General features: G+C 72.4%; 47 protein-coding genes. 29 read left to right on the forward strand and 18 right to left on the reverse strand.

Annotation, left to right across the window (positions count from 1 at the left end):
- Positions 1–281 (reverse strand): hypothetical protein (locus tag GSY69_RS06485; RefSeq protein WP_202410884.1); only part of this gene is annotated, 281 nt, incomplete at its 3' end.
- A 114-nt stretch (positions 282–395) separates the two neighbouring features.
- Between GSY69_RS06485 and GSY69_RS14560 the strand changes: the two genes are divergently transcribed.
- On the forward strand, positions 396–1,082 hold the full coding sequence (locus GSY69_RS14560) for a hypothetical protein (protein WP_160953061.1): 687 nt from the start codon (positions 396–398) through the stop codon (positions 1,080–1,082).
- Positions 1,083–1,112: 30 nt separating this feature from the next.
- Here the strand turns inward: GSY69_RS14560 and GSY69_RS06495 are convergent, their stop codons facing one another.
- Positions 1,113–1,331: a helix-turn-helix domain-containing protein gene (locus GSY69_RS06495; RefSeq protein WP_160953062.1), complete on the reverse strand. Its 219-nt coding sequence runs from the start codon at positions 1,329–1,331 to the stop codon at positions 1,113–1,115.
- A 205-nt stretch (positions 1,332–1,536) separates the two neighbouring features.
- On the opposite strand from GSY69_RS06495, the gene GSY69_RS06500 reads away from it, so the two are divergent.
- Genes GSY69_RS06500 through GSY69_RS06510 form a run of 3 tightly spaced genes read left to right on the forward strand, consistent with a single transcriptional unit; the run spans position 1,537 to position 3,859 of the window.
- Complete coding sequence (locus tag GSY69_RS06500; RefSeq protein ID WP_160953063.1) at positions 1,537–2,172, forward strand: hypothetical protein; 636 nt, start codon at positions 1,537–1,539, stop codon at positions 2,170–2,172.
- On the forward strand, positions 2,169–3,407 hold the full coding sequence (locus GSY69_RS06505; RefSeq protein WP_160953064.1) for an AAA family ATPase: 1,239 nt from the start codon (positions 2,169–2,171) through the stop codon (positions 3,405–3,407). Before GSY69_RS06500 ends, GSY69_RS06505 begins: the two co-directional genes overlap by 4 nt.
- Positions 3,404–3,859, forward strand: a complete 456-nt coding sequence (locus GSY69_RS06510; RefSeq protein ID WP_160953065.1) for a DUF6912 family protein — start codon at positions 3,404–3,406, stop codon at positions 3,857–3,859. The genes GSY69_RS06505 and GSY69_RS06510 overlap by 4 nt, the downstream gene beginning before the upstream one ends.
- Here GSY69_RS06510 and GSY69_RS06515 read toward each other — a convergent pair.
- Complete coding sequence (locus tag GSY69_RS06515; protein WP_160953066.1) at positions 3,809–4,267, reverse strand: DUF2505 domain-containing protein; 459 nt, start codon at positions 4,265–4,267, stop codon at positions 3,809–3,811. The two genes, GSY69_RS06510 and GSY69_RS06515, sit on opposite strands and share 51 nt — an antisense overlap.
- 176 nt (positions 4,268–4,443) lie before the next feature.
- On the opposite strand from GSY69_RS06515, the gene GSY69_RS06520 reads away from it, so the two are divergent.
- Entirely contained in the window at positions 4,444–9,330 is a 4,887-nt protein-coding gene (locus GSY69_RS06520; protein ID WP_160953067.1) for an NAD-glutamate dehydrogenase, read from the forward strand.
- Position 9,331: 1 nt separating this feature from the next.
- Positions 9,332–10,837, forward strand: a complete 1,506-nt coding sequence (locus GSY69_RS06525; RefSeq protein WP_407925011.1) for a sensor histidine kinase — start codon at positions 9,332–9,334, stop codon at positions 10,835–10,837.
- 21 nt (positions 10,838–10,858) lie between these two features.
- Here GSY69_RS06525 and GSY69_RS06530 read toward each other — a convergent pair whose 3' ends face one another.
- Positions 10,859–11,107, reverse strand: coding sequence for a WhiB family transcriptional regulator (locus tag GSY69_RS06530; RefSeq protein WP_160953068.1), 249 nt, complete (start codon positions 11,105–11,107; stop codon positions 10,859–10,861).
- 259 nt (positions 11,108–11,366) lie between these two features.
- Between GSY69_RS06530 and GSY69_RS06535 the strand changes: the two genes are divergently transcribed.
- Both GSY69_RS06535 and GSY69_RS06540 read left to right on the forward strand, forming a co-directional pair.
- Positions 11,367–11,951 carry a gamma carbonic anhydrase family protein gene (locus GSY69_RS06535; RefSeq protein WP_235936350.1) on the forward strand — a complete coding sequence of 195 codons (585 nt, stop codon included), beginning with the start codon at positions 11,367–11,369 and terminating at the stop codon, positions 11,949–11,951.
- Positions 11,952–12,104: 153 nt separating this feature from the next.
- Positions 12,105–13,547, forward strand: a complete 1,443-nt coding sequence (locus GSY69_RS06540) for an NAD(P)H-quinone dehydrogenase (protein WP_160953069.1) — start codon at positions 12,105–12,107, stop codon at positions 13,545–13,547.
- 100 nt (positions 13,548–13,647) lie between these two features.
- Here the strand turns inward: GSY69_RS06540 and GSY69_RS06545 are convergent, their stop codons facing one another.
- From GSY69_RS06545 to GSY69_RS06555, 3 genes are all read right to left on the reverse strand, one after another.
- On the reverse strand, positions 13,648–15,432 hold the full coding sequence (locus GSY69_RS06545) for an acetyl/propionyl/methylcrotonyl-CoA carboxylase subunit alpha (protein WP_160953070.1): 1,785 nt from the start codon (positions 15,430–15,432) through the stop codon (positions 13,648–13,650).
- Between the two features lie 95 nt (positions 15,433–15,527).
- Entirely contained in the window at positions 15,528–16,205 is a 678-nt protein-coding gene (locus tag GSY69_RS06550) for a Maf family protein (RefSeq protein WP_160953071.1), read from the reverse strand.
- On the reverse strand, positions 16,202–17,347 hold the full coding sequence (locus tag GSY69_RS06555) for an SGNH/GDSL hydrolase family protein (RefSeq protein ID WP_160953072.1): 1,146 nt from the start codon (positions 17,345–17,347) through the stop codon (positions 16,202–16,204). Before GSY69_RS06555 ends, GSY69_RS06550 begins: the two co-directional genes overlap by 4 nt.
- A 66-nt stretch (positions 17,348–17,413) precedes the next feature.
- Here GSY69_RS06555 and GSY69_RS06560 point away from each other — a divergent pair, with 66 nt between their 5' ends.
- A complete protein-coding gene (locus GSY69_RS06560; RefSeq protein WP_160953073.1) occupies positions 17,414–18,706 on the forward strand; it encodes an AI-2E family transporter in 1,293 nt (430 codons plus the stop codon).
- Positions 18,707–18,795: 89 nt separating this feature from the next.
- Here GSY69_RS06560 and greA read toward each other — a convergent pair whose 3' ends face one another.
- Positions 18,796–19,287, reverse strand: coding sequence for a transcription elongation factor GreA (gene greA, locus GSY69_RS06565; protein WP_160953074.1), 492 nt, complete (start codon positions 19,285–19,287; stop codon positions 18,796–18,798).
- A gap of 342 nt (positions 19,288–19,629) precedes the next feature.
- The gene (locus GSY69_RS06570) at positions 19,630–20,052 is read right to left on the reverse strand and encodes a DUF4307 domain-containing protein (protein WP_160953075.1); all 423 of its coding nucleotides are present in this window, start codon (positions 20,050–20,052) and stop codon (positions 19,630–19,632) included.
- 166 nt (positions 20,053–20,218) lie between these two features.
- On the opposite strand from GSY69_RS06570, the gene mca reads away from it, so the two are divergent.
- Together mca and GSY69_RS06580 are read left to right on the forward strand one after the other, a co-directional pair.
- Positions 20,219–21,292 carry a mycothiol conjugate amidase Mca gene (gene mca, locus GSY69_RS06575; protein ID WP_160953076.1) on the forward strand — a complete coding sequence of 358 codons (1,074 nt, stop codon included), beginning with the start codon at positions 20,219–20,221 and terminating at the stop codon, positions 21,290–21,292.
- Positions 21,289–21,684, forward strand: a complete 396-nt coding sequence (locus tag GSY69_RS06580) for a hypothetical protein (RefSeq protein ID WP_160953077.1) — start codon at positions 21,289–21,291, stop codon at positions 21,682–21,684. The genes mca and GSY69_RS06580 overlap by 4 nt, the downstream gene beginning before the upstream one ends.
- Before the next feature lie 258 nt (positions 21,685–21,942).
- On the opposite strand, the gene trhA is transcribed toward GSY69_RS06580, so the two are convergent.
- Positions 21,943–22,758, reverse strand: a complete 816-nt coding sequence (gene trhA / locus GSY69_RS06585) for a PAQR family membrane homeostasis protein TrhA (protein ID WP_160953078.1) — start codon at positions 22,756–22,758, stop codon at positions 21,943–21,945.
- Positions 22,759–22,925: 167 nt separating this feature from the next.
- Here trhA and GSY69_RS06590 point away from each other — a divergent pair, with 167 nt between their 5' ends.
- Together GSY69_RS06590 and GSY69_RS06595 are read left to right on the forward strand one after the other, a co-directional pair.
- The gene (locus tag GSY69_RS06590; RefSeq protein ID WP_160953079.1) at positions 22,926–23,702 is read left to right on the forward strand and encodes an isoprenyl transferase; all 777 of its coding nucleotides are present in this window, start codon (positions 22,926–22,928) and stop codon (positions 23,700–23,702) included.
- A 269-nt stretch (positions 23,703–23,971) separates the two neighbouring features.
- Positions 23,972–25,267 (forward strand): PhoH family protein, encoded by a 1,296-nt coding sequence (locus tag GSY69_RS06595; RefSeq protein WP_160953080.1) that lies wholly within the window; start codon positions 23,972–23,974, stop codon positions 25,265–25,267.
- A 60-nt stretch (positions 25,268–25,327) separates the two neighbouring features.
- Here the strand turns inward: GSY69_RS06595 and GSY69_RS06600 are convergent, their stop codons facing one another.
- The 3 genes from GSY69_RS06600 to glpX all read right to left on the reverse strand — a co-directional run bounded on the left by GSY69_RS06600 (position 25,328) and on the right by glpX (position 28,628).
- Positions 25,328–26,734, reverse strand: a complete 1,407-nt coding sequence (locus GSY69_RS06600; RefSeq protein ID WP_160953081.1) for a class II fumarate hydratase — start codon at positions 26,732–26,734, stop codon at positions 25,328–25,330.
- Positions 26,735–26,823: 89 nt separating this feature from the next.
- Positions 26,824–27,465, reverse strand: a complete 642-nt coding sequence (locus GSY69_RS06605; RefSeq protein WP_160953082.1) for a carbonic anhydrase — start codon at positions 27,463–27,465, stop codon at positions 26,824–26,826.
- Positions 27,465–28,628: a class II fructose-bisphosphatase gene (gene glpX / locus GSY69_RS06610; RefSeq protein WP_160953083.1), complete on the reverse strand. Its 1,164-nt coding sequence runs from the start codon at positions 28,626–28,628 to the stop codon at positions 27,465–27,467. The genes GSY69_RS06605 and glpX overlap by 1 nt, the downstream gene beginning before the upstream one ends.
- 66 nt (positions 28,629–28,694) lie before the next feature.
- Between glpX and GSY69_RS06615 the strand changes: the two genes are divergently transcribed.
- A complete protein-coding gene (locus tag GSY69_RS06615) occupies positions 28,695–29,318 on the forward strand; it encodes a DUF4245 domain-containing protein (protein ID WP_160953084.1) in 624 nt (207 codons plus the stop codon).
- A 78-nt stretch (positions 29,319–29,396) separates the two neighbouring features.
- Here GSY69_RS06615 and GSY69_RS06620 read toward each other — a convergent pair whose 3' ends face one another.
- Positions 29,397–29,681 (reverse strand): exodeoxyribonuclease VII small subunit, encoded by a 285-nt coding sequence (locus GSY69_RS06620; protein ID WP_160953085.1) that lies wholly within the window; start codon positions 29,679–29,681, stop codon positions 29,397–29,399.
- A gap of 1 nt (position 29,682) precedes the next feature.
- Entirely contained in the window at positions 29,683–31,098 is a 1,416-nt protein-coding gene (xseA, locus tag GSY69_RS06625) for an exodeoxyribonuclease VII large subunit (RefSeq protein WP_160953086.1), read from the reverse strand.
- Positions 31,099–31,206: 108 nt separating this feature from the next.
- Here xseA and GSY69_RS06630 point away from each other — a divergent pair, with 108 nt between their 5' ends.
- From GSY69_RS06630 to GSY69_RS06635, 3 genes are all read left to right on the forward strand, one after another.
- The gene (locus GSY69_RS06630; RefSeq protein WP_160953102.1) at positions 31,207–32,265 is read left to right on the forward strand and encodes a 4-hydroxy-3-methylbut-2-enyl diphosphate reductase; all 1,059 of its coding nucleotides are present in this window, start codon (positions 31,207–31,209) and stop codon (positions 32,263–32,265) included.
- A gap of 242 nt (positions 32,266–32,507) precedes the next feature.
- The gene (locus tag GSY69_RS15160) at positions 32,508–32,879 is read left to right on the forward strand and encodes a hypothetical protein (RefSeq protein ID WP_202410885.1); all 372 of its coding nucleotides are present in this window, start codon (positions 32,508–32,510) and stop codon (positions 32,877–32,879) included.
- A complete protein-coding gene (locus GSY69_RS06635) occupies positions 32,771–34,210 on the forward strand; it encodes an APC family permease (RefSeq protein WP_202410886.1) in 1,440 nt (479 codons plus the stop codon). Before GSY69_RS15160 ends, GSY69_RS06635 begins: the two co-directional genes overlap by 109 nt.
- 89 nt (positions 34,211–34,299) lie before the next feature.
- Here GSY69_RS06635 and GSY69_RS06640 read toward each other — a convergent pair whose 3' ends face one another.
- Positions 34,300–35,397, reverse strand: a complete 1,098-nt coding sequence (locus GSY69_RS06640; RefSeq protein ID WP_160953087.1) for a DNA recombination protein RmuC — start codon at positions 35,395–35,397, stop codon at positions 34,300–34,302.
- Between the two features lie 236 nt (positions 35,398–35,633).
- Here GSY69_RS06640 and GSY69_RS06645 point away from each other — a divergent pair, with 236 nt between their 5' ends.
- Genes GSY69_RS06645 through GSY69_RS06665 form a run of 5 tightly spaced genes read left to right on the forward strand, consistent with a single transcriptional unit; the run spans position 35,634 to position 41,605 of the window.
- Complete coding sequence (locus GSY69_RS06645; protein ID WP_160953088.1) at positions 35,634–37,424, forward strand: siderophore-interacting protein; 1,791 nt, start codon at positions 35,634–35,636, stop codon at positions 37,422–37,424.
- Positions 37,417–38,559, forward strand: a complete 1,143-nt coding sequence (locus tag GSY69_RS06650; RefSeq protein ID WP_160953089.1) for a FecCD family ABC transporter permease — start codon at positions 37,417–37,419, stop codon at positions 38,557–38,559. Before GSY69_RS06645 ends, GSY69_RS06650 begins: the two co-directional genes overlap by 8 nt.
- Positions 38,556–39,650 carry a FecCD family ABC transporter permease gene (locus GSY69_RS06655; protein WP_160953090.1) on the forward strand — a complete coding sequence of 365 codons (1,095 nt, stop codon included), beginning with the start codon at positions 38,556–38,558 and terminating at the stop codon, positions 39,648–39,650. Before GSY69_RS06650 ends, GSY69_RS06655 begins: the two co-directional genes overlap by 4 nt.
- Positions 39,647–40,591, forward strand: coding sequence for an ABC transporter ATP-binding protein (locus GSY69_RS06660; RefSeq protein ID WP_407925012.1), 945 nt, complete (start codon positions 39,647–39,649; stop codon positions 40,589–40,591). The genes GSY69_RS06655 and GSY69_RS06660 overlap by 4 nt, the downstream gene beginning before the upstream one ends.
- 27 nt (positions 40,592–40,618) lie before the next feature.
- Entirely contained in the window at positions 40,619–41,605 is a 987-nt protein-coding gene (locus GSY69_RS06665; protein ID WP_160953091.1) for an ABC transporter substrate-binding protein, read from the forward strand.
- A gap of 96 nt (positions 41,606–41,701) precedes the next feature.
- On the opposite strand, the gene GSY69_RS06670 is transcribed toward GSY69_RS06665, so the two are convergent.
- Positions 41,702–42,310, reverse strand: a complete 609-nt coding sequence (locus GSY69_RS06670) for an HhH-GPD-type base excision DNA repair protein (RefSeq protein WP_160953092.1) — start codon at positions 42,308–42,310, stop codon at positions 41,702–41,704.
- 192 nt (positions 42,311–42,502) lie between these two features.
- Here GSY69_RS06670 and GSY69_RS06675 point away from each other — a divergent pair, with 192 nt between their 5' ends.
- Together GSY69_RS06675 and GSY69_RS06680 are read left to right on the forward strand one after the other, a co-directional pair.
- A complete protein-coding gene (locus GSY69_RS06675) occupies positions 42,503–43,552 on the forward strand; it encodes an LLM class flavin-dependent oxidoreductase (RefSeq protein ID WP_160953093.1) in 1,050 nt (349 codons plus the stop codon).
- Positions 43,553–43,681: 129 nt separating this feature from the next.
- The gene (locus GSY69_RS06680; RefSeq protein ID WP_160953094.1) at positions 43,682–44,188 is read left to right on the forward strand and encodes a phosphoribosyltransferase; all 507 of its coding nucleotides are present in this window, start codon (positions 43,682–43,684) and stop codon (positions 44,186–44,188) included.
- Positions 44,189–44,223: 35 nt separating this feature from the next.
- Here GSY69_RS06680 and GSY69_RS06685 read toward each other — a convergent pair whose 3' ends face one another.
- A complete protein-coding gene (locus tag GSY69_RS06685) occupies positions 44,224–44,886 on the reverse strand; it encodes a biliverdin-producing heme oxygenase (RefSeq protein ID WP_235936351.1) in 663 nt (220 codons plus the stop codon).
- A gap of 207 nt (positions 44,887–45,093) precedes the next feature.
- Between GSY69_RS06685 and ychF the strand changes: the two genes are divergently transcribed.
- The 5 genes from ychF to GSY69_RS06710 all read left to right on the forward strand — a co-directional run bounded on the left by ychF (position 45,094) and on the right by GSY69_RS06710 (position 50,380).
- Positions 45,094–46,179, forward strand: coding sequence for a redox-regulated ATPase YchF (gene ychF / locus GSY69_RS06690; protein ID WP_160953095.1), 1,086 nt, complete (start codon positions 45,094–45,096; stop codon positions 46,177–46,179).
- Positions 46,180–46,359: 180 nt separating this feature from the next.
- The gene (locus GSY69_RS06695; RefSeq protein ID WP_160953096.1) at positions 46,360–47,898 is read left to right on the forward strand and encodes an Abi family protein; all 1,539 of its coding nucleotides are present in this window, start codon (positions 46,360–46,362) and stop codon (positions 47,896–47,898) included.
- A gap of 527 nt (positions 47,899–48,425) precedes the next feature.
- Entirely contained in the window at positions 48,426–49,694 is a 1,269-nt protein-coding gene (locus GSY69_RS06700; RefSeq protein WP_160953097.1) for an ATP-binding protein, read from the forward strand.
- A 109-nt stretch (positions 49,695–49,803) separates the two neighbouring features.
- Positions 49,804–50,085, forward strand: coding sequence for a type II toxin-antitoxin system RelE/ParE family toxin (locus GSY69_RS06705; protein ID WP_160953098.1), 282 nt, complete (start codon positions 49,804–49,806; stop codon positions 50,083–50,085).
- Positions 50,060–50,380: a HigA family addiction module antitoxin gene (locus GSY69_RS06710; RefSeq protein ID WP_160953099.1), complete on the forward strand. Its 321-nt coding sequence runs from the start codon at positions 50,060–50,062 to the stop codon at positions 50,378–50,380. The genes GSY69_RS06705 and GSY69_RS06710 overlap by 26 nt, the downstream gene beginning before the upstream one ends.
- Positions 50,381–50,516 lie beyond the last annotated feature (136 nt).

Here is a 50,516-nt window from a genome sequence, read left to right on the forward strand (position 1 = left end):
GCCGCGACGCGCAGCAGGCGCGGGCTGAGGGCCACGGCCCATGCGGCGGCGCGCCGTGCCGCGCGCGGGCTCACCGGCCGCAGGAGCGCGCAGCCCAGGAGGCACACCGCGGACAGGTGCACCCGCAGCCCGGCCGCGACCACCAGGGCGCCGAAGCCCAGGACCGCGGCAGCGGCGGCGTCTCCCCGCCAGGCGGCCTCGGCAAGGGCGGGTGCGGCCACCGCCAGCGCGGCCGTGAGGGCGGCATGGGCCGCGCTGCAGAGAACGATCCGCCCGACCATGACAACCACCCCATCGACGCTGTGTGCGCCATACTGTGCCAAATGATACTGTTTGGTGTCAATAGATGATTCTCAGCGCTTGTGGTGGCGCTTGGGTGCGCGCATGATGGGGTGATGATCCCTTCTGACGACGGCCACGCGACCGGCGGGGCGCCCGTGGGAAGCGGGGGCGAGGCGCAGGCCCAGCCAGCCGAGCCGGGCGCCCCCGCCGCCCCAGCCGCCCCGCCCGCTCCAACCGCACCCGTCAGTCCTCCAGGCCCGGCCACCGGCCATCGGCAGCCCGACGCCGAGCGCTTCGACGCGCTCTTCGCGGACCTCGCCGCGGCGGAGGAGGGCCGCGATGCCCACGAGCGGGCGGGCGGCTACTCGGACCTCGTCGCCGAGGCCTATGCCGACAGCGAGCTGGCCGCGCGGCTGGCGGGCAGCGTGGGGCGCCCCGTCGAGCTGCGCACCGCGCGCGCCTCGGCGGCGGGCCGCCTAACCGCGGTGGGTCGAGGGTGGTGCATCGTGCGTGATGGCGCCTCGGGCCTGCGCGTGCTCGTGAATGCCGCCCGCCTGGTGCGGGTGCGCCTGCGCGGGCGCGCGCACGCCGGCGAGCGCGGGATCTCAGCCCTGTCGATGGGCGCGCCCCTGCGCCAGTGGACCGCAGAGGGCAGGGCCGTGCGCGTCGAGCTCTCCGATGGCGGGAGCTCCGAGGGCGCCCTCGATGCGGTGGCCCGCGACTACGTGCAGCTGCGCGGGGCCCACGGGTTCGACGTCCTCCCCTTCGCGGCGATCGAGCTCGTGGCCGAGCTGCGCTGAGGGGTGCTGAGCTTTGCTGAGGGGCGCGGCTCAGACCTCGGTGCCGGACTCCACCTCGGCCTGGGTCTGGCGGTACATGCGCTGGATGTAGTCCTCGAGCTCGGACTTCTCCACGCGCCACTGGCCGCGGCCGCCCACCTTGATGGCGCGCAGCTCCCCGGAGCGCACGAGTGCGCGGGCCTGGGCGGCGGAGACGTTGAGGATCTCGGCGACGTCGGTGAGGGGCAGGAAGCGGGCTTCGACGACCATGGGGTTCCCTTTCGCCGGGGGTGTGCATAGCATTCCGATTCCGGAGCAGTCGCAGGACCGGCGGTGCGGGCGCCCGGCGAAGCCGAAGCACTGCCGAAATCGCATGATCCTGGTCTTGCCTGAACCGTGTTTGTCGCTCGATAATAGCTCTTGATCGTATTTGGCATCTCCGGGCGCGCCTGGGGATCGGACATCGGAGTTCGACATGCCGACGCACGGCAGTTCCCGCTTCCGCCGCCCCCGCTGGCGCGATCCGCGCGTGCTCATCGGCGCCGTCCTCGTCCTCGCCTCGCTGCTGGGCACCTGGTACGTCGTGCGCGCCGCCGCCCGCACCACCACCGTCTGGGCCGCCGGCACGCCGCTGGTCCCCGGTGCGGTCATCGCGCCCGAGGACCTCGTCCCCCTCGAGGTCCGCCTGCCCGAGGGGGAGAGCGCCGCCGCCTACATCCCGTCCGCGACCCGCATTCCGGAGGGCTCCACGGTGCTCTCGGCCGTGCGCAAGGGCGAGCTGCTGCCGGCGGGCAGCCTCGCCTCGCCCGACTCGCTGGCCGGCCGGGTCATGGCGCTGGCCGCCGCCGATGCGCTGCCCGCCGCGGTGGGCGCGGGCTCGCGCGTGGACGTGTGGGCGACCCCGGACGAGGACGGCGCCAAGCCCCACGAGATCCTGCGCACGGCCCAGGTCATCGCGGTGACCCGCGACGACGGCGGGTTCGCGGCGGACCGCGGTGCGCGCATCGAGGTGTTCGTGCCGACGGCCGCCCTCTCCGGCGTGCTCGCCGCGGTCGGGGCCGGGGAGCGCCTGGCCGTCGTCGCGGTGCCGGAGCCGGCGGCCGGCCGATGATCGGGGCCATCGTCGCGGTCGACGTCGAGTTCGAGGCCGGCCTCGTGGCCGCCCTCACCGGCCTGGCCGATGTCGAGGTCCTCGCGCGGCCCGCCGACGACGTCGACCTCCTCGCGGCGGCCCAGGCGGGCCAGGGCTCCGTGGCCGTTCTCAGCAGGCATTTCCCCGGTGCCGACGCCGAGGTCGTCCGGCGCCTGCTCGGCAGCGGCGCGAAGGTGCTGGGGTTCGGCGCTGATGCCGAGGTCTTCGCCCGCTGGGGCGTGCGCCACACGGTCTCCCCGTGGGCCGAGCCCGAGGCGCTGGCCGCGGCCCTGCGCGACTGCGCCGCCGATCTCGAGGCCCCGCCCAAGCCCGCCGCGCCCCCGGCGGGCGGCTCCGGCGCCCGCCGCGCTCCGCTCATCGTGGTCTGGGGGACGGGATCGGCGCCCGGGCGCAGCACGGTCGCGGCGGGCCTCGCCCATGCGCTCGCCCAGTCCGTGGAGTGCGTCCTCGTCGACGCGGACACCGTCGCGGCGGCCCAGGCGCCCATGCTCGGCATCCTCGACGACGCCCCGCACCTGGCGGCCCTGTGCCGCGCGGCGGCGGCCGGGCCGCTCGACGCGGAGCAGGTGGGCGCCCACATCGTGCCGCTGTCGCAGCGGCTGGGCGTCGTGACCGGGCTGAGCCGCCCCGAGCGCTGGCCGGAGATCCGCCCGGGCGTGCTCGCCGAGGTGCTCGGCGCCCTGGCCGAGCGCGCCCAGTGCCTCGTTGCCGATGTCTCCGACCGCATCGACCCGGACGACGAGTTCGCCGACCCGCACTACGACCGCCACGGGGCCACCCGCGCGGTCCTCGACGCCGCCGACCACGTCGTCATCGTCGCCGGCGCGGAGCCCCTGGGCCTCCAGCGCCTCATCGCACTGCTGGCGGGTGAGCGCGGCCAGGACCTCCGCGAGCGGTGCACCATCGTGCTCAACCGGGTCCGGGCGCAGGCGGTGGGCGCGGACCCGGAGCGGCGGATCGCCGAGACGCTCGAGCGCTTCGCGGGGGTGGTCGGCGCGACCATGCTGCCCGATGCCCGCCCGGACGTCGATGCCGCGCTGCTGGCCGCCCGCACCGTGACCGAGCACGCGCCGCACTCCGCGCTCTCCCGCGCGCTGCGGGGGCTCGCCGCGCAGCTGCCGGTGCCGGGGGTCGCCCAGCCGCGGCGGGCCGCTGGCGGCCGCCGCGGCCGCCGGGGCAAGATGAAACCATGACGACGCTTCGCGCCTATGCGCCCCTCACCCTCCCGCAGCTGGCCACCGCCTGGCCGGACCCGCAGATCCGGCTCGCCTACGCCCCGGACGCCGCGGGCCGGGCCCTGAGCGGCGACGACCTGGAGGAGGCGGAGTGGCTCGCGCTCAGCGCCGCCGCCGAGCACGCCGCCCGCGAGGCGGCGGCCGGCGGCCGGCTGCGCGCGGTCCTCGCAGTCGATGTGACCGGGGCGCAGGAGACCGCGCTCGGAGCGGGCCTCGTCGCGGTGGCGCCTGCGGAGGGCTCGGAGATCGCGATCGTCAGCGCCCACCTCGACGAGCCGGGGCTGGCAGCGCGCCTCGGCCGCGGCCAGGAGGCCGACGCGCAGGCGCTGAGCGAGGCAGCCCTGCTGTGGTATGACCCCTCAGAGCTGCGCGATGTCCTCGATGGACTGCCGCAGGATCTTCTCGACTGACGGCGCCACCGCGGCCTCGATCATCGGGCCGATGAGCGGCGCCGTGCTCGTGACATCGGCGTGGGCGACGACCTCGGAGCCCCCCGCGCCGCCGCTGACCTCGAGGCGCGCCGCCATGGTCACGGGCGCGCCGGGCACCTGCGCGTCGATGTCGGCGGAGACCGGCTGGGCGCTGGCCGGCGAGGTGCGCACCCGCAGCTGCACCGCGGCACCGGCCGGCAGGAGCCTGGCCGCCACCGCCGGCACGTCTTCGGCGTCGAGCGGCGCGCTGGCGCGGATGTCGAGGCCGGCCTCCGGCGTGCCCTCCACGCGGGAGGCATCGCCGTCCCACGCCTCCGGGCGGGCCATCGCGGCGAGGAACTCGGCGGGGGACTGGGGGATCTGCGTGGTGAAGTCGATCGAGCGCATGCCCCCAGTCTGTCACGCTCGGCGCCGGGCGCGGGGCCCGGCGAAGCGCGCCCAGCCGCCGGGCGCGCGCCCCTGCGCGACCGCCGGGCGCCCCGAGCCGCGCGCCACCGCATAGAGTAGGCCTGGGCATCGACGACGAACGCCCCTGAGTGAAGCGAGAGCAACGAGGTGACATCGTGACCGAGGTCTACGCGACCGAGATCGCACGTGCGTGGACGGAGCTGACGGGGCAGATTCCCCCCACCGGGCTGCTGTCGTCGTACTTCTTCCGCATCGACCGCGGCGAGTACTCCGCGCAGGGGCCGCGCGCCATGGCCGAGCGCGCGCGCCGGCACTTCGAGCTCGCCGAGCGCTTCACCGGCGACCGTCCGGCGATCGAGCTGCGCAATCCCGAGCCCGGCGACGCTGACTACAGCGGCAACCGCACCGTCATCGCGATCGTCGTGCGCGATATGCGCTACCTGCTGTCCTCCCTCGTCGCCGACCTCACCGGCGACGGCTACGCGATCCGCGCCGTGCACCACCCGCAGCCGGTCACGGAGCGGGCCGGGGGCCACCTCACGATCGTCGACCCCGACGACGTCGAGCGGATGTCGACCGCCACCTCGGCGCTGCCCGTGATCCGCCCGGGCATGTCCAACACCGCCCGCCGGATCGAGTCGTGGATCCGCATCGAGATCGACCAGGTCCCCGCGGAGCGCTTCTCGGAGCTCGCCGAGGAGCTCGAGCGCATCATCACCGTCGTCGCCGCGGCTGAGGACGACCGCGACGCGATGGCCGGCAAGGCGGAGGAGATCGCCGCCGAGCTGCGCGCCCACGCGCCCAGCGCCGAGCTCGCGGACGAGGCCGCGGTGGCCGCCGACCTGCTCGACTGGCTCGACGGGCGCTTCGCCTTCATGGGCTACCGGGAGTACACGCTGGGCGAGGACTCGGCCGGCAACACGACGCTCGAGCCGGTGCCGGACACGGCGCTGGGCATCTCGACGCTGCGGGAGACGACGAGCTCGCCGCTCTCGCGCGCGGTGGCCGCCCACACGCTCGACCGCCACGTCCTCGTGCTCACGAAGGCCAACTCCCGCTCGCAGCTCGTGCGGCGCGGCTACATGGACTACCTGGGCGTCAAGACCTTCGACGCCGAGGGCAACATCGTGGGGGAGCGGCGCTTCGTGGGCCTCTACACCTCCGGGATGTACAACGCCTCGGTCCTCGACATCCCCGTCATCAAGCAGAAGGTCTCCTGGGTGCTGCGCAACTCGGGGCTGGCGCGCGACTCCTACTCCGGCAACGAGCTGCTCGACGTGCTCGAGACGTATCCGCGCGATGACCTCTTCCACGCCGATCCGCAGGACATCCTCGACGTCGCGCTCGCGGTCATCGACCTCCAGGAGAAGCGCGAGTCGAGCGTCTTCATCCGCCGCGATGCCTACGAGCGCTACGTCTCCGTGCTCGTCTACGTCCCCCGCGACCTCTACGACACCGCCTCCCGGATGCGCGTGGAGAAGGTGCTGCGCGAGTTCTACCGGGCCGAGAGCGTCGACTTCGACGTGCTGCTGACCGACTCGGCGCTCGCCCGCCTCCACTTCGTCGTGCGCGCGGCCCGCGACGAGCTGCTGCCCGACATCGCCCCGGACCGGGTGGCCGGGCGCATCCGCTCGGCGGTGCGCTCGTGGCACGAGGACGTGCGCGAATACCTCGCCCCCTCCGACACGAAGCTGACCTCCCGCGCGCTCGAGCGCGCCCACCTGTGGGCCGCCTCGTTCCCGCCCAGCTACCTCGAGCACAACACCCCCCATGATGCCGTCGCCGATGTCGCCCGCTTCGAATCGCTGGCCTCGGACGCGCAGCCCCTCGTGCGCGTCCACCGCGAGTTCGGCACCGACGAGAGGCGGCTGCGCCTCGCGTTCTACCGCCTCGAGCCCGCGGGCCTGACCCAGGTGCTGCCCTACCTGTCGAACCTCGGCGCGCAGCTGCTCGACGAGCGCTCCTACGAGCTCACCCTCGCCGACGGCTCCCACCGCTACATCTACGACTTCGGCCTCGAGTTCGAAGCAGAGGTCCCGGAGACGGAGTTCGAGCGCATCGAGGAGGCGTTCGTCGCCGGCTGGCTGGGCAAGCGCGAGTCCGGCCGGATGGACCGCCTCATCGTCTCGGGCCTGCGCTGGCAGGACGTGTCGATCCTGCGCGCCTTCACCCACTACCTGCGCCAGGCCGGCTTCTCCTACTCGGACCCCTACATGGGCCAGGTCTTCACCTCCAATCCGGAGATCTCCGCGCTGCTCGTGGGCTACTTCAATGCGAAGTTCGACCCGGAGCTGCTGCCCGTCGCAGGCACCCGCGCCGAGCACATCGACAAGATCCGCGAGCGCATCCAGGACGAGCTCTCCGGGGTCTCGAGCCTGGACGCTGACCGCGTGCTGCGGGCCGTGCTCGACCTCATCACGGCGATGGTGCGCACGAACGTCTTCCAGCCCGCCGACGGGTCCCTGCCGGAGGCGAGCGTGTTCAAGATCCACCCGAACGAGCTCGACTTCGTGCCCAAGCCCAAGCCCGCGCTGGAGATGTGGGTGTACTCGCCCGAGGTCTCCGGCGTCCACCTGCGCTTCGGGCCCGTGGCGCGCGGCGGCCTGCGCTGGTCCGATCGCCGCGACGACTTCCGCACCGAGGTGCTCGGCCTGGTCAAGGCGCAGATGGTCAAGAACGCGCTCATCGTGCCCACCGGGGCGAAGGGCGGCTTCTTCCCCAAGCGCCTGCCCGACCCCGCGGTCGACCGGCAGGCCTGGGCGGAGGCGGGCCAGCACGCCTATGAGGTCTTCATCAACGGCCTCCTCGACGTCACCGACAACCTCGTGCCCACCGCCGAGGGCACGCAGACCGTCCACCCCGAGCGCACCGTCATCCACGACGGCGACGACAGCTACCTCGTCGTCGCGGCCGACAAGGGCACGGCGAAGTTCTCCGACGTCGCCAACGGCATCGCCGAGCGGCGCGGGTTCTGGCTGGGCGACGCGTTCGCCTCCGGGGGCTCGGTGGGCTATGACCACAAGGCCATGGCGATCACCTCGCGCGGCGCGTGGAAGTCCGTCGAGCGCCACTTCCGCGAGCTCGGCGTCAACACGGACGCCGAGGACTTCACGGCGGTCGGGATCGGCGACATGAGCGGCGACGTGTTCGGCAACGGCATGCAGCGCAGCGCGCACACGAAGCTCATCGCCGCGTTCGACCACCGCGACATCTTCATCGATCCGAACCCGGACCCGCAGGCCTCGTTCGCCGAGCGCCGGCGCCTCTTCGACGTCCCGCGCTCCTCGTGGCAGGACTACGACCGCTCCCTCATCTCCTCCGGCGGGGGCGTCTACTCGCGCTCGGCGAAGTCCGTCGTGCTCTCCGCCGAGGCCGCCGAGGCGCTCGGCATGAAGCCGGGCCGCGTGGCCCCGGGCGACCTCATCCAGGGCATCCTGCGCGCGCCCGTCGACCTGCTCTACAACGGCGGCATCGGCACCTACATCCGCGCCGAGTCGGAGACGGACTCGCAGGTGGGCGACAAGGCCAACGACGCGATCCGCATCACCGGAGCCGAGGTGCGCGCCCGGGTCGTGGGCGAGGGCGGCAACCTGGGCGCCACCCAGCTGGGCCGCGTCGAGGCGGCGCTGGCGGGCGTGCAGATCAACACCGACGCGGTGGACAACTCCGCCGGCGTCGACTGCTCGGACCACGAGGTCAACATCAAGCTGCTGCTCTCCGGGCTCATCGACGCGGGCGAGGTCGCCGCCGCGGACCGCGAGGAGGTCCTGCTGTCCATGACCGACGAGGTCGCCGACCTCGTGCTGGCCAACAACTACAGCCAGAACACCGCGCTCGGCGATGCCCGCGAGCAGTCCTCGGCCATGCTGGGCACCCAGCGCCGGCTGCTGCGCTACCTCGAGCGCAATGCGGGACTCGACCGGGCGGTGGAGTTCCTGCCGGACTCGAAGGCGCTCGCGCGCCGCGCCGAGGCGGGGCGCGGCTTCGCGTCCCCCGAGCTCGCCGTGCTGCTCGCCTACGTGAAGATGGACGCGGTCCAGCGCATCCTCGCCTCCGAGGTCCCGGACGAGCCGTTCATGCGCGCCCACCTGCGCGCCTACTTCCCGGCCGCGCTCGGCGGCTACGGGGAGGCGCTCGAGCGCCACCCCCTGCACCGCGAGATCGCCACCGCCCGGCTCGTCAACCGGATGGTCGACCGCGGCGGGCTGACCTACGTCTTCCGCCTGCTGGAGGAGGCCAACACGTCTGTGGCGCAGGTGGCGCGCGCGTTCTCGGTCGTCTCGGCGGTCTTCGACCTCGACGAGCACTTCGATGAGATCTGCGCGCTCGACAACGTCGTGCCCGCCCACGTGCAGAACGAGCTCATCAACAACTACGTGCGCCTGCTCGACCGCGGCTCGCGGTGGCTCATCCACCAGGCCAGCGACGCCCTCGACGTCGAGGACGGCATCGCCGCCTACCGCCCGGTGGTCGCGGCGCTGCGCGAGTCGGTGCCGGGCATGCTGCGCGGGCGCGACCGCAGCGACCTCGAGGACCACGCCGCCGCCTACGTCGGGGCCGGCGTGCCGCAGGGCCTCGCCTTCCGCGCCGCGGGGCTGCTCGACGAGTTCGCCCTCCTCGACATCGCGCAGGCGGCCCAGCGCACGGGCCTCGAGGCCGAGGACGTGGCGGAGGTCTACTACGCGGTGACCGACCTGCTCTCCGGGGCCGCGATCCTCGACCTCGTTGGCCAGCTCGACCGCCGCTCGCGGTGGACGGCGCTCGCGCGCGGCGCCCTGCGCGACGACTACTACCAGGCCGTGTTCTCCATCGCGATCGCGGTGCTGCGCTCCACCGAGTCGGATCGGCCCACGCCCGCGGAGCGCGCGGACGACCGCATTGCCCAGTGGCGCACGAGCAACGAGTACGCGCTCGAGCAGGTGCTCGCCACGATCGAGGAGGTCCGCGAGCTCGACGAGGTCGACCAGGCGCCGCTGTCGGTGCTGCTGCGGATGATGCGCTCGATCGTGCGCTCGACCGTGTGGCAGGCGGAGAACTCCTGACGTGTCGCTGCTGACCGAACAGCTCGCGGCCGAGGGCATCGTCGACGGCACCGACGTCGAGTGGCTCCACCTCATCGTGGGCGACTGGCAGCTCATCGCCGATCTCTCGTTCGCCGACCTCGTCCTGTGGGTGCCCGTCGCCGGCGAGCCAGGCCGCTTCCGCATCGTCGCCCACTGCCGACCGACCACGGGCACGACCGTCTACCCGCACGACGAGGTGGGCGCCCTGTCCACCCCGGCCGAGACCGAGCTGCTCGAGCGGGCCTGCGGTGAGGCAGCGGTCGTCGCCGCGCCGGCTGATGCCAACGAGCTCGCCGGCGCGGAGGCGATCCCCGTCGTGCGCGGCGGCCGGCCGATCGCGGTGCTCACCCGGCACAGTGAGGAGCAGCGGCGCAGCGGCGGCTCGCGGCTCGAGCGCAACTACCGCTCGTGCGCCAACGCGCTGCTCGCGATGATCGCCGAGGGCGCCTTCCCGGACCTCGACGCCCCCTCCGGGGCGCGCCGCGGCGAGCCGCGCGTGGGCGACGGGCTCATCGTGCTCAACCGCGAGGGGCGGGTCCGCTACGCCTCGCCCAACGGGGTCTCCGTCATCCACCGGCTGGGCCACGACGGGGAGATCGAGGGCCGCTACCTCGCCGAGGTCGTCTCCGGGCTCGTCGACCAGCACCGGCCCGTCGACGAATCGCTGCCGCTCGTGCTCACCGGCCGCGCCCCGTGGCGCAGCGAGATCGAGTCCGGCCGGATCGCGGTCTCCCTGCGCGCGATCCCGCTCACCCGCGCGGGCCTGCGCACGGGCGCGGTCGTGCTGGCCCGCGACATCTCGGAGATCCGGCGCCGCGAGCGCGAGCTGTTCAGCCGCGACGTCATGATCCGCGAGATGCACCACCGGGTGAAGAACAACCTGCAGACCGTCTCGGCCCTGCTGCGCCTGCAGGAGCGGCGGATGAGCAGCGGGGAGGCCCGCGATGCGCTGCAGGAGGCGATGCGCCGGGTCTCGATCATCGCGGTCGTCCACGATGCGCTCAGCCAGGGCATCGACGCGACGGTGGAGTTCGACGAGATCGTCGACAAGGGGCTGCGGCTGACCCCCGAGCTGGCCGGCCCGCACGTGGAGATCAGCCTGCGCCGCACGGGCAGCTTCGGCTCGATCTCATCCGGCGACGCGACGTCGCTCGCGCTCGCGCTCACCGAGCTCGTGGCCAACGCGATCGAGCACGGCTTCCCGGCCCCCGCGGCGGAGCCCGCTGAGGCCGGTGAGACCCCCGCGGCCGGTGAGCGCCGGCCCGCCCACGTGTGGGTGAGCCCGGAGCGCACCGGCGAGCGCCTGCGGGTCGTCGTCGCCGACGACGGCGCGGGGCTCGACCCCGAGCGCGGGCCCGGCACCGGGCTCGGCACGCAGATCGTGCGCACGCTCATCAGCACGGACCTGGCGGGGACCATCGAGTGGCGGGCACGCGAAGAGGGGGGCACCGAAGCGATCATCGATGTCCCCCTCAGGAGCGATTGAGCCGCGGGCGCGGCGGCCGGCTCAGCCGGCGCGGCGGGCGCGCGCGGCGCGGCGCTTGAGCGCGCGGCGCTCGTCCTCGCTCAGGCCGCCCCACACTCCGGCATCCTGGCCGGAGTCGAGGGCCCACTGCAGGCACAGCTCCGCGACCTCGCAGCGCCGGCAGACGCTCTTGGCCTCCTCGATCTGGAGGAGGGCGGGGCCGGTGTTTCCGATGGGGAAGAAGAGCTCGGGGTCCTCGTTGAGGCAAGCCGCGCGATGGCGCCAGTCCATGGTGTCCTTTCAGGGGCGCATCAGCTTCACACCGCGCACGAACACGACGGCACCGCCGCAGGGCAGCGGGAGCTGGATGATTGTGGGATCAACTGCAAACAGATTCACACATGCGCCCCCGGCGCACAAGAGTCCGGCAGTGTGAAATCACTGACAGGGCATGATCGGCCATCCGCGGCCCGGGGCGCAAATCCGGTCCCGAGGCGCAAGATGCGCCCGGGCCGTTGTGCGCGGCGGGCGAATGTGGTCGACTCGGACCATGGAGACTCCCGCAGCCCCGAGTCCGTCCGGCCGCCGGGTGGGCGAGCTGGCCGACGTCCGCCTCATCGAGATCGACGGGCGGCGCCCGCGCATCCACCCGGAGGCGTTCGTGGCCCCGGGCGTCACGCTCATCGGCGATGTGCGGATCGGGGCGGGCTCGGGCGTCTACTACGGCTGCGTGCTGCGCGCCGACCGCAATTCCATCACGATCGGCCGGGGCACGAACGTGCAGGACAACACGGTCATGCACGCCGATCCGGGCAAGCCCGTCGTCGTGGGCGATCGGGTCTCGATCGGCCACCGGGCGCTCGTCCACGGCTGCGTCATCGACGACGACGTGCTCATCGGCATGAGCTCCACGGTGCTCAACCTCGCCCGCATCGGCAGCCTGTCCCTCGTCGCGGCGGGCGCCGTCGTCCTCGAGGGCACGGAGATCCCGCCCCGCTCGCTCGTGGCCGGGGTGCCGGCGAAGGTGCGCCGGGAGATGGGCGAGGCCGACATCGAGCGGGTGCTCGCCAACGCCCGCAGCTATGAGGAGATCCTCGCCCTCCACCGCGACGGCGGGCGCATAGTCGGGCAGTGAGGCCGCGCGCGGGCGGCCGCGGCGGCCCGCGCGCCCGTGCGCTGCGGCCCGTGGCGATGGCATCGGGCAGGTGACGAGGGGCAATGGCCGACCCCGGGCGGGTAAGGGTGCGCTTGCTTCGAGCCGGCCCGCGTCCTTTGACACAATGGGCCCGTGAAGAATGTACTCGATCCCTCGCAGAACCGCGTCGTCATCATCGGCGGCGGCCCCGGCGGCTATGAGGCCGCCCTCGTCGCCGCGCAGCTGGGCGGCGACGTCATGCTCGTGGAGCGCAGCCGCGCCGGCGGCGCCGCCGTCGTCACCGACGTCGTGCCCTCGAAGTCCCTCATCGCCACCGCGGAGGTCATGGTCGACCTCGGCCAGGCCGAGGAGCTGGGCATCCGGCTCGTCGAGGAGGACAGCGACGGCCAGCCCCGGGAGGACGACGGGCGCGCTGCGGTGCGCGCGGACCTCGAGGCGATCAACGCACGCATCCGCAGGCTCGCCGGCGCCCAGGCCGACGACATCCGCGATGCGCTCGCCACTGCGGGCATCAAGCTCATCAAGGGCACCGGCACGCTCGTGGGGGACCGCCGGGTCGACATCGTCGAGGAGAACGGCACGGAGTACACGCTCGACGCGGACACCGTGCTCGTGGCGGTCGGCGCCCACCCCCGCGAGCTGCCCACCGCCGTCCCGGACGGCGAGCGGATCCTCACGTGGACCCAGCTCTACGACCTCACCGAGCTGCCCGAGCACCTCGTCGTCGTGGGCTCGGGCGTCACCGGCGCTGAGTTCGCCTCGGCCTACAACGCGCTCGGCGCGAAGGTCACGCTCGTCTCCTCCCGCGACCGGGTGCTGCCCGGCCAGGACGAGGATGCCGCCGAGGTGCTCGAGCAGGCCTTCCGGCGCCGCGGTATGACCGTGCTCTCGCGCTCGCGCGCCGAGTCCGTCGAGCGCGATGACGACGGCGTCGTCGTCACGCTGGCCGACGGCCGGCGGGTCAAGGCGAGCCACTGCCTCATGGCCGTGGGCTCGATCCCCAACACGGAGGAGCTGGGCCTCGACGCCGCGGGCGTGCAGACGGAGGACAGCGGGCACATCGTCGTCGACGGCGTCTCGCGCACCTCCGCGCCCGGCGTCTACGCCGCGGGCGACTGCACGAACGTCATGCCGCTGGCCTCGGTGGCGGCCATGCAGGGCCGGATCGCGATGTGGCACGCGCTGGGCGATGCGGTCTCCCCGCTCAAGCTGCGCAACGTCGCCTCGAATGTCTTCACCGCCCCGGAGATCGCCACGGTGGGCATGCAGCAGGCGGCCTACGACGACAACCGCCACGACATCGAGACCGTCATGCAGCCGCTGCAGACGAACCCGCGCGCCAAGATGCAGGGGATCACGGACGGCTTCGTCAAGATCTACGCCCGCCGCGGCTCCGGCTCGGTGCTCGGCGGCGTGGTCGTGGGCCCCAAGGCCAGCGAGCTCATCATGCCGCTGACGATGGCGGTGGAGAACCGGCTGACGGTCGATCAGCTCTCCGCGTCGTTCGTCGTCTACCCCTCGCTCAGCGGCTCGCTGGCCGAGGCCGCCCGCCGCCTCCACCACCGCGGCGGCTGAGGCGCCCGGCAGCCGCGCGCAGGGGACCCGCACCGGGATCCGGTGCGGGGCCCCTGCGCATGCAGTGCGGGCCGGCGGGCGGTGACTGAGCGCCCGGGCGTCAGGCGCTGAAGCGCACGATCGGGGTGCCGGCGCGCACGGCCTCGCCGGAGCCCACGAGCACCTCGGAGACGGTGCCGGCGCGCTTGGCCGTGAGCGGCTGCTCCATCTTCATCGCCTCGATGACGGCGAGCCGGTCGCCGATCTCCACGTCATCGCCGGCGGTGACGTCGATGCTCACGATCGTGCCCTGCATGGGGGCGGCGAGCACGGGGGAGTCGTCGGCCCGGCGCGAGCCCTTGCGGCGCAGGCGCCCGGCGCTGGCCTTGGCCCCCGGGTCGGCGGGGCGGGCGAGCTCAGCGGGGACCTTGACGGTGAGCCGGTGGCCGTCGACCTCGACGACGACGTCGAGCGAATCGGCCGCCGGCTGCTCGCGCGGCGCCTCGTCGGCCGCCGGTCCGGCGAAGCGCGGCATGTACTCCTTCTGCAGCCAGTCCGTCGACACGCTCAGCTCGTTCGCGAAGGCGGGCTCGTCGACGAGCGCGCGGTGCAGCGGCAGCAGGGTGGCCACGCCGGTGAGCACGTACTCGTCGAGCGCCCGGCGGGCGCGGGCCAGTGCCTGCGCGCGGTCCTCGCCCGTGACGATGAGCTTGGCGAGCATGGGGTCGAAGTCCGTGCCCACGACCGTGCCCGGGCGCACGCCGGAGTCCATGCGGATGCCGGGCCCGGCCGGCTCGTGGAGCTCGGCGATCTGGCCGGTGGCGGGGAAGAAGCCGTGCGCGGGATCCTCGGCGTTGATGCGGAACTGCAGGGAGTGGCCGCGGGGGGCGGGGAACGCGGCGGGCAGCGCCTCGCCGGCGGCCACGCGCAGCTGCCAGGCGACCAGGTCGACGCCCGTGACCTCTTCGGTCACGGTGTGCTCCACCTGGATGCGCGCATTGGCCTCCATGAAGCTGAGCACGCCGTTCGTGCCCAGCAGGAACTCGCACGTCGCGGCGCCCACGTAGCCCACGCGGGCGAGCACATCGCGCGAGGCCGCGGCGAGGGCCGTCTCCTGCTCCGGGCTCAGGCCGGGTGCCGGCGCCTCCTCGATGATCTTCTGGTTGCGCCGCTGCAGCGTGCAGTCGCGGGTGGAGGCGACGAGCACGGTCTCGCCGTCGGACATGCACTGGGTCTCGATGTGGCGCGGGCCCACGATCTGCTGCTCGATGAGGCACTCGGAGCGCCCGAACGCCGCCTGCGATTCGCGGCGGGCCGTCGCCAGCGCTGCGGGCAGCTCCTCGGCGCTCGCAGCGGTGCGGAAGCCGCGCCCGCCGCCGCCGTAGACGGCCTTGACGGCCACGGGATAGCCGATCTCCGCGGCGACGGCGAGCGCCTGGGCCTCGTCGGCGACGGCGCCGTCCGAGCCGCGGGCGATCGGGGCGCCCACGGCCTCGGCGACGGCGCGGGCACTCGCCTTGTCGCCCAGGGCGGCGATGGCCGCGGGCGGGGGGCCCACCCACACGAGGCCCGCGTCCTGGACGGCCTGGGCGAAGTCGGGGGACTCGGCGAGGTAGCCGTAGCCGGGGTGCACGGCCTGCGCGCCGGAGCGGCGGGCGAGCTCGATGAGCGCCGGCGCGTTGAGGTAGGTCTGGGCGGCGCCGGTGCCCGGCAGCAGCCACGCATCGTCGGCGAAGCGCACGAAGTCCGCGTCGGCATCCGGCTCGGTGTACGCGGCGATCGCGCTGAGCCCCAGGTCGTGGCAGGCGCGGATGACGCGCAGGGCGATCTCGCCCCGATTGGCGATGAGCACGCGCTCGAACGGACGACGGTCCACGGTGGTGGAATAGTGCGCGGCCTTGGCCATCGGCGCTCCTGAGGGACGGGGGTGGTGAACGAGAACAATCTAGGGCGAAGCGCAAACCCTTTGTGGCCGGCGGACAAAAGCCCGCGGGCGAATTCTCAGTGCGCCTCGGGCGTGTCGCCGCGCCACAGCCCGGTCCAGGCGATCCCGAGGTCCGCCGCGAGCCGGCGCACGAGCGGGATGCTCAGGCCGATGACGTTCGTGTGGTCCCCGTCGATGCCCTCGACGAAGGCCGCGCCCAGGCCGTCGATCGTGAGCGCGCCGGCGACCTCGAGCGGCTCGCCGGTGGCGATGTAGTCCTCGAGCTCGCGGCGGGAGGGCGCCGCGGTGCGGATCGTCGTCGAGGCCAGCTCCGCGCGCCGGCCCTCCTCCCGCCAGCCGTCCGGGGCGGTGCGGCGCAGGCGGGCGGCGAAGTGGCCCGTGTGCAGCACGGCCGAGCGCCCGCCCATCCGCTGCCACACGCGGCAGGCGGCCTCGGGGGTGTGGGGCTTGCCCACGGCCTGCCCGTCCAGCTCGAGCAGCGAGTCCGAGGCGAGCAGCAGCAGGTCGTCCCGGTCGCCGGGCGCCTCCTCGGCCCCGGCGAGCAGGCGCGCCACGACGGCCTCGCCCTTCGCGTGGGCGAGCAGCAGGGCCTGCGCCGCCACGGTCTCCGGGCGCTCGTGCTCGACCACGGCGTCCTCGTCGACACCGGGCGCGCTCACGAGCGGCGCCAGGCCCGCCGCGGTGAGGAGGGACAGCCGCGACGGCGAGGTCGAGGCGAGGAGGACATCGGTCATGGCAGCTCCTGATCGGCGGGGGAGTGGGGCTCGGCTGCGGAGTGCGGCAGCGCTGGCGAATCGGGCTCGGCGGGGGAATCGGGGGGCGCTGGGGAATCAGGGAGCACCGGGGAATCGGACGGCGGGGGAAAGCCGGGTGGCGCTGGCGCAGCGTGCCCGGCCGGGGAATCGGGCGCGGGATCGGCGTGGAGGCCGAGCAGCGGCGGCTCGGCGGCGCCCGCGGGCGCGTCCGGGGCCGCCGCGGACTGAGGCGCACCGTCCTCCTCCTCGGGGGCGGGCTGGGCAGCCGAGGCCGCCACGGCGACGGGCGCCTCGAGGTGGACGGCGATGCGGGCGAGCACGGCGGCGGCGAGCTGGGCCCGGCCGAGTGCGCTCGGCCAGCGGCCGGAGGCGTCGATGAGCCCGCGCTGGGCGGTCCCGCGCAGCGCCTCGGACGCGGAGACGGGGACGGCGCCCGCGCTGAGCGCCGTGAGCCACTGCGAGCCGGCGAGGACCCGGGAGCTGCGGCGCAGCACCGTGCGCAGGGGCCGGCGGCTGCCGGGCAGGCGGCCCAGATTGGGGCACGTGAGGACGAAGACGGTGTAGCCGCCCTCCCGCTCGAGGCGGTTGACGGCGCTCGTGAGCGCGGGGATCGACAGCGAGCCGCTGATCGGGTGAATGAGGTCCGCCGTGCCCATGGACAGCACGGCCAGGCGCGGGGCGCGCCCGCCGCCCTTCGAGCGCCGCAGGCGGGAGTCGGCGAGCAGCGCGCGGACCTGCGCGCCGATGTCCTCCGCGCGGGCCGAGGGGCCGGCGAGGCTGCACACCCGCACGGGGGCGCCGAGCAGGCGGGCGCAGCCGCGGCCCAGCAGCCGGGGGAGGGTCGGGACCGGGCCCGCAGCCGCCCAGGAGTCGCCCAGCACCGCGAGCACGGCCAGTTCCTCCGCGGCCGGCGTGCCGAAGGCGATCTCGGCGCCGCCGGCGACCCACGCCCCGCTCGCCTCCCACGTGCCGGTGCCGGCCCGGCCCGCCGCATCGGCGTCGAAGAGCGCGCGCATCCGCCGGGACTGCCAGCGCAACAGGACCGCGAGCCCGGCCGCCCCGGCGGCCGGCACGGCGGCCAGCGCGAGGACCGCGGGCAGCGGGCGAGGGGGCCATTTCACGCTCCGAGTCTAGCCTTGCGGGGCGCCGCGGCACCGGGTCGTGGGCCAGGCACTACGCTGGGGCGCATGACTTCTGGCAACGACGGCGCGCCGGTGAGCGCGCAGGACCACCGGCCGGCAGGTGAGGGCGCCGCGGCGCCCGCCGGCACTGCCGCCGCGTCCACGGGCACTGCCGCGCCCACGAGCAGCGCCGCTGCACTCACGGACAGCGCCGAGGCGCGCGGGCGCGTGGAGCCCTTCGTCTCGCCCGCGCTGCGCACCGCCGCCGCCTGGAGCTGGCGGGCGCTCATCGTCGTCGCGGCGGTCGCCGCGCTGTGGTGGCTGCTCTCGCAGGTCAAGATCGTCGTGCTCCCCGTGCTCATCGCCCTGCTCATCGGGGCCCTGCTCTCCCCGCTGGCGCGCTTCCTCGTGCGCCACCGCTGGCCCCGCTCGCTTGCGACCATCGCCACGGTGCTCGGCTTCATCCTCGTCGTGCTCGGGCTGCTCGCGCTGGTGGGCCAGCAGCTCTACTCGGGCTTCTCGGACCTCTCCGACCGGGTGATGGCGGGCTTCCAGGCGATCAGCTCGTGGCTGCAGTCGAGCCCGTTCGGCATCGAGTCCAGCCAGATCTCGCAGTACATCGACCAGGGCCTCGAGAAGGCCACGTCGTTCCTCGAGGAGCGCTCGGGGCAGCTGTTCTCCGGGGTGGCCGGCGCCGCCTCGTCCGTCACGGACTTCTTCGCCGGCATGTTCCTCGTGCTGTTCTCCACGATCTTCTTCGTCTACGACGGCCAGAAGATCTTCCACTGGTTCATCGGGATGCTGCCGGTGCCGGCCCGGGAAAAGACGCAGGGCGCCGCGCTGCGCGGCTGGCAGTCGCTCGTCCAGTACGTCCGCGTCCAGATCCTCGTCGCCGCGGTCGATGCGCTGGGCATCGGGCTGGGAGCCTTCATCCTGCAGGTGCCTCTCGTGGTCCCGCTCACCGTGCTCGTCTTCATGGGCTCGTTCATCCCGATCGTCGGCGCGATCCTCACCGGCGCGGTCGCCGTGCTCGTCGCCCTCGTCTCGCAGGGGCCGATCACCGCGCTCATCATGCTCGGCGTCGTCCTCGCCGTCCAGCAGATCGAGGGGCACGTCCTGCAGCCGTTCATCATGGGCAAGGCCGTCTCCGTCCACCCGCTGGCCGTGGTGCTGGGCGTGACGGGCGGCGGGTTCCTCTTCGGCATCCCCGGCGCGCTGTTCGCCGTGCCGCTCATGGCGGTGGCGAACACGACCGTGCTCTACCTCCACGGCCGGGACATCCTCGCGGAGGCGCAGGCCGATGCCGAGCGCAAGAAGCAGGAGAAGGCCGAGCGCAAGCGCGCGAAGGCCTCGGCCTAGGCGCGGGAGGCACGGAAGGGGCCGCACACCACGTGGTGTGCGGCCCCTTCCGGTTGCCCGAGCTCAGACGGCCCGGCGGCGCGCCGTGCTCAGCCGAAGGCCTCGACCTTCGACACGGTGACCTTCATGGTCTTGCCGTTCGGGGCCTCGTACTCGACCTCGTCGCCCACCTTCGCGCCGTTGACGGCCGCGCCCAGGGGCGACTTCTCGGAGAAGACGTCGATGTCCGAATCGCCGGCGATCTCCCGCGAGCCCAGGAGGAAGCGCATCTCGCGCCCGCCCATGTCGACGGCGACGATCTTGCCCGGGGCCACCTTCGTGGTGTCGGCATCGGCCTCGCCCACCTTGGCGCTGCGCAGCAGGGTCTCGAGCTGGCGGATGCGCGCCTCGAGCTTGCCCTGCTCCTCGCGGGCCGCGTGGTAGCCGCCGTTCTCCTTGAGATCGCCCTCGTCGCGGGCGGCCTCGATGCGCTCGGCGACTTCCTGGCGGCCCGGGCCCGAGAGCTGCTCGAGTTCCTTCGTCAGCCGGTCGTATGCCTCCTGGGTCAGCCACGTCTGGTCGTCCGCGGTCTCCTCGGTCATCTCATCTCCTTGGCTGAGCCGCCGTGCGGAACACGGCGGCGGTCGTCGTCTGCCGCAGTCGCCTGCGGCAATGAGAGGTCCCGGGCACCGGAGGCACCCGGGACGCTCGCGTCTTGCTGAACTGTCTAGTCTAATCGAACTTCGGCCCCCAGACCAGCAATGCCCAGACCAGCAATGCCCAGACCAGCAATGCCCAGACCAGCAACGCCCGGGCCAGCAATGCCCGGGCCACCGGCGCCCAACCCGGCAGTGCCCAGGCAAGCGGAACCGAGCCGGCGGAGCGGAGTTGGGCGAAGCCGAGCCCGGCGGGCCTCGGCCCGGCAGGACTCCGGCCGGCGGTCCTCAGTCCTCGAACCAGCAGTGGTCGACGTTGCCGGTGGCCGCGCGCTGCGTGGTGGACACCTCGACGCGCAGGTGGACCGGGTCGGTGGCGCTCGCCCCGGCGCGCGGGCCCACGGCCACCTCCCGGTAGCCCACGACCGCCTCGTACTCGTTGATGGCGCGCACCCCGCAGCGCACGGTGCGCCGCTCATCGGGCACCACGGCGAGCGAGACGACGGTGAGCGCGGCATCGCGCACGTCGTAGCCCGCGTCCTGCGGGTCCACCGGATGGTCGTCCGGCCAGAACGCGAGGGCTGCGACGACGGCGATGAGCGCGAGGATCGCGCAGCCGGCGAGCACGGCGGCGCGCCGGCTGCGGCGCGGGGGCCGCGGCGCGCGGGGGGCGCGGCCGTAGCGCTCGGGGAGGGTGTCCTGGGCGGTCATCGCTGGCTGGGGGTCGCCTTCCGTGGCAGGGGCCGTTGTGCGGTGCGCCGCCGCGGCTGGCCGTCCGCTGTGGGGCCGGCCGGGCGCGGCGTACTAGTCTAGGGTAGTCCCGTTCGTGCGCCGGCCAGGCGTGCCGCTCGTCCTCGCAGACCGAAGGTGACCCCCTATGACCCAGCCCCGAGGCGCCCAGCCGTACGCGGGCCTGCGGCTGCTCGCCGTGCACGCCCACCCCGATGACGAATCCTCCAAGGGCGCCGCGACGAGCGCGATGTACGCGCAGCTGGGCGCGCAGGTCCGCATCGCGACGATGACCGGCGGCGAGGCCGGCGACATCCTCAATCCCGCGCTTGCCGACAGCCCCACCGCGCAGCGCGACATCGCGGGCCTGCGCCGGCGGGAGATGGCCCGGGCCGCGCAGCTGCTGGGCGCCGAGCACGACTGGGTGGGCTTCGTGGACTCCGGCCTGCCCGAGGGCGACTTCGACGAGCAGGTCCCGCACGGCGTCTTCTGGCGCGTGCCCACCGAGGTGGCCGCGCGCCCGCTCGTCAACATCATCCGCCGCTTCCGCCCCCAGGTGGTCACGACGTACGACGAGCAGGGCGGCTACCCCCACCCGGACCACATCAAGAACCACTTCGTCACCATGGCCGCGGTGGCCGCCGCGGCGGATCCGGATGACCACCCGGAGCTGGGCGAGGAATGGCAGGTCCAGAAGGTCTACTACAACCAGGACCTCTCGGCTCGCAAGTGGCTGACGATCCACGAGCAGATGCTCGCCGACGGTGTGGAGTCGCCGTTCGGCAAGCTGCTGGAGAACTACCGCGACCGCGATGCCAAGCGCGACACGTGGCTGTCCACGCGGGTGCCCAGTGGGGCCTTCGCCGAGCGCGCGGAGCAGGCGCTGCTGGCCCACGCCACCCAGATCGATCCGAAGGGCGGGTTCTTCTCCGACGTCCGCGCCGCAGCCAAGCGCTACTGGCCCACCGAGGAGTTCGAGCTCGCACTCGACGACACCGGCCGCCCGCCGCTTCAGCGCCGCGACTTCGTCGAGGACGACCTGTTCGCCGGGGTCGTGCGCGACGACGGCACCCGGGTGCCCGACGGTGAGCTGGGCCGCGCGCTGGAGGCGGCCGGTTTCGAGGCGCCCCTGGGGCGCGCCCAGCGGGACTCCGCCGACGCTCACGGCACCGCGGCGGGCGATTCTGGCACCGCGGGCGCTGCGGGGGAGGAGCGCGCATGAGCGCGATTGCCCAGCTGGGATCCCTGGCCGTGCTCGCGCAGCGGCCCTCGCCGGCCGGCACCACCTCGCCGGGGACGCAGGTGCACTACTCCGACCCCGCCCAGGTCACTCCGGGCACGATCGGCTTCATCGCCACGGCGCTCGTCGCGATCCTCACGGTCTTCCTCATCCGGGACGCCACGCGCCGCGTGCGCCGGGTGCGGGCGGCCGACGATGCCCATACCGTCTCCCACTTCCCCATCGAGCGCCGCCCGCGCATCCGGCCCAAGGACGGCGGCGATGCGGTGCCCGCCCATCGCGTCGACGCGCAGGCGGACACCGCCGCGGGCGATGGCGCGGCCACGGCCGAGGACCCCGAGCGCAACGAGGAGCCCCCCGGCGCGCAGCGCTGAGGCCGGCCGGCTGCGCCGCGGCGCGGAAATGTTGCGGGCCGGTTGCGCCGCGACCCGGTCGCCCGGTGCGGGGCCCGGGGTGAACGCGGCGCCTCGCCTCGGTCCGGGACTCACCGGCCTCGGCCCCGGACGCGAGCAACGAGGACGCGGGGGCCGAACGCTCCGCAGCCCAACGGCCCAGCGTGAGTCCAGCCGTCCAGCAACGCGGCACCCTGCGGTCGGGCACACTCTGCTCGAGGCGGGCCGAGGGCTGTGCCGCTACGCGAGTTCCGGGCTCGTGATGACGGCGGCGACGATGAGGGCTGCCAGGTGGCAGCCGTAGCCGAGCACCGTGAAGGTGTGGAAGATCTCGTGGAAGCCGAAGTGCGCGGGCGCGGGGTTGGGGCGCTTGAGCGCGTAGATGACCGCGCCCGCGATGTAGAGCGCCCCGCCGACCACCACGAGGATGCCGACGGTGGGGCTCGCGCGCCAGATGTGGGGGATGTAGCCCACGCCGGCCGCGCCGATGCCGATGTAGACCGGCACGAACAGCCAGCGCGGGGCAGTGGTCCACAGCAGCCGGAACGCCACGCCCAGCACCGCGCCGGCCCACATGATCGTGAGCAGGACGATGCACTCGAGCCGAGGCAGCATGAGCACCGCCAGCGGCGTGTACGTGCCGGCGATGATGAGGAAGATGTTCGCGTGGTCCATGCGCCGCAGCAGCAGCCGGATCCGCATCCGCCAGCGCCCGCGGTGGTAGACCGCCGAAGTGCCGAACAGCATCATCCCCGTGAGCGCGAAGACCGCGGCGGCCAGCCGCGAGGCGATCGTGGGGGAGAGGATGACGAGGACGAGCCCGCCGAGCACGGCGAGCGGGAAGGCCCCGGCGTGGATCCAGCCGCGCCAGCTGGGCTTGAGCTGGCCGCTGAGCTTGAAGAGCTCGCTGCGCAGCGCGCGGCCGCGGCGCCCGCCGGTCCGTCGCTGGGGCGCCTCGGACCCCGCCGCGGGCTGCGGCTGCGGAGCGTCCCCGGCGCGCACGCACTCGTCCGGCCGGTCTGCCCGGGAAGCGCGGTGCGATGGCGACGTCGTCATGGCCCCAGTCTAGGCGGCACTCCTGGCAGGGGCCTGGGCTCCGGGGGGCTCCCGGCCAGGCTCCCGGCTGGACTCCCAGCCGGGGGCCGGGGCTCCGCGCGGGGGCCTGCAGGCGGCCGCTGTAGGCTGTGCGCAGGAAATCCGCTGGTGGAGAGGAGGGGTGGCCCGTGGCCGGATCGGCGCTGTCGTGGCTCTACCGCCTCTACGACAAGCGGATCGCCAACGAGCTCATCCCGGATGAGCGGGTGCCCAAGCACATCGGCGTCATCACCGACGGCAACCGCCGCTGGGCGAAGGAATTCGGCACGACCACGGAGAACGGCCATCGCGCGGGCGCGGACAAGATCGTCGAGTTCCTGGGCTGGTGCGGCGAGGTGGGCGTCGAGGTCGTCACGCTCTACGTCCTCTCGCGCGAGAACCTCGCCCGCTCCGCCGCGGAGGTCGAGGTCCTCACGGAGATCATCGCGGACATGGTTGACACGATCGCGGACACCGCCGGCTACTGCGTCAACCTCGTGGGGGAGCTGGGCCTCCTGCCCGAGCCGCTGCGCCTGCGCCTCGTCTCCGCCGAGCAGCGCTCCGGAGCCGCGCCGGGCGACCGGGTGCGGGTCAACGTCGCCGTGGGCTACGGGGGGCGACAGGAGATCGTCGACGCGCTGCGCTCCTGGCTGCGGGCCACCCGCGACTCCGGGGCGGACGTCGACGCGGCGATCGAGGGACTGGACGAGGAGCAGATCTCCGCGCACCTGTACACGAAGGGCCAGCCCGACCCGGACCTCATCATCCGCACCTCCGGCGAGCAGCGGCTCTCCGGCTTCATGATGTGGCAGTCGGCCTATTCGGAGTTCTACTTCTGCGAGGCCTACTGGCCCGACTTCCGCAAGACGGACTTCCTGCGCGCGCTGCGCAACTTCTCCCAGCGCTCCCGCCGCTTCGGCCGCTGAGCGGCTCCGCCGCCCCCCGTGCCCGAGGCGCGATCGCGCTGAGGCTCGAACGGGCTCGCCCGCTCCTATTCACCCGATCGTCACCGCGGCGCCGGGTTTCGCGGCCGCCCCGCGCCCCGGCCCCGCCCTAGCGTGGGAGCTGCCGGCCAGCGGACCGCCGCGGCGAGGGGAAGCGCCGTGCGGACCACGGCTGGCAGCACGTGCCCAGACCGCCACCGCCCTGCGCGGCAGCCGCTGTTGCGCGAGGCGCCCAGGGAACAGGGGAGCCCATGGACCTCCGCACCTATGTCATCGACACCTCCGTGCTGCTCAGCGATCCGCGCGCCGCACTCCGCTTCGCCGAGCACGAGGTGGTCATCCCGCTCACCGTCGTGGCCGAGCTCGAGGCCAAGCGCGACCACCCGGAGCTCGGCTTCACCGCCCGCCGGGCGCTGGGCCTGCTCGATGAGCTGCGCGCGGACGCCGGCCGCCTCGACGCCCCGGTGCCGGTGGGGGAGGCCGGCGGCACGCTGCGCGTCGAGCTCAACCACGTCGACCCGCAGGGCCTGCCCGTCGCCTTCGACCGCGCGGCGGCGGACACGCGCATCCTCGCCGTCGCCCGCAACCTGGCCGCCGAGGGCCGCGCCGTCACGGTCGTGACGAAGGACGTGCCCATGCGGATCAAGGCCGCCGCCCTGGGGCTGCGGGCCCAGGAGTACCGCGCGGAGCTGGCCGCCGATGCGGGCTTCACGGGCCTAGCCAAGGCCAGCCTGAGCGCCGAGCGGATGGCGCAGCTCTACGCCGAGGGCCGCATCGACGCCCCCGAGTTCGCCGCTGAGCCCGTGCACACCGGGCTCGTGCTCACCTCCCCGCGCGGCTCGGGGCTGGCCCGGGTGGCACCGGGCGGCCGGCTGCGCCTGGTCCGCGGGGACCGGGAGCTGTTCGGGATGCGGGCGCGCTCGGCGGAGCAGCGGATCGCGCTCGACCTGCTGGCAGACCCCAGCATCGGGATCGTCTCCCTGGGCGGGCGCGCGGGCACGGGCAAGTCGGCGCTCGCCCTCATGGCCGGGCTGCAGGCCGTGCTCGAGGACCGCAGCCACGAGAAGATCATGGTGTTCCGCCCCCTCTACGCGGTGGGCGGGCAGGACCTGGGCTACCTCCCGGGCTCCGAGGGCGAGAAGATGAATCCGTGGGCGGAGGCGGTCTTCGACACGCTGGGGGCGCTGGTGAGCCGCAGCGTCATCGACGAGGTCGTCCACCGCGGCCAGCTCGAGGTGCTGCCCCTCACCCACATCCGCGGCCGCTCGCTCCACGACGCGTTCGTCATCGTCGACGAGGCGCAGAGCCTCGAGCGCACGGTGCTGCTCACCGTGCTCTCGCGCATAGGGCAGGGCTCGCGGGTCGTCCTCACCCACGACGTCGCCCAGCGCGACAACCTGCGCGTGGGCCGACACGACGGCATCGCCGCCGTCATCGAGCGCCTCAAGGGCCACCCGCTCTTCGCCCACATCACGCTCGCCCGCTCGGAGCGCTCGGAGATCGCGGCGCTCGTCACCGAGGTGCTCGAGGACCTCGAACTCGTGTGAATGCGACCGCGCGCGGACCCCGGGCGAGGTCCGCGCGCGGCGGCGGGTCGGCTCTGCGGCTCAGCGGTTGTACTCGCCCACCATCGACATGACGTCGAGGGCGCGGTCGAGGTCGGCCTCGGAGATCTGGCCGTCGGAGACGAAGCCCAGGTCGACCGTGGCCTCCTTGACCGTCATCTTGTTGGCCACGGCGTGCTTGGCGATCTTCGCGGCCGCCTCGTAGCCGATCACCTTGTTCAGCGGGGTGACGATCGAGGGGGACGCCTCGGCGAGGAAGCGCGCGCGCTCCTCGTCCGCCTCGAGCCCGTCGATCATCTTCTCCGCCATGACGGCCGAGGCGTTGGCGAGCAGGCGGATGGACTCGAGCAGGTTCGCGGCCATGACGGGGATGCCCACGTTGAGCTCGAACGCGCCGTTCGTCGAGGACAGGGCGACGGTCGTGTCGTTGCCCACGACCTGGGCCGCGACCTGGATCGTCGCCTCGCAGATGACGGGGTTGACCTTGCCCGGCATGATCGACGAGCCCGGCTGCAGGTCCGGGATGTGGATCTCGCCCAGGCCCGTGTTGGGCCCGGAGCCCATCCAGCGCAGGTCGTTGCAGATCTTCATGTAGCTGTAGGCGATGCCGCGCAGCTGGCCGGAGGCCTCGATGAGGCCGTCGCGGTTGGCCTGCGCCTCGAAGTGGTTGCGCGCCTCCGTGATCGGCAGGCCGGTCTGCTCGCGCAGCAGCTCGATGACGCGGCCGGAGAAGCCGTCGGGGGTGTTGATGCCGGTGCCCACGGCGGTGCCGCCCAGGGGGACCTCCGCGACGCGGGGGAGCGCCGACTCGATGCGCTCGATGCCGTAGCGCACCTGCGCGGCGTAGCCGCTGAACTCCTGGCCCAGCGTGATGGGGGTGGCGTCCATGAGGTGCGTGCGCCCGGACTTCACGACGTCGGCGAAGGCCTTGGCCTTCTTCTCCAGCGACGCCGCGAGCGTCTCCATGGCGGGCTTGAGCTCCTTGACCAGCGCGTGGGTGACCGCGACGTGGACGGAGGTGGGGTAGACGTCGTTGGACGACTGCGAGGCATTCACGTGGTCGTTCGGGTGGACGTCCACGCCCTCGGACTCGAGGGCGCGCGAGGCGAGCGTGGCCAGCACCTCGTTCGCGTTCATGTTCGACGATGTCCCGGAGCCGGTCTGGAAGACGTCGATGGGGAACTGGTCGTCGAACTCGCCGGCGATGACGCGGTCCGCTGCGTCCGCGATGGCCTGCGCGCGCTGGTCGTCGATGACTCCGAGCTCCGCGTTCGTGCGGGCAGCAGCCTTCTTCACCTGGCCGAGCGCCGCGATGTTCTGGCGCTCGAGGGTCTTGCCGGAGATGGGGAAGTTCTCCACGGCGCGCTGCGTCTGCGCCCGGTAGAGGGCATCGGCGGGCACCCTGACCTCGCCCATCGTGTCGTGTTCGATGCGGTACTTCTCGCTCACAGTGATCTCCTCGGATCGGCTACTCGGGGTGGGTGGGCGCGGACCGGCGCCCACGGCCCGCACGGGCGGGCGCGGGAGGGGCGGGTGCGCTAGGGCGCGGGTGCCGCGGGCACGTCCGCGGGCGTCTGCGCGACCACCTTAACGCGGCCATCGCCCAGGTGGTAGGTCATGCCGAGCATGACGAGGCGCCCGGAGTCCACCGCGTCGCGCAGGATCCGCGAGCGGTTGTAGAGCAGGTCCACGGTGTCGATCGTGTTCTGCTCGACGGTGCCGTTGACGTCGTCGATCCCGTTGCCGCGGGCGCGCACCACGGACGGCAGCAGCTGGGCGACGACGTCGGCGATGAAGCCCCCGGGGGTGTCGCCGGTGGCGAACGAGTCGACGGCCGCGGTCACGGCCCCGCAGCTGTCGTGGCCGAGCACGATGAGCAGCGGGGTGCCGAGCACCTCGACGCCGTACTCGAGGCTGCCAATCGTCACGCCGTCGGTGACCTGGCCCGCGGTGCGCACGACGAACATCTCACCCAGGCCGACGTCGAAGATCATCTCCGCGGCCACGCGGGAGTCCGCGCAGCCGAACAGCGTGGCGAACGGGGCCTGCGCGGAGGCCAGCGCCCGGCGGCGCGAGGCGTCCTGGTTGGGATGCTCCGGGACATCGGAGACGAAGCGCTCGTTGCCCTCGAGCAGCCGGTCGTAGGCGGCGCGCGGGGTGGCGAAGGTGGGCTCGGGCATCAGACGAGGCCCCGTCGTGCGGCCTCTTCGGCCGCCTCGACGTAGGAGTGGGTCTTGGCGAGCTGGTGCTCGGCGTAGACGTTGCGCACGGTGCCCGAGCGCGAGCGCATGACGAGCGAGTTCGTCAGGACGGACTGGCCGTCGTAGCGCACTCCGTCGAGCAGGTCGCCGTCCGTGATGCCGGTGGCGACGAAGTACGTGTTGTCGCCGGTGACGAGGTCGTCGGTGTTGAGCACGCGGTCGACGTCGAGGCCCGCGGCTGCCGCCGCGGAGCGCTCCTCGTCCGACTGCGGCCACAGCCGGCCCTGGATGACGCCGCCGAGCGCCTTGATCGCGCAGGCGGAGATGATGCCCTCCGGCGTGCCGCCGATGCCCATGAGCATGTCGATGCCCGTGCCGGGCCGGCAGGCGGCGATCGCGCCGGCGACGTCGCCGTCGGAGATGAGCTTGATGCGCGCACCGGCCGCCCGGACCTCCTCGATGAGCGACTCGTGGCGCGGGCGGTCGAGGATGACGACGGTCACCGAGGACATGTCCTTGGGGGTGCCCTTCGCCTTCGCGACGCGGCGGATGTTCTCCGCCACCGGCAGGCGCAGGTCCACGGAGTCCGCGGCGGCGGGGCCCGTCACGAGCTTCTCCATGTAGAACACGGCCGAGGGGTCGAGCATCGAGCCGCCCTCGCTCACGGCCATGACGGAGATGGCGTTCGGCATGCCCTTGGCGGTCAGCGTCGTGCCGTCGATCGGGTCGACGGCGACGTCGACGGCGGGGCCCTGGCCGTCGCCCACCGCCTCGCCGTTGAAGAGCATGGGCGCCTCGTCCTTCTCGCCCTCGCCGATGACGACGGTGCCGTCCATCCGGACGGTGGAGATGACGTTGCGCATGGCCGCCACCGCGGCGCCGTCGGCGGAGAGCTTGTCCCCGCGCCCCACCCACGGGGAGGAGGCGATGGCGGCGGCCTCCGTGACGCGCACGAGCTCGAGTGCGAGGTTGCGGTCCGGCTCGCCCTCCTGCGTGCGCAGGCGCTGCGTCCAGGCGTCGGTCACCGCGACGGGCTCGGAATCGGCGCGCCCGCCGTTGTGGTGGGCCTTGGGCGAGGCGGGCGCCGCCTTCGCCTGCTGCGCGGTGGACGGGGAGTCTTCGGACGGCGTCGTCTCAGTCATGGGACTCATTGTGCCACCCGGCCGTGCGCTTTTGGCCGGCGCGGTGGGCGGCGGCACAATGGGACCGTGAGCGAATCCCAGATCCCCGCGGCGCAGGCGGAGCCGGCCGCGGAGCCCCAGCCCGGCTCCCGCGAGGAGATGCGGCGCAACCGCATGCAGTCGAACTGGGTGAACATGGTCATCGCGCTCGCCGCCTGCATGGCCCTCGTGCTCGTCGCGCTCATGATCGCCCCGCAGCCCCAGGGCGACCCCACCCGCACCGTCGACGCCGCCGCGGAGGCCAGCGCCGCCGCCGGGCAGGCCGGCTTCGACCCCGCCGCCCCGGCGCTGCCGCAGGGCTGGTCGAGCAACGAGGCCGGCCTCGAGCAGATGGGCAAGCCGGAGCTCAAGACCTGGTACGCCTCCTACGTGGGCCCGAGCCAGCAGTGGATCGCCCTGCGCCAGGCGCAGCCGGGCGCCGATGCGGCCGCGTGGGCGACCTCGATCGTCGGCGAGGACGCCGCGCAGACGGGCACGTCGAAGGTCGCGGGCCCGCAGGGGCGCACGGTGGCCTTCGACCGCTACGAGAAGCCGGATCAGAAGCAGGCGCTCGTGGGCACCGTGGGCGACACGACCGTCATTCTCATGGGCACGGCGCAGTGGGACAGCTTCGAGGACCTCGCCGCGCGGACGCTGCGCGCGGCCGCCTGAGCCGGCGCAGTTCCCCAGGCGCCGCGCCCCCGGTTCAGTACCTCTTTCAGTACCTCCCCGGGTCAGTGCCCCGTGGGCTCAGTCGTCCGCGGCCTGCTCGGCGCGGGCCTGCTCGAGGGTCTCCCGGGCGCCGTCGAGCCACGCCTGGCAGCGGTCGGCCAGGTCCTCGCCGCGCTTCCACAGCGAGAGCGACTCCTCCAGGGGCAGGTTTCCCGCCTCGAGGCGGCGCACCGTGGTCACGAGCTCCTCGCGGGCCTGCTCATAGCTCAGTGCGGCGAGCTCCTCGCGCAGCTCCACGTCGCCCGTGGGCTCCTGCCCGGCCTCCCGCTGGGCCTTCGCGTTCGCTGACTCCGTCTTCGCCATCTCAGTCCTCTTCTCTTGCCGGGGCCGTGGGGGAATCTGCCGTGGGGGAATCGTCTGCGCCGGTGTCTGCGGCGCCGCCATCGGCGGTGCGTGCGTGGGCGGCGCTCGCACGTGAGGCGCCGGCATGAGCGGTGTCTGCATCCGCAGCGTCGCCGGTGACGGCGACCCGGAACGCACCGTGCGCGACGGTGACCTGCAGCGGCTGGCCGGCCGAGACCTCGGCGGCGGCGCGGATCGCCGCGCCGGCCTCGTCCTGGACGACCGCGTAGCCGCGCTCGAGCGTCTTGAGCGGCGAGAGCGCCCGGACCTGGGCGCGCAGGTGCTCGATCGCGGAGGCCTCCTGGGCCAGCCCCGTGGTCTGGGCGCGCAGGGCGCGCTCCCGCAGCGCCGCGACCTCCGCCTCGCGGCCGGTGATCATGGACAGCGGCTCGGCGAGGACGGGCCGGCTGCGCAGCGCGGCGAGCTCCGCCGCCTCGCGGGCCAGCAGCCGGTCGAGCGCTCCGTCGAGCTGCGCGCGGGCCTGGAGGATGCCCAGCTGCTCCTCGGCCACATCGGGCACGACGCGCTTGGCCGCGTCCGTGGGGGTGGAGGCGCGCAGGTCCGCGACGTCGTCGAGCAGCGGGCGGTCGGCCTCGTGGCCGATCGCGGAGACGACCGGGGTCTGCGCGGCGGCCACGGCGCGGATGAGCGCCTCGTTGGAGAACGGCAGGAGGTCCTCGAGGCTGCCGCCGCCGCGGGCGATGATGATGACGTCCACGCCCGCGTCCGCGTCGAGCTCGGCCAGCGCGCCCATGACCTGGCCCACGGCGCCGTTGCCCTGGACGGCGACCTCGCGGATCTCGAAGTCGACGGCGGGCCAGCGCAGCCGGGCGTTGCGCACGACGTCCTTCTCCGCGTCCGAATCGCGGCCGGTGATGAGCCCGATGCGGCTTGGCAGGAAGGGCAGGGCCCGTTTGGCGGCGGGGTCGAAGAGGCCCTCGGCTCCCAGCTGCGCGCGCAGGCGCTCGAGGCGGGCGAGCAGCTCGCCCAGGCCCACGGCGCGGATGTCGTTGGCGCGCATCGACAGCCGCCCGGCCTTCGTCCAGAAGTCGGCCTTGACGTTGACGACGACGTGGGCGCCGGGCTCGGGGACCGCGGGCATCCGGTCGAGGACGTTGGCGAAGACCTGGACGGGCAGCGACATCTCCTCGTTGAGGTCGCGCAGCGTGAGGTAGGAGACCTTGCCGCGCCGGTTGAACTCGATGACCTGGCCCTCGATCCACACGGCGGACATGCGGTCGATGTAGCGCTTGATGTTGGCGCTCAGCAGCGCCAGGGGCCAGGGCTGCTCGGGGGAGGTCTCACCGGCCGTGGCCGGCAGCGCCTCCGGGGGCGCCGCGCCCAGGGTGCCGGGGGTGCCGGAGATGCGCTGGGCCACCGCTCACCGCCTGTTCATTGCGTGGGAATCCTGCGTGTGGGGGCAGTCTAGCGTGCGGTCCGGACACGGCCTTCCTAGACTGCACGGGTGACCTCCGTGACCGTTCCCGTGCCCGCGCTGCCGCGCCGGCGCGCGGCGCCCGCCGAGATCCGCCCGCCCCGCGGGGGCGCCAAGCGGGTCCTGCTGGCCGCGCCGCGCGGCTACTGCGCCGGGGTCGACCGGGCGGTCATCGCGGTGGAGCGGGCGCTCGAGCTCTACGGGGCGCCCGTCTACGTGCGCAAGCAGATCGTGCACAACCGGCACGTCGTGGAGACGCTGAGCGAGCGCGGGGCCGTCTTCGTCGACGAGACCGCTGAGGTGCCCGCCGGCGGCCGCGTCGTCTTCTCCGCCCACGGGGTGGCGCCGGCCGTGCACGCCGAGGCCGCCGAGCGCGAGCTCACGACGATCGACGCCACCTGCCCGCTCGTCACCAAGGTCCACCGGGAGGCCGTCCGGTTCGCCCGCGACGGCTACCGCATCCTGCTCGTGGGCCACGCCGGCCACGAGGAGGTCGAGGGCACGATGGGTGAGGCGCCCGGCGCCATCACACTCGTCCAGACCCCGGAGGAGGCGCGGGCCGTCGAGGTGCCCGGCGAGGAGCCGCTCGTGTGGATCTCGCAGACGACGCTGAGCGTCGACGAGACGATGGCGACCGTGGAGATCCTGCGCGAGCGCTTCCCGCAGCTGTCCGATCCGCCCAGCGACGACATCTGCTACGCCACGCAGAACCGTCAGGTCGCGATCAAGAAGATCGCGCCGGGGGCCGACCTCGTGCTCGTCGTGGGCTCGGCGAACTCCTCGAACTCCGTGCGCCTCGTCGAGGTGGCGCTCGAGCAGGGGACGGCGGCGGCCTACCGAGTGGACTTCGCCCGCGAGATCGACGAGGCCTGGTTCCACGGGGTCGCGACCGTGGGCGTGAGCTCCGGGGCGTCGGTGCCCGAGGCGCTCGTCGAGGAGGTGCTCGCGCTGCTGGCCGACTACGGCTACGCAGACGTCGAAGAGGTCCGCACGGCCGAGGAGGACCTCATGTTCTCCCTGCCCCGCGAGCTGCGCGAGGACCTCAAGGCGCGCGGCCAGGAGTCCTCGAACAAGAAGGGCGGCGCCGACCGCGCCCACGAGCTGCGCTGAGGGGCACCGCCCCGCGCCGCCGCCCGGTCGGCTCCGAGCGCGCCGCCCTGGTGGCCGTCACTACGGACCGCCATTGTTGACCGCCGCGAAAAAGTGACCCCCGCAACGGCATGTGAGTTGTATTACCCAACGGTCGGGCGTAGCGTGGCGCTCGCTTCGACGGTCGAACGGCTGCGATTCTGCCCCCTGCAGAGCCTCCCGTGCCCGTCGGGGCGATCCTGTCGCCGACTCGAGGAGAGACCATGTCGGATGCCGAAGTGGCTCCGCAGAAGCAGAAGGGCTTCGAGGACCAGCCCGCCCTCAAGCGCAACCTGGGGATGATCTCCCTGACGTTCATGGGCGTGGGCTCGATCATCGGCTCCGGCTGGCTGTTCGGCGCCTACAACGCCTCGATGATCGCGGGGCCCGCCGCCCTGTTCTCGTGGCTCATCGGCGGCGTCATGATCCTCGCGATCGGCCTGTGCTTCGCCGAGCTCGGCCCCATGTTCCCGGTCGCGGCGGCGTGGTGCGCTACCCGCACCTCACGTGGGGCTCGCTCGCCTCGTTCGCGCTGGGCTTCGTCATGTGGATCGCCGCCGCGGCCACCCCCGCCATTGAGGTGGAGGCGGTGCTGACGTACGCGACGAAGTTCGCGCCATTCACCGAGGCTGTCACGTCGGCCTCCGGCACCACCGCGCACGTCCTGACCCCCATGGGCATCGGCGTGGGCATCGTGCTCATGGCCGTCTTCACCGCCCTGAACTTCTTCGGCGTCAAGCTCTTCGCCCGCATCAACGACGGGCTCGTGTGGTGGAAGCTCGCGATGATCGTCCTCGTCGTGGTCGTCTTCCTCTTCTGCGCGCTCACCACCACGAAGATGGGCACGCCGGCGAACTTCACCTCCCACGGGTTCGCGCCCAAGGGCTTCGCCGCGGTCCTCACGGCCGTCGCCACCGCCGGCATCGTCTTCGCGTACACCGGCTTCCGCCAGCCCATCGAGCTGGCCGGCGAGTCGAAGAACCCCAAGCGCAACATCCCGCTGGCCATCATCCTGTCGATCGCGATCTGCGCCCTCATCTACGCGGGGCTGCAGGTGGCGTTCACGATCGGCGTGCCCACGGACCTGCTCAACGAGGCCGGCTCCTGGGCGGGTCTGAAGTTCGAGGACGACTTCGGCCCGCTGGCCGCGCTGTCCACCCTGGCGGGACTGAGCTTCCTCGCGGTGCTCCTCTACATCGACGCGATCATCTCGCCGGCCGACACGGGCCTCATCTTCACCGGCGTGGCTGCGCGCATCTCCTACGCGCTCTCGCGCAACGGCAACGCCCCGCGCGTGCTGGGCACCGTGAGCAAGCACGGCGTGCCGGCCGCCAGCCTCGTGTTCACGTTCGTGATCGGTTGCGTGCTGCTCATGCCGTTCCCGTCGTGGCAGGAAATGGTGGGCTTCATCACCTCCGGCTCCGTCATCTCGTTCGCCGCCGGCCCGCTCGTGCTCGCCGCGCTGCGCCGCCGGATGCCCAACCACGGCCGCCCGTTCCGCCTGCCCGGCGGTGACGCGCTGCCGCTCATCGCGTTCTTCTTCGCGAACATGATCGTCTACTGGGCGGGCTGGGAGACGAACTCGAAGCTCTTCATCGCGATCGTCGTGGGCTTCGCGCTGCTGGGCCTGACCTACTTGTTCGGCCGCGGGGCCGACCACATGTCCGCGCTGCACGCCAAGCACGGCATCTGGGCCGTCGTGTGGCTCGCGGGCCTGGCGGCGATCAGCTTCTTCATGGACGCCGAGCGCAATGCCGGCGCCGATCCGGAGGCCACGCCGCTCGTGTTCTGGCTGGCCATGCCGGTCACCGCCGTGTTCAGCGTGGTGATCTTCTACTGGGCGCAGGCGACCATGCTGCCCCAGGAGGAGGTCGAGGAGCGCGTCGCGGCCTTCGAGCACGAGGCGGCCTCGGCCAAGGAGGAGTGAGGACGGGCACTCCCGTGACCGGGCGCGGCGGCACGCCGTAGCGCCCCGCCCCCGCCGGAGCGCTCAGCGCCCGGCGGGGGACTCCGCGCTCACTCCGCGCTCAGCTCGGCGGCCGCGGCACGGCGCACCTGCGCCTGTGCCGCGGCCGCCGGTGCGATCTCCTCCGTGCTGATGCCGGTGGCGGGGAACTTCCGCGCGCAGACGAGGAAGCGCGATTCGAACGACCCGATGAACGCGTTGTAGTCGCCCACCGCGCGCTCGAGGCTGCCGCCCAGGCGCCCGAGCCGCTCGCCCAGCAGGCCCGCGCGCTCGTAGAGCTCGCGGCCCAGGCGCAGCACCTCCTGGGCCGATTCCCCGATCGCCGCCTGCCGCCAGTTGAGGGCGGCCGTCTTGAGCAGCACGAGCAGCGTCGAGGGCGAGGCGAGCACGACGTTCTTCGCCATCGCCTGGTCGATGAGCTGCGGGTACGCCGCCGCGGCTTCGCTGAGCAGGCCGTCGGTGGGCAGGAAGCACACGACGAACTCCGGGGCCGGATCGAAGGCCCGCCAGTAGGCGCGCGCGGCCAGCGCATCGACGTGGCGCAGCAGCGCGCGGGCGTGGTCCTCCTCCTTGCCGCCGCCCAGGCGCGAGCTCAGCGGGGCCTTCGCGTCCACGACGAGCGTGGACCCGCCGGGCAGGTGGACGACGAGGTCGGGCCGCAGGGCCGTGCCGTCGCGGTCGGTGCGGGACACCTGCTCGTCGAAGTCCACGTGGGGCAGCATGCCGGCGTGCTCGACGATGCGGCGCAGCTGCACCTCGCCCCACTGGCCCCTCCGAGCGGTCGAGTGCAGGGCGCTCGACAGGCGCCCGGTGGACTCCTGGAGCGTGCGGTTCTGCTCGCTCAGCCCGCTGATCTGCTCGCTCAGGCGTGCGAGCTGGTCGATGCGCTCGCGCTCGTGGCGCCCGACCTCGGACTGCAGCGTGCGCACACCGTTCGACAGCGGCCCCACCGCCGCGGTCAGCTCGGTGGCCAGCGCCGCATCGGCCTCGAGCGCTGCGTTGCGCTCGGCCAGCAGCCCGCGCGCCGTCTGCGCCTCGGCGAGCCGCGCGGCCGTGCGGGCCCGCACGGCCATCGCGCCCACGAGCGCGCCCACGGCGAGGCCGAGGAGGAGGAAGACGACGGCGGTGACGATGAGCGAGGTTTCCATGCCACCAGTGTGGCCCGGGGCACGGACACGGGCGCTCCGACGGCCGCTCCGGCCGGGCCCGACGGGGTGCGCCGCATACGCGTCCGAGCTCATGACCAGCCACTTCGACCCCAGGGCCCGGTCGTGAGGCCAGTGTTGCCTTTGCACGCGCCGGAGGCTGTAGGGTAGCGTCGCCTACACGCGTTTTGCGCAGGCAATGTAACCGAAACCGTAGAGAAGGGTCCGGTGGTCCGACCGTGGCGCGCACCTCGCGGCGCATCAGCAGCCGCCCGATCGTCCTGCGCACCGTGGAGGTGATCGACGCCTTCGACGTCAGCCCCCACATGCGCCGCGTGCGCCTCGGCGGCCCGCAGCTGGGCGCGTTCGCCTCGAACGGCTTCGACATGCCGCCGTTCGAAAGCGCCGGCTTCGACGACCACGTCAAGCTGGTCTTCCCCGGCCCCGACGGCAGCCTGCCCCACGCGGGGGAGCAGCTGGAGTACACGTTCGACTGGGAGCGCTCCGTGCTCGTGGCGTCGCGCGACTACACGGTGCGCAGCGTCGCGCCGGACGGGTTGAGCTTCGACGTCGACTTCGTCCGCCACCCCGGCGGCCTGGCCGCCGAGTGGGCCGAGGCCGCGCGCCCCGGCGATCCCATCGCGTTCGCCGGCCCCAAGACGTGCGCCGCCATCGACACGGACGCCGCCTTCCACCTCCTCATCGGCGATGAGACGGCGCTGCCGGCCATGGCGCGCTGGCTCGAGGAGGCGCCCCCGGGTGCCCGCGGCCAGCTCATCATCGAGATCCCGGAGGCCGCGGACCGGCAGGAGCTCGCCGAGCTCCCGGGTGTCGCCGTCACGTGGCTGGAGCGCGGGACGGCAGAGGCCGGCCACAGCCCGCTCCTGCTCGGGGCCGTCACCGCCCTGCCCGCGCTGCCGGAGTCGACCTTCGCCTGGTGCGCCGGAGAGGCGCTCACGATCGCGCCCATCCGCCGCCACCTGCGCAACGAGCGCGGGCTGGCGCGCGAGCACGTCCAGGTGGACGGCTACTGGCGCAGGCCTGCCCCGCCGCGCACCGCCTCGGCCGCGGCCGACGCCGATGCCCAGCCCGCACCCGCGGCCGCTGGCGCGCCGGCGGCCGCCCGGGCGCCCGGCGCTGAGGACCGCACCGCCGTGCTGTTCCAGGCCCACGAGATGACCGAGCTGCTGGCCCCCATCGTCACCCGCGCCGCGGTCACGCTGGGCATCGGCGCGCTCGTCGAGGCCGGGCACACCACCCCGACCGCGCTGGCCGCGGCTGTGGGCGCGGACGAGGCGCGCCTGCGCCCGCTCGTGGCCGCCATGCTGGCGCTGGGCCTGCTGACCGGCACGCCCGAGCGCTTTGCCAATACCGAACTCGGCGGCATCTTCGCCGCCGACGGGGCCGCGGAGGGGCTCGACCTGCGCGACCCGGTCAGCCGGTCCGCCTACGCGCTCACCGACCTCGTCGACGTCATCGGCGGGGCAGCGCCCGGCAGGTTCGCCCTCAATCCGAGCGAGCCCGCCGCGCAGGCCCCGCTCGAGCACGCCGCCGAGGCGCTGCTCGAATACCTCGCCGACCCGCTGGCCGCCGCGCAGCCGCTGGCCGGTGCGGGCTCCATCGTGCTGGCCGGGCGCGGGCTGGGCGTGCTCGAGGCGGCGCTTGCCGCGCGCCCGCAGCCGCCCCAGCTCATGCGCGCCCCCGGCGCGGGCGCCTGGCCGCAGGCCGCCTGCGCCGTGCTCGTGGGTGCCCTCGAGGGCCTGCCGGATGCCGCGGCCCTCGACCTGCTGCGCGCTGCCCGGGCCAGTGCTTCCGTGCTCGTGCTCCTCGACTCCACCGCCCACGAGGCGGCCGCCGACGACCACGCCGCCGAGCGGGCCCTTATCAGCCTGGCCAACACCGGGCTGCCGCTGCGCGAGCGCGCCGAGCTGCGCGAGCTGCTCTCCGCCGCGGGCTACGGCGCCGCCGAGCTCATGGACGTGGGCTGGGGCTTCGGCAGCTACGACACCGTCGTGCGGGCCGATGCCTGAGCCCGCTGGCACCGCCGCGCCCGGAGCGCCCGGCGCGGCGGTGAACAGCCGTGCGACCGTGTCGGTCACCCCGCCCCCCGCATCCGCAACCGCGGACGATGCCCGGACCGCCGTCGCGGCGCTCGAGGCCCGCACCGCCGTGCCGCGCAGGATCTGGCCGGGCGTTGCCGCCCTCGCCGCGGGCCTGGTCGTGCTGTGCTGCGCGAGCCTCATCGTGGGCGCCCAGCCGCTGAGCGCCGGCGAGGTGCTGGCCGTCTTCCAGGGCCGCGGCGGCTCCGAGGCCACCGCGCTCGTGTGGGAGTACCGCCTCCCGCGCACCATCGTCGCGATCGTCGTGGGCGCAGCCCTCGGCACCGCCGGGGCGCTCATCCAGGCCTTCACCCGCAACCCGCTGGCCGACCCCGGCATCATCGGCATCAACGCCGGCTCCGCGCTCGCCGTCACCCTGTGCGTGGCCTTCGCCGGGATGGGCGCCACCGGTGTGCTCATGTGGCCGGCGTTCGGCGGGGCGCTGCTGGCCACCCTGGCCGTCATGCTCGTGGCCGGCAGCGGCCGCGCGGCGGCCAACCCCCTGCGCATCACGCTGGCCGGCGTCGCCCTGGCCGCCGTCCTCTCCGGGATCGGCGAGGCTATCCGCCTGACGAACGCGGCGACGTTCGACCGGATGCGCCAGTGGGCCGCGGGCTCGGCGGCCGGCCGCGATCTGGGCGACCTCGCCCAGGTGGCCCCGGCGCTGCTCGTGGGGATCGCCATCGCCCTGCTCCTCGCCCGCGCGCTCAACGCCATGGCCCTCGGCGACGACCTCGCCGCGGCCGTGGGCGTCAACGTGCGCCTCGTGCGCCTGGCCACCGTGGGCGCGGTCGCGCTGCTCGTGGGCGGTGCCGTGGCGGTCTGCGGGCCCATCGGCTTCATCGGGCTCATGGTGCCCCACGCCTGCCGGCTCATCGTCGGCAACGACCAGCGCCGCGTCATCCCGCTCTCCCTGCTCGCGGCGCCCGTCATCATGCTCGGCTCCGACGTCCTCTCCCGGGTCATCCTGCCCGGGCGCGAGGTGCCCGTGGGCGTCGTCACCGCGTTCGTGGGCGCCCCCGTGCTCATCGCGCTCGTGACCCGCAGGAAGGTGTTCGCGCTGTGAGCGCCCCCACCGCCCGGCCCGTCGCGCCCACCCCTGCCGCGCAGGCCTCAGAGCGCGGGCGCCCGCGCACCCTGACACTGCGCGGGCCGATCTCCGGCCGGATCCGCGTGCGCACTCTGGTCGTGTGCGCGGCCCTGGCGCTGGCGATCCTCGCCGCCGCGTTCCTCGCCCTCATGATCGGGGAGAAGACGTTCGCCCCGGGCCGTGTGCTCTCCGCGCTGAGCGGGCACGGCTCGCGCCTCGAGTCGCTCTTCATCGTCCAGTGGCGCCTGCCCCGAGTGGTCGGGGCGATCGTCTTCGGGGCCATGCTCGGGGTGTCCGGGGCGATCTTCCAGACGATCACCCGCAACCCGCTGGGCAGCCCGGACATCATCGGCTTCTCCGCCGGCGCCTACACCGGCGGGCTGCTCGTCATCCTCTTCGTCTCCAGCGGCTACTACGCCGTGGCCGGCGGCGCGGTGGCCGGCGGCCTCGCGGTCGCCGCGATCATCTTCGCGCTCGCCCGCGGCGGCAGCCTGCAGGGCTTCCGCCTCATCGTGGTGGGCATCGGCGTCACCGCCATGCTCGCGAGCATCGACACGTGGTTCCGGCTCACCTCCGATGTCGACATCGCACTCGTCGCCGCGACCTGGGGCGTGGGCTCGCTCAACGGCCTCGACGTCGAGTTCTCCGGCCCCGCGATGGTGACCGGCGCGGTGTTCCTGCTCGTGGCGGGCCTGCTCTCGCGCAGGCTGGCCCAGCTGGACCTCGGCGATGACCAGGCCACCGCCTCGGGCTCGGATCCCGGGGCCACCCGCGTGCTCGGCATCGTCGTGGGCGTCGTGCTCGTGGCCATCGCGACCTCGGCCACCGGGCCGATTGCGTTCGTGGCGCTGGCCGCCCCGCAGATCGGCCGGCGCCTGGCCGGGGCCGTGGGGGCGCCCATGCTGCCGGCGGGCCTCGTGGGCGCGCTCATCCTGCTGCTCGCGGACATGCTCGCCCAGCACGCGATCCCGGGCATCCAGCTGCCCGCCGGCGTCGTCACCGTCGCGGTGGGCGGCGTCTACCTGCTCAGCGTCATCATCACGGAGAACAAGAGGGGGACCCTGTGACGGCCCAGGACACGGCGGCGCAAAGGCCCGCGGCGGAGACCGGCACGGTGCCGGCCATCCTCGGGCAGGGCCTCACCCTGGCCTACGACCGGCGCGCGATCGTCGAGGGCCTGAGTGTCGAGGTGCCCGCCGGCTCCTTCACCGTCGTCATCGGGCCCAACGCGTGCGGCAAGTCCACGCTGCTGCGCGCCATGTCGAAGCTGCTGGCCCCGCAGACGGGCACCGTGCTGCTCGACGGGACGGACATCGCCACGCTCAGGGCCAAGGAGGTCGCCAAGCGGCTGGGCCTGCTGTCCCAGTCCGCGCTCGTGCCCGCCGGGATCACGGTCATGGACCTCGTGGGCCGCGGGCGGTACGCCCACCAGTCGCTGCTCTCGCGCTGGTCGAAGGCCGACGAGGACGCGGTCGGCCACGCGCTCGCGGCCACCGGGATGGCGGAGCTGGCCGACCGGCTCGTCGACGAGCTCTCCGGTGGCCAGCGCCAGCGCGCGTGGGTCGCGATGGCCCTGGCCCAGCAGTCGCCCATCCTCCTGCTCGACGAGCCCACGACGTTCCTCGACATCCGCCACCAGCTGGGCCTCATGGACCTCTTCGCGGGCCTCAACGCCGAGGGCCGCACGCTCGTGGCCGTGGTCCACGACATCAACCACGCCGTGCAGTACGCGACGAACCTCGTCGTCATGGCCGACGGGCAGATCGTCGCGCAGGGCCCGCCCGCCCAGGTGGTCACCCCCGAGCTCCTGCGCGAGGTCTTCGGCATCACCGCGGCCATCGTCGAGGACCCCGTCAACGGCGGGCCCCTCGTCGTCCCGGCCCACGGCGGCCACGGCCGGCGCACCGGCGCCGGCGAGCCCGGCCCGGCCCGCGCCTCGGCGGCGGAGGGCGTCGCCCCCAGCCCGCAGGAGCACCCGGGCCCCCATAGCCTCACCACTGACCAGTAGAAGAAGATAGAGAGAGGACACTCCGATATGACGCTGAGCAGGAACAAGGTGCTCGCACCGCTTGCCGCGCTGCTGATCGCGGCCCTGGCGCTGCTGGCCGGCTGCGGTTCGAGCGGCTCCGAGGACAAGGGCGGCGAATCGTCGGCCGCGACGCGGACCGTCAAGGACGCCGCGGGCAACGAGGTGCAGGTGCCCGAGGACCCGCAGAAGGTCGTCTCGCTGCACTACGCCGCGACCCAGTCCGTCTACGATCTGGGCGTCAACCTCGTGGGCCAGGGCATCTTCGAAGAGGGCGCCATGACCAAGGAGATCCAGGACAAGATCGGCGACGTGCCCGTCGTCACGACCCAGGACGAGGTCCAGGTCGAGAAGGTCGCCCAGCTCGAGCCCGACCTCATCCTCGCGCCGAACACCACGTCCGATGACGTGCTCAAGCAGCTGCGCGAGATCGGCCCCGTGTACGTGTGGACCCTGCGCGGCGACGACCGCGCCAACTGGGAGCAGCGCGTCGAGGAGGTCGCGGACGCGACGAACAAGACGGACAAGTACAAGGAGCTCAAGGACCAGTTCTCCAAGCGCCAGCAGGACATGGCCAGCCAGTACAAGGACGTCATCTCCGGCAAGTCCGTGGGCGTCGTCGATGCCTTCGAGGACAACAACTTCTACGCCTGGGGCGAGAAGAACATGACCGGCACGCTCCTCACCCCGCTGGGCTTCACCTGGTCGAAGGATGAGAACGCCGCGGTCAAGGACGAGAAGGAGCCGGAGAAGGACGTCTCGAACGAGAAGATCGGCTCCGTCCTGGGCGATGCCGACGTGATCTTCCACGTCTCGACCGAGCAGGGCAAGACGACCGCACCGGTCGAGGCGCTCATGAAGACCTCGCTGTACAAGAACCTCAAGGCGGTCAAGGCCGGCAACAACTTCCCGATCGGCAAGACGACGATCGCCGGGTTCTCCGATGCGAACTACTCGCTCGACCAGATCGAGGCGGGCCTCAAGAAGATGAAGTAAGCGCTCACGCGCTCGGCCGGCCGCATCCGCGCGGTCAGGTTGGCGGGCGGCTCCCACTCCGGTTCGGAGGGGAGCGGCCCGCTCGCATGTTGGGGCTCAGCGGCCCGCGTCCGCCTTCGCCTGCTTGGCGGCGGCCTTGGCCGCCTGCTTGTTCGCCCGCACCCGGTCCAGGGTCGCTGCGTCGCGGACATCGGCGATGGAGTTGAGCGAGTCGTCCGGGCCGTAGCCGCCGGCGGCCGCGCGCCAGCCGTCTGCCCGCAGTCCGAACTGCTTGCCGAGCAGGGCCAGGAAGATCTGCGCCTTCTGCCTGCCGAAGCCGGGCAGCGCCTGGAGGCGGCGCAGGATCTGCGGCCCCGTGGGTTCCGTGCCGTTTGCGTTCGGGGCCGTCCACACGTTCTCCGCCCGGCCGTCGTAGTCGTCCACGAGGGCCTGGGCGAGTGCTTGGACGCGCGTGGCCATGGAGCCGGGGAACCGGTGGACGGCCGGGGTCTGCTTGAAGGCCGCGAGGAAGTCCTCCGGGTCCGTGCCGGCCACGGAGGCGGGGGTGAGGCCGCCGAGGCGGGTGTTGAGTTTGGCCGGTCCCGCGAACGCCGTCTCCATGGAGATCTGCTGGTCGAGCAGCATGCCCACCATGAGAGCGAAGGGATTGCGGGCCAGCAGCTCGTCGGCCTGCGGGTCCGTCGAGAGGTAGAGGTGAGTCGTCATGGCTCGATTGTGCCGGATGGCTGGTTGGGCCTGAGGTACCACGTGGACAATCGCCCCCGAGCAAGTATCGTTTGGCGGAAGACCCCGGAACGATCCCTGGCGGAAGCCACATCGCCGGGGTTTCGTTCTTGCCCAGCCGTGCCCTGCCGCGCCCCTCGGAATAATTGAACTATCAACCAGGTTGTGTGCGGCATGAAGGCATTCGGATTCTTGAGCTTCGGCCACTACGGTCACGGGCGCGGCCCCGGCGACCCCACCGCCGGCCAGTCGCTGCACGAGGCGGTCGACCTGGCGCAGGCGGCGGATGAGATGGGCGTCAACGGCGCCTACTTCCGTGTCCACCACTTCGCCCGGCAGTCCGCCTCGCCCATGCCGCTGCTGGCCGCAATCGCGGCGCGCACGCAGCGCATCGAGGTGGGCACGGGCGTCATCGACATGCGCTACGAAAACCCGCTCTACCTGGCTGAGGAGGCGGCGCAGCTCGACCTGCTGGCCGATCAGCGGGTGGCGCTCGGCGTCAGCCGCGGCAGCCCGGAGCCGGCGCTGCGCGGCTGGGAGGCGTTCGGCTACACGGGCTCGCAAGATCCCCGCGGGGCGGACCTCGCACGCGCGAAGTTTGGCGAGTTCATGTCGGCGATCCGCGGTGAGGGCATGGCACAGGCCGATCCCGCCCAGTTCGGCCGCCCGGGCCTGCTGCGGGTCGAACCGCAGTCCGAGGGGCTCGACCGCCGCATCTGGTGGGGCGCCGGCACGCGGGAGACCGCCGAGTGGGCGGCCGCGCAGGGCGTCAACCTCATGAGTTCGACGCTGCTCACGGAGGCCACCGGCGATTCGTTTGCCGATCTCCAGCGCGAGCAGATCGACCGCTACCGCGCGGCGTGGAAGGCCGCGGGCCACGACTGGGCGCCGCGCGTGTCCGTCAGCCGCAGCGTCTTCCCCATCCTCACGGACGAGGACCGGCTCATGTACGGCATGCAGGGCGAGGACGACCAGGTGGGCATCATCGACGGCTTCCGCTCGACATTCGGCAAGACGTACGCGGGGGAGCCGGACCGTCTCATCGAGGAGCTGCGCGCCGACGCCGCCGTCGAGGCCGCGGACACGCTCTTCCTGACCATCCCTTCGCAGTTGGGGGTCCAGTTCAACGCTCGGCTCCTCCAGGGCTTCGCGGAGCACGTCGCCCCGGCGCTCGGATGGAAGCCGAACACAGAGGGCCCCGTCCAGGGCGATCCGGTGGGCTGAGCGAGTCCAGCGGCTGCACTGGACGCCGCCCGCGCCGGCGGCTGCACCGGCCGTCACACGGCACTGCGCCCGCGCTAGGCTGAACCAGCCGCGCGGGCGCACCCGCAGCAGCCAACGACCGGGGGAGACATGGCCTACCACGCAGACTCAGCGGATCTCACGCGCAAGGAGATCCTGACCTGGGACGACTTCGGGCGCTCGGCGCGCGAACTCGCCCAGACCATCGCCGATGACCCCTTCGAGCCGGAGATCGTCATCGCGATCGCCCGCGGCGGCCTGCTGCCGGCCGGCGCGCTGTCCTACGCGCTGGGCCTCAAGCTCGCCGATGCCATCAACGTCGAGTTCTACACCGACGTGCACGAGACCCTGCCGGATCCCGTGCTGCTCGAGCCCATGCTCGACGCCGAGGCGATCAAGGGCAAGCGCCTCCTCGTCGTCGACGACGTGGCCGACTCGGGGCGCACCTTGGCGCTCGTGCTGGAGCTGCTGGCCAACCTGGGCGCCGATCCGCGCTCCGCGGTCATCTACGCGAAGTCCGCCTCCGTCGTGGACCCGGACTTCGTGTGGAAGCGCACGGACGAGTGGATCGTCTTCCCGTGGTCCGCCGAGCCGCCGGTGGGGAAGACGCAGGACTGAGCCTCCACCGCCTCGGGGGCGGTGCCGCGCTTCCCTCAGCTGGCCGCGCTGGCCGTAGCGAGGTCCTCGAAGAGCGCGCGGTTGCACTCGAACGCGGCGCTTGCCTCGGCCAGGAGGTCTGCGCGCTGCTCGGCCGTCAGCGGCAGGGAGTCGAGCGCTGAGCGGTAGCGGTCCTTGTACGGCTTGAGCTTGCCCAGATGGGAGAAGTCGTAGAAGGCGCGCCCCTCGTCGATGCCGTAGTGGCGTTGCACCAGCGTCGCGATGATCTGGCCGCCGGACAGGTCGCCCAGGTAACGCGTGTAGTGGTGGGCCGCGAGCTGCGGTGCATCGAGGCCGCACAGGCGCTCGATGTAGGCGCGGGTGGCGGGCAGCGGCGAGGGATCGGCTGCGCCGCCGGTCAGCGCGGCCCAGTCGGCCTCGAGGGCCGCCGTGCGCTCCAATGCGGGGTCGGCCAGCGGCGCGAGCGCCGGATCCGTTCGGTGAGCGCTCACCGCGGCTTCGAGCTCGCGGTAGATGAGGAGCAGCTGGCCGGTCAGCGTCGTGTAGGCCGCGCGGTCCAGGTGCCCGCCCATGAGCTGGGACATGAAGCTGGAGTTCTCCGTCTCGTCGTGCGCCTGGGCGGTGGCCGTTTTGATCGCGGTGCTGAGCGGCGCCTCTGCGTCGTCGGGCCGGGCCTCGGTGTGCTCTGCGGTCATCATGGGCCCATCCTCGCGCGCGGGCGGCGCGCGCGGATCAACCAAAGGGTTGATTTCGCCGTTTGGTCGTCTCAGTAGTTCACCTGGGCGGGTGCCCACCGCGCCCGAGGCGCGCCGGCCGGCGTGCGCACGCGGCCCGGCCCGTGCCTCGGCGGCGGTGGCGGGGCGCCCGGGTTCGTGCAGGGCCCGCGCACTCACTAGACTGGCGGCGTGGCTTTGACTATCGGAATCGTCGGACTGCCCAACGTCGGCAAGTCCACCATGTTCAACGCTCTGACGAAGAACCAGGTGCTCGCAGCGAACTACCCGTTCGCCACGATCGAGCCCAATGTGGGCGTCGTCGAGCTGCCGGATGCGCGCCTAGGCAGGCTCGCGGAGATCTACTCGTCGGAGAAGATCATCCCGGCGGCGGTGAGCTTCGTCGACATCGCGGGGATTGTGCGCGGTGCGAGCGAGGGGGAGGGGCTGGGCAACCAGTTCCTCGCCAACATCCGCGAGGCCGATGCGATCTGCCAGGTGATCCGCGGGTTTGCCGACGGCGACGTCGTCCACGTGGACGGCAAGGTCAGCCCGGCCGATGACATCGACACGATCAACACCGAGCTCATCCTCGCGGACCTGCAGACGCTGGAGAAGGCGATGCCGCGGGTGGAGAAGGAAGTCAAGCAGAAGCGCTCGGAGCCTGCGGTGCTTGAGGCCATGCAGAAGGCCGTCGAGGTGCTCGAGGCCGGCACGACGCTCTACCAGGCGATGCAGCGCGACGGCTTCGACGCCGAGCCGCTGCGCGAGCTGCAGCTCATGACGACCAAGCCGTTCCTCTACGTCTTCAATGTCGATGACGACGTGCTGGCCGACGAGGCGAAGAAGGACGAGCTGCGCGCCCTCGTGGCGCCGGTCGAGGCGATCTTCCTGGACGCGAAGTTCGAGTCCGAGTTGGCGGAGCTCGACGATGAGTCGGCCGCCGAGATGCTGGAGCTCTCCGAGCAGGACGAGGCGGGCCTCGACCAGCTGGCCCGCGTGGGCTTTGCGACGCTGGGGCTGCAGACGTACCTGACGGCCGGGCCGAAGGAATCCCGCGCGTGGACCATTCCGCAGGGCGCGACCGCCCCGCAGGCGGCCGGCGTCATCCACACGGACTTCGAGAAGGGCTTCATCAAGGCCGAGATCGTCTCGTTCTCCGATCTGGACGAGTTCGGCTCGATGGCAGAGGCCCGCGCGCACGGCAAGGTGCGCATGGAGGGCAAGGACTACGTCATGCGGGACGGGGATGTGGTCGAATGGAGGTTCGCGCTCTAACGTTTGCCGGCAGCCGCGGCGCGTCTTGCCGGACGCGGAGGTTGACTGGTTCAGCATCGTCGGTGTTGCCCGCGAGGGGCGCACTTGTGTAGACTCGAGCCAACACGACAGGCTCGCTTCTCTAGATGAGACGCGGGTCTGTTCTCTTTCTACCCCCAGTGCCGGGGACGCCGGGATGACATGCACGGGACGACCCCCGACAGCACGTACGCCAAGCCGTTCCTTACGGTTCCCGAACAGATCCGCAGGCTGCGCGGGCGCGGCATGGCCTGCGGTGACGACATCTTCGCGGCCGACATCCTGGAGCGTTACGGTTACTACCGGCTCTCGGGCTACTGGCACCTTTATCGCGACCGGCCTGCGCCTCCCGAGCCCCGGTTCGACGAGGAGGGGCGCGAAATTCGCTTGGACACGTTCGTACCAGGCACCGGGCTCGCTCACGTGGTCTCCCTGTACGATTTCGACCACGAGCTTCGCGTGCGCCTGAGCGACATCCTCAGCATCATCGAGACGTCCTTCAGGTTCTTCATCGGCCACCGGCTCGGCAAGGTCGATGCGTTCGCGCACCGGAACCCTTGGGCACTCGGCGCTATGCGACAGGAACATGCTGGTACGCCGCCCGAGCCGACTACCGCATACCGGGAGTGGCTCGAAGAGTACGAACGTCACGAGAAGCGCGCCCGGGGCGACTTCGTCGTGCACTTTCGCGAGCAGTACGGCCCCCACCTGCCCATCTGGGTGGCTACGGAGGTGATGTCCTTTGGCGTGCTCAGCAGTCTCTACGACCTCATGCCACAGTCCGACCAGGAGATCCTCGCAGCGCGATTCCAGGTTTCGACAGCTGACGGTCGCGGAGACCGTGGGGCTCTCGGGAACTGGCTTAACAACCTCAGGAACGTACGGAATATCTGCGCACATTACGGCCGTCTGTGGAACCGCGCGTTCGACGTGCTCATCGACGCGCCGGGGCAGTCGCGCCGAGACGCTGCTGATCTGCTTGCGCCACTCGTGGATGGACGGACGAACAACAGGCTCTACGGCGTGTTGCTCATCATGCGTCACCTCCTGCTGAGTATCGCCCCAGAGCGGAACCGTGTCGTTGACCTGGCCGACTTCATCGAGGAGCAGTCGCGGGCGATCGGCTTCAGCATGGAGCAGCTCGGATTCCCGGACGACTGGCGGAGCAACCTGATCTGGGACCGAGGATTCGCGCTCGGGCGATCGTCGATGCTGGCCGCCAGCCTGCTCGACCGCGCCAACTGCATGACCGCCGCCGAGACTCGTGAGTCGTTGACGGAAGCGGAAGTGATCGATGAGGAGCGGACTCGGACCCCGACGCAGGCAGCGAGAGCGAAGAAGGCCGCGCAGCGCAGCTTGCTACGGACCTATCTCAAGTACGGGGTCGTGATCGAGATAGAGCTCGGGCAGACCAGGCACTACCCAGGCTTCCAGTTCCGAGATGGGAAGATCATCGACGCCCTCGCAGAGATCAACAAGGAGCTTGCCGCCAGATGCGTCGGAGCAGATCCTGCCCGTGTTGCTGCAGCGCTCTTGGACTGGTGGCAGACGCCCCACCCAGACCTACCGGAAGGTGCGGACGGTGCGACTCTGTCGCCGCTCGACCTGCTGGAATCAGTGCCGGAGGCTTCATTCGAAAGGGTAGTCCGCGAAGCTAGTGCGACTGATAGCTTCGTCTCTCCTGACGGAGTCGTCAGGTAGGCCGGACCCTCACCCGCGTGGGGCGACGACCGTTCCTAACCGTGGTGACGTGGTGGAGTTTCGGTTTAACGTGTATTCCGGCTCCCGCGCCTGCCGTAACCTGCCGACAGTATGGTCGATAGTGGCGACGGTTGACCCCCAGTCCGCGCCGATCTCCTTCTCGAGTTTCTCGGCGTTCTCTATAAAAATCGCAGATTCTTGCGTCCTCCTGCGGGCGGGTAGCGGTCTGGGAATAGCTCATGCCATCCTTGCGCGGCGCACTCGCTTCGCAGGAGATCGAGTAGGCCGCGGGCGCCAGGCTGCTGGGTCGGACGGCTGAGGCTCACCTGTATCCGGTCGTGGGGGCGCGATCTCGGGTAAGCGGCCGGCCACTCATCCCAGCGGCAGGTGGATCCAGTCGGTGGGCTCACCTTGCCGCGTCGGTGGTCCGCAGCTTGACGTAAAGAAACGGATTCAGCCCGGCACCTTGTCTCGTTCATAGTCTGCTAATCGTCTAGTTAAAATCCTGCTCCTTGTATAGTTATCGCATGTCGTACACGCGCAGGATCATCGATCAGGAACTGGACGACCTCTTTGCGGAGGTGGCTGCCCTTACGCTGGACGGGGCCAAGGCAGTCGGCAAGACGACGACGGGTGAACAGCGGGTTCAGGGCTTGGTGAGATTGGACTCGAAGGCCGTTCGTGGCCCTGTCGCTGCTGAGCCCGAGATCGTGCTCAGGCGCCCCCGCCCGCTGCTCATCGATGAGTGGCAGAAAGTGCCGGAGGTCTGGGACGTCATCCGGCGAGCAGTGGACGACGATTCCTCGGGTGGTCAGTTCCTCCTCGCGGGAAGTGCCAGCCCTCAAGGCGAGGCGACGCAGCACTCCGGAGCTGGACGGATCGGTCGGCTCCGGATGCGGCCTATGACGCTCTCGGAACGAGCCGTCGTCGAGCCGACTGTGAGTCTGTTGGAGTTGCTTCATGGGCGCGCGGACGTGCAAGGCGAATCGCCTATGGCCCTGCCCGACTACGTCGAGGAGATCGTCGCCTCCGGGTTCCCCGCGATGCGGGTCCTGAGTCGTCGAGCGCGACGGTTTCAACTCGACTCCTACCTGCGCAACGCTGTGGAACATGACGTGCCCGAGCAGGGGTTGGCCGTCCGTCGGCCAGAGGCGATGATGGCATGGCTACGCGCCTACGCATCGGCCAGCTCCAGCACGGCGAGCTACTCCCAGATCCTCGACGCGGCGACGCCGGGCCACAGCGAGAAGCCTGCTCGCGCGACCGCGGAGTCCTACCGTCAAGTACTGGCCTCGCTGTGGTTACTCGACCCGGTGCAGGCCTGGGCTCCGGCGGGGAGTCCGATGGCCCGGTTGGGGCAAGCGCCCAAGCACCACTTGGCAGATCCCGCCCTTGCAGCCAGGCTCTTGGGGCTGGACGTCGATGCGCTGCTCGGGGGTGACGGGCATCCGCTGCGCCCGGAGTCCGGCTCGATGCTGGGCATGTTGTTTGAGTCGCTGACCACTTTGTGCGTCCGTGTGGCGGCCCAGGCCGCAGAAACCGAAGTGGCGCACCTGAGGACGCGCAATGGCGATCACGAGGTCGATCTGGTGATCGTCCGGCCCGACGGTGGTGTGGTGGGCGTGGAGGTCAAGCTTGCGGGGGCCGTTGGCGCCACGGACGGGAAGCACCTGCGGTGGCTGCGCGAGCAGGTGGGTCCGCGCTTCATTGACGGTCTGATCGTCACGACGGGGCCGATGGCGTACCGCCGGCCCGACGGGCTCGGGGTGGTGCCACTTGCCCTGCTCGGTCCGTAATGGAGCCCATCAGGCCCGCAGTCGAACCGATGCGAGGCGGCAAGGCAATGCGGTGGAGTCCCGCGTTAACGTCTAGCGTTATTAACGCTGAGCGTTATACCCTTGTGGGGTGGTCAGATCGTTCGGCAGCAACGACACCGAGCGGATCTGGCATGAGCAGTATGTGAGGCGCGTCGATCGGATAGTGCAGCGGACCGTGCTACGCAAGCTCGAGTCGATCCATGCGGCGAAGGACGTTGAGGACCTTCGGATCCCGCCGGGCAACCGATTGGAGCGGTTCACGGGAGACCGTCGCGGACAGCTCAGCATCCGCGTGAACGCACAACGGCGACTCTGTTTCGTCTGGAGCGATGGAGGTGCGGAAGATGTCGAACTCGTTGACTACCACTGAGACTGACCGGATCAAGCCGATCCACCCGGGAGAGATCCTGCTGGAGGACTTCATCGAGGGCTTTGGAATCACGCAGAACAAGCTCGCTGTCTCCATCGAGGTCCCGCCCCGTCGGATCAATGAGATCGTGCACGGCAAGAGGGGGATTACCGCGGACACCGCGATCCGGCTAGCGCGATACTTCGGCACCTCCGACGAGTTCTGGATGAACCTGCAGTCGAACTATGAACTGAGGGTCGAGCGGCGCGCAATGCGCGACAAGGTCGCGGCGATCACGCCGCTGACGGCCGCGTGAACGGTCAACTGGGACTGATGCACGATCAGGTGTCAGCTTGGTTTAGGCCGCCAGGGTGACGGTCGGGTTCATGATGGTCTCGTATTCGATGGGGGTCAATCGGCCCAGGCGGGCCTGACGCCGGCGGCGGTGGTAG

This window comes from Brevibacterium rongguiense (assembly GCF_009857845.1).
GTDB classification, from domain to species: domain Bacteria; phylum Actinomycetota; class Actinomycetes; order Actinomycetales; family Brevibacteriaceae; genus Brevibacterium; species Brevibacterium rongguiense.

Excerpts from the sequence above, each read along its gene's own strand:
- GSY69_RS14560 (WP_160953061.1), top strand. The coding sequence starts at position 396 with ATGATCCCTTCTGACGACGGCCACGCGACCGGCGGGGCGCCCGTGGGA.
- GSY69_RS06495 (WP_160953062.1), bottom strand. The coding sequence starts at position 1,331 with ATGGTCGTCGAAGCCCGCTTCCTGCCCCTCACCGACGTCGCCGAGATC.
- GSY69_RS06500 (WP_160953063.1), top strand. The coding sequence starts at position 1,537 with ATGCCGACGCACGGCAGTTCCCGCTTCCGCCGCCCCCGCTGGCGCGAT.
- GSY69_RS06505 (WP_160953064.1), top strand. The coding sequence starts at position 2,169 with ATGATCGGGGCCATCGTCGCGGTCGACGTCGAGTTCGAGGCCGGCCTC.
- GSY69_RS06510 (WP_160953065.1), top strand. The coding sequence starts at position 3,404 with ATGACGACGCTTCGCGCCTATGCGCCCCTCACCCTCCCGCAGCTGGCC.
- GSY69_RS06515 (WP_160953066.1), bottom strand. The coding sequence starts at position 4,267 with ATGCGCTCGATCGACTTCACCACGCAGATCCCCCAGTCCCCCGCCGAG.
- GSY69_RS06530 (WP_160953068.1), bottom strand. The coding sequence starts at position 11,107 with ATGGACTGGCGCCATCGCGCGGCTTGCCTCAACGAGGACCCCGAGCTC.
- GSY69_RS06535 (WP_235936350.1), top strand. The coding sequence starts at position 11,367 with ATGGAGACTCCCGCAGCCCCGAGTCCGTCCGGCCGCCGGGTGGGCGAG.
- GSY69_RS06545 (WP_160953070.1), bottom strand. The coding sequence starts at position 15,432 with ATGGCCAAGGCCGCGCACTATTCCACCACCGTGGACCGTCGTCCGTTC.
- GSY69_RS06550 (WP_160953071.1), bottom strand. The coding sequence starts at position 16,205 with ATGACCGATGTCCTCCTCGCCTCGACCTCGCCGTCGCGGCTGTCCCTC.
- GSY69_RS06560 (WP_160953073.1), top strand. The coding sequence starts at position 17,414 with ATGACTTCTGGCAACGACGGCGCGCCGGTGAGCGCGCAGGACCACCGG.
- greA (WP_160953074.1), bottom strand. The coding sequence starts at position 19,287 with ATGACCGAGGAGACCGCGGACGACCAGACGTGGCTGACCCAGGAGGCA.
- GSY69_RS06570 (WP_160953075.1), bottom strand. The coding sequence starts at position 20,052 with ATGACCGCCCAGGACACCCTCCCCGAGCGCTACGGCCGCGCCCCCCGC.
- mca (WP_160953076.1), top strand. The coding sequence starts at position 20,219 with ATGACCCAGCCCCGAGGCGCCCAGCCGTACGCGGGCCTGCGGCTGCTC.
- GSY69_RS06580 (WP_160953077.1), top strand. The coding sequence starts at position 21,289 with ATGAGCGCGATTGCCCAGCTGGGATCCCTGGCCGTGCTCGCGCAGCGG.
- trhA (WP_160953078.1), bottom strand. The coding sequence starts at position 22,758 with ATGACGACGTCGCCATCGCACCGCGCTTCCCGGGCAGACCGGCCGGAC.
- GSY69_RS06595 (WP_160953080.1), top strand. The coding sequence starts at position 23,972 with ATGGACCTCCGCACCTATGTCATCGACACCTCCGTGCTGCTCAGCGAT.
- GSY69_RS06605 (WP_160953082.1), bottom strand. The coding sequence starts at position 27,465 with ATGCCCGAGCCCACCTTCGCCACCCCGCGCGCCGCCTACGACCGGCTG.
- glpX (WP_160953083.1), bottom strand. The coding sequence starts at position 28,628 with ATGACTGAGACGACGCCGTCCGAAGACTCCCCGTCCACCGCGCAGCAG.
- GSY69_RS06620 (WP_160953085.1), bottom strand. The coding sequence starts at position 29,681 with ATGGCGAAGACGGAGTCAGCGAACGCGAAGGCCCAGCGGGAGGCCGGG.
- GSY69_RS15160 (WP_202410885.1), top strand. The coding sequence starts at position 32,508 with ATGTCGGATGCCGAAGTGGCTCCGCAGAAGCAGAAGGGCTTCGAGGAC.
- GSY69_RS06640 (WP_160953087.1), bottom strand. The coding sequence starts at position 35,397 with ATGGAAACCTCGCTCATCGTCACCGCCGTCGTCTTCCTCCTCCTCGGC.
- GSY69_RS06650 (WP_160953089.1), top strand. The coding sequence starts at position 37,417 with ATGCCTGAGCCCGCTGGCACCGCCGCGCCCGGAGCGCCCGGCGCGGCG.
- GSY69_RS06665 (WP_160953091.1), top strand. The coding sequence starts at position 40,619 with ATGACGCTGAGCAGGAACAAGGTGCTCGCACCGCTTGCCGCGCTGCTG.
- GSY69_RS06670 (WP_160953092.1), bottom strand. The coding sequence starts at position 42,310 with ATGACGACTCACCTCTACCTCTCGACGGACCCGCAGGCCGACGAGCTG.
- GSY69_RS06675 (WP_160953093.1), top strand. The coding sequence starts at position 42,503 with ATGAAGGCATTCGGATTCTTGAGCTTCGGCCACTACGGTCACGGGCGC.
- GSY69_RS06680 (WP_160953094.1), top strand. The coding sequence starts at position 43,682 with ATGGCCTACCACGCAGACTCAGCGGATCTCACGCGCAAGGAGATCCTG.
- GSY69_RS06685 (WP_235936351.1), bottom strand. The coding sequence starts at position 44,886 with ATGATGACCGCAGAGCACACCGAGGCCCGGCCCGACGACGCAGAGGCG.
- GSY69_RS06695 (WP_160953096.1), top strand. The coding sequence starts at position 46,360 with ATGCACGGGACGACCCCCGACAGCACGTACGCCAAGCCGTTCCTTACG.
- GSY69_RS06700 (WP_160953097.1), top strand. The coding sequence starts at position 48,426 with ATGTCGTACACGCGCAGGATCATCGATCAGGAACTGGACGACCTCTTT.
- GSY69_RS06710 (WP_160953099.1), top strand. The coding sequence starts at position 50,060 with ATGTCGAACTCGTTGACTACCACTGAGACTGACCGGATCAAGCCGATC.